At 56.5% G+C, this 56,431-nt stretch carries 53 protein-coding genes and 4 pseudogenes (2 of these 57 running past the window's edge); 15 read left to right on the top strand and 42 right to left on the bottom strand.

The genetic code is table 11. The annotated features are described in order from the left end of the window. Positions 1 to 433, bottom strand: partial view of a LysR family transcriptional regulator gene (locus ACM5SV_RS01585; RefSeq protein WP_419424948.1) — the start only. It extends 458 nt beyond the left edge of the window; only the first 433 of its 891 coding nucleotides appear in the window; its start codon is at positions 431 to 433; its stop codon lies beyond the left edge, outside the window. A gap of 105 nt (positions 434 to 538) precedes the next feature. On the opposite strand from ACM5SV_RS01585, the gene ACM5SV_RS01590 reads away from it, so the two are divergent. Then, positions 539 to 757: a helix-turn-helix domain-containing protein gene (locus ACM5SV_RS01590; RefSeq protein WP_419424949.1), complete on the top strand. Its 219-nt coding sequence runs from the start codon at positions 539 to 541 to the stop codon at positions 755 to 757. A gap of 190 nt (positions 758 to 947) precedes the next feature. Here ACM5SV_RS01590 and ACM5SV_RS01595 read toward each other — a convergent pair. The 14 genes and pseudogenes from ACM5SV_RS01595 to gtdA form a co-directional block, all read right to left on the bottom strand. Continuing rightward, positions 948 to 1,487 (bottom strand): annotated as a pseudogene (locus ACM5SV_RS01595) (OB-fold nucleic acid binding domain-containing protein); the annotation flags it as partial. A gap of 539 nt (positions 1,488 to 2,026) precedes the next feature. Further along, positions 2,027 to 3,667 (bottom strand): electron transfer flavoprotein-ubiquinone oxidoreductase, encoded by a 1,641-nt coding sequence (locus tag ACM5SV_RS01600; RefSeq protein WP_419424950.1) that lies wholly within the window; start codon positions 3,665 to 3,667, stop codon positions 2,027 to 2,029. A gap of 74 nt (positions 3,668 to 3,741) precedes the next feature. Beyond that, positions 3,742 to 4,236: a hypothetical protein gene (locus tag ACM5SV_RS01605; RefSeq protein WP_419424951.1), complete on the bottom strand. Its 495-nt coding sequence runs from the start codon at positions 4,234 to 4,236 to the stop codon at positions 3,742 to 3,744. After that, positions 4,233 to 5,867 (bottom strand): GMC family oxidoreductase, encoded by a 1,635-nt coding sequence (locus ACM5SV_RS01610; protein WP_419424952.1) that lies wholly within the window; start codon positions 5,865 to 5,867, stop codon positions 4,233 to 4,235. The genes ACM5SV_RS01605 and ACM5SV_RS01610 overlap by 4 nt, the downstream gene beginning before the upstream one ends. A gap of 88 nt (positions 5,868 to 5,955) precedes the next feature. Then, a complete protein-coding gene (locus ACM5SV_RS01615) occupies positions 5,956 to 6,885 on the bottom strand; it encodes an electron transfer flavoprotein subunit alpha/FixB family protein (protein WP_419424953.1) in 930 nt (309 codons plus the stop codon). A 24-nt stretch (positions 6,886 to 6,909) separates the two neighbouring features. Next, positions 6,910 to 7,659, bottom strand: coding sequence for an electron transfer flavoprotein subunit beta/FixA family protein (locus ACM5SV_RS01620; protein ID WP_130663747.1), 750 nt, complete (start codon positions 7,657 to 7,659; stop codon positions 6,910 to 6,912). A 71-nt stretch (positions 7,660 to 7,730) separates the two neighbouring features. Continuing rightward, positions 7,731 to 8,540, bottom strand: coding sequence for an aspartate dehydrogenase (locus ACM5SV_RS01625; protein WP_205909784.1), 810 nt, complete (start codon positions 8,538 to 8,540; stop codon positions 7,731 to 7,733). Positions 8,541 to 8,561: 21 nt separating this feature from the next. Then, positions 8,562 to 10,079 (bottom strand): aldehyde dehydrogenase family protein, encoded by a 1,518-nt coding sequence (locus ACM5SV_RS01630; protein ID WP_419424954.1) that lies wholly within the window; start codon positions 10,077 to 10,079, stop codon positions 8,562 to 8,564. 77 nt (positions 10,080 to 10,156) lie between these two features. Then, the gene (locus tag ACM5SV_RS01635; RefSeq protein ID WP_130663749.1) at positions 10,157 to 11,221 is read right to left on the bottom strand and encodes an ABC transporter ATP-binding protein; all 1,065 of its coding nucleotides are present in this window, start codon (positions 11,219 to 11,221) and stop codon (positions 10,157 to 10,159) included. A 10-nt stretch (positions 11,222 to 11,231) separates the two neighbouring features. After that, positions 11,232 to 12,074, bottom strand: a complete 843-nt coding sequence (locus ACM5SV_RS01640) for a carbohydrate ABC transporter permease (RefSeq protein ID WP_419424955.1) — start codon at positions 12,072 to 12,074, stop codon at positions 11,232 to 11,234. A 9-nt stretch (positions 12,075 to 12,083) separates the two neighbouring features. Beyond that, complete coding sequence (locus ACM5SV_RS01645; protein WP_164021765.1) at positions 12,084 to 13,028, bottom strand: carbohydrate ABC transporter permease; 945 nt, start codon at positions 13,026 to 13,028, stop codon at positions 12,084 to 12,086. A gap of 64 nt (positions 13,029 to 13,092) precedes the next feature. Continuing rightward, a complete protein-coding gene (locus ACM5SV_RS01650) occupies positions 13,093 to 14,391 on the bottom strand; it encodes an ABC transporter substrate-binding protein (RefSeq protein ID WP_162732583.1) in 1,299 nt (432 codons plus the stop codon). Positions 14,392 to 15,238: 847 nt separating this feature from the next. Next, a complete protein-coding gene (locus ACM5SV_RS01655) occupies positions 15,239 to 15,769 on the bottom strand; it encodes a MarR family winged helix-turn-helix transcriptional regulator (RefSeq protein ID WP_047558415.1) in 531 nt (176 codons plus the stop codon). A gap of 179 nt (positions 15,770 to 15,948) precedes the next feature. Beyond that, positions 15,949 to 16,998 (bottom strand): gentisate 1,2-dioxygenase, encoded by a 1,050-nt coding sequence (gtdA, locus tag ACM5SV_RS01660; protein WP_419424956.1) that lies wholly within the window; start codon positions 16,996 to 16,998, stop codon positions 15,949 to 15,951. Positions 16,999 to 17,108: 110 nt separating this feature from the next. Here gtdA and ACM5SV_RS01665 point away from each other — a divergent pair, with 110 nt between their 5' ends. Continuing rightward, positions 17,109 to 17,966: a fumarylacetoacetate hydrolase family protein gene (locus tag ACM5SV_RS01665; protein WP_419424957.1), complete on the top strand. Its 858-nt coding sequence runs from the start codon at positions 17,109 to 17,111 to the stop codon at positions 17,964 to 17,966. A gap of 64 nt (positions 17,967 to 18,030) precedes the next feature. Continuing rightward, complete coding sequence (gene wrbA, locus ACM5SV_RS01670) at positions 18,031 to 18,630, top strand: NAD(P)H:quinone oxidoreductase type IV (RefSeq protein ID WP_419424958.1); 600 nt, start codon at positions 18,031 to 18,033, stop codon at positions 18,628 to 18,630. Between the two features lie 258 nt (positions 18,631 to 18,888). Here the strand turns inward: wrbA and ACM5SV_RS01675 are convergent, their stop codons facing one another. From ACM5SV_RS01675 to ACM5SV_RS01690, 4 genes and pseudogenes are all read right to left on the bottom strand, one after another. Then, positions 18,889 to 19,290: a hypothetical protein gene (locus tag ACM5SV_RS01675; protein ID WP_419425054.1), complete on the bottom strand. Its 402-nt coding sequence runs from the start codon at positions 19,288 to 19,290 to the stop codon at positions 18,889 to 18,891. A 141-nt stretch (positions 19,291 to 19,431) separates the two neighbouring features. Next, a pseudogene (locus ACM5SV_RS01680) lies at positions 19,432 to 19,566 on the bottom strand (hypothetical protein); the annotation flags it as partial. A 101-nt stretch (positions 19,567 to 19,667) separates the two neighbouring features. Further along, positions 19,668 to 19,931: pseudogene (locus ACM5SV_RS01685) on the bottom strand (transposase); the annotation flags it as partial. Between the two features lie 87 nt (positions 19,932 to 20,018). After that, complete coding sequence (locus ACM5SV_RS01690) at positions 20,019 to 20,555, bottom strand: transposase family protein (protein WP_419425045.1); 537 nt, start codon at positions 20,553 to 20,555, stop codon at positions 20,019 to 20,021. 465 nt (positions 20,556 to 21,020) lie between these two features. Here ACM5SV_RS01690 and ACM5SV_RS01695 point away from each other — a divergent pair, with 465 nt between their 5' ends. Beyond that, on the top strand, positions 21,021 to 21,245 hold the full coding sequence (locus ACM5SV_RS01695) for a hypothetical protein (RefSeq protein WP_419424959.1): 225 nt from the start codon (positions 21,021 to 21,023) through the stop codon (positions 21,243 to 21,245). Here the strand turns inward: ACM5SV_RS01695 and ACM5SV_RS01700 are convergent. The 5 genes from ACM5SV_RS01700 to ACM5SV_RS01720 form a co-directional block, all read right to left on the bottom strand. After that, a complete protein-coding gene (locus ACM5SV_RS01700; RefSeq protein ID WP_419424960.1) occupies positions 21,232 to 22,026 on the bottom strand; it encodes an enoyl-CoA hydratase-related protein in 795 nt (264 codons plus the stop codon). The genes ACM5SV_RS01695 and ACM5SV_RS01700 overlap by 14 nt on opposite strands. A 91-nt stretch (positions 22,027 to 22,117) precedes the next feature. Beyond that, positions 22,118 to 23,728: an FAD-dependent oxidoreductase gene (locus tag ACM5SV_RS01705; protein WP_419424961.1), complete on the bottom strand. Its 1,611-nt coding sequence runs from the start codon at positions 23,726 to 23,728 to the stop codon at positions 22,118 to 22,120. A gap of 109 nt (positions 23,729 to 23,837) precedes the next feature. Further along, positions 23,838 to 24,614, bottom strand: coding sequence for an alpha/beta fold hydrolase (locus ACM5SV_RS01710; RefSeq protein WP_130663755.1), 777 nt, complete (start codon positions 24,612 to 24,614; stop codon positions 23,838 to 23,840). Positions 24,615 to 24,666: 52 nt separating this feature from the next. Then, a complete protein-coding gene (locus ACM5SV_RS01715) occupies positions 24,667 to 25,854 on the bottom strand; it encodes a CaiB/BaiF CoA transferase family protein (protein ID WP_130663756.1) in 1,188 nt (395 codons plus the stop codon). A gap of 23 nt (positions 25,855 to 25,877) precedes the next feature. Next, positions 25,878 to 26,867, bottom strand: coding sequence for a cupin domain-containing protein (locus ACM5SV_RS01720; protein WP_130663757.1), 990 nt, complete (start codon positions 26,865 to 26,867; stop codon positions 25,878 to 25,880). A 274-nt stretch (positions 26,868 to 27,141) separates the two neighbouring features. Between ACM5SV_RS01720 and ACM5SV_RS01725 the strand changes: the two genes are divergently transcribed. Further along, complete coding sequence (locus ACM5SV_RS01725; protein WP_130663758.1) at positions 27,142 to 28,092, top strand: helix-turn-helix domain-containing protein; 951 nt, start codon at positions 27,142 to 27,144, stop codon at positions 28,090 to 28,092. Positions 28,093 to 28,505: 413 nt separating this feature from the next. After that, on the top strand, positions 28,506 to 29,387 hold the full coding sequence (locus tag ACM5SV_RS01730; protein ID WP_130663759.1) for a dihydrodipicolinate synthase family protein: 882 nt from the start codon (positions 28,506 to 28,508) through the stop codon (positions 29,385 to 29,387). Between the two features lie 449 nt (positions 29,388 to 29,836). Here ACM5SV_RS01730 and ACM5SV_RS01735 read toward each other — a convergent pair whose 3' ends face one another. The 7 genes from ACM5SV_RS01735 to ACM5SV_RS01765 all read right to left on the bottom strand — a co-directional run bounded on the left by ACM5SV_RS01735 (position 29,837) and on the right by ACM5SV_RS01765 (position 37,985). After that, positions 29,837 to 30,499 carry an SDR family NAD(P)-dependent oxidoreductase gene (locus tag ACM5SV_RS01735; protein WP_130663760.1) on the bottom strand — a complete coding sequence of 221 codons (663 nt, stop codon included), beginning with the start codon at positions 30,497 to 30,499 and terminating at the stop codon, positions 29,837 to 29,839. 61 nt (positions 30,500 to 30,560) lie between these two features. Next, a complete protein-coding gene (locus ACM5SV_RS01740; protein ID WP_245484677.1) occupies positions 30,561 to 32,258 on the bottom strand; it encodes a hydantoinase B/oxoprolinase family protein in 1,698 nt (565 codons plus the stop codon). 1 nt (position 32,259) lies between these two features. Then, the gene (locus tag ACM5SV_RS01745) at positions 32,260 to 32,463 is read right to left on the bottom strand and encodes a hypothetical protein (RefSeq protein ID WP_047558377.1); all 204 of its coding nucleotides are present in this window, start codon (positions 32,461 to 32,463) and stop codon (positions 32,260 to 32,262) included. After that, positions 32,460 to 34,496 (bottom strand): hydantoinase/oxoprolinase family protein, encoded by a 2,037-nt coding sequence (locus ACM5SV_RS01750; protein WP_130663761.1) that lies wholly within the window; start codon positions 34,494 to 34,496, stop codon positions 32,460 to 32,462. The genes ACM5SV_RS01745 and ACM5SV_RS01750 overlap by 4 nt, the downstream gene beginning before the upstream one ends. A gap of 63 nt (positions 34,497 to 34,559) precedes the next feature. After that, positions 34,560 to 35,330 carry an ATP-binding cassette domain-containing protein gene (locus ACM5SV_RS01755; RefSeq protein WP_419424962.1) on the bottom strand — a complete coding sequence of 257 codons (771 nt, stop codon included), beginning with the start codon at positions 35,328 to 35,330 and terminating at the stop codon, positions 34,560 to 34,562. 1 nt (position 35,331) lies between these two features. After that, a complete protein-coding gene (locus ACM5SV_RS01760; RefSeq protein WP_130663763.1) occupies positions 35,332 to 36,525 on the bottom strand; it encodes a sugar ABC transporter permease in 1,194 nt (397 codons plus the stop codon). 368 nt (positions 36,526 to 36,893) lie between these two features. Continuing rightward, positions 36,894 to 37,985, bottom strand: coding sequence for a substrate-binding domain-containing protein (locus ACM5SV_RS01765; protein ID WP_419424963.1), 1,092 nt, complete (start codon positions 37,983 to 37,985; stop codon positions 36,894 to 36,896). A 302-nt stretch (positions 37,986 to 38,287) separates the two neighbouring features. On the opposite strand from ACM5SV_RS01765, the gene ACM5SV_RS01770 reads away from it, so the two are divergent. Continuing rightward, positions 38,288 to 39,298: a LacI family DNA-binding transcriptional regulator gene (locus ACM5SV_RS01770; protein ID WP_052212402.1), complete on the top strand. Its 1,011-nt coding sequence runs from the start codon at positions 38,288 to 38,290 to the stop codon at positions 39,296 to 39,298. An 85-nt stretch (positions 39,299 to 39,383) separates the two neighbouring features. Here ACM5SV_RS01770 and ACM5SV_RS01775 read toward each other — a convergent pair. The 5 genes and pseudogenes from ACM5SV_RS01775 to ACM5SV_RS01795 form a co-directional block, all read right to left on the bottom strand. Then, a pseudogene (locus ACM5SV_RS01775) lies at positions 39,384 to 39,590 on the bottom strand (hypothetical protein); the annotation flags it as partial. A gap of 107 nt (positions 39,591 to 39,697) precedes the next feature. After that, entirely contained in the window at positions 39,698 to 40,207 is a 510-nt protein-coding gene (locus ACM5SV_RS01780; RefSeq protein WP_419424964.1) for a hypothetical protein, read from the bottom strand. Next, on the bottom strand, positions 40,200 to 41,462 hold the full coding sequence (locus tag ACM5SV_RS01785) for a DegT/DnrJ/EryC1/StrS family aminotransferase (protein ID WP_419424965.1): 1,263 nt from the start codon (positions 41,460 to 41,462) through the stop codon (positions 40,200 to 40,202). Before ACM5SV_RS01785 ends, ACM5SV_RS01780 begins: the two co-directional genes overlap by 8 nt. Positions 41,463 to 41,512: 50 nt before the next feature. Continuing rightward, positions 41,513 to 42,328, bottom strand: coding sequence for a shikimate dehydrogenase family protein (locus ACM5SV_RS01790; RefSeq protein ID WP_419424966.1), 816 nt, complete (start codon positions 42,326 to 42,328; stop codon positions 41,513 to 41,515). Positions 42,329 to 42,340: 12 nt separating this feature from the next. Beyond that, the gene (locus ACM5SV_RS01795) at positions 42,341 to 43,264 is read right to left on the bottom strand and encodes a dihydrodipicolinate synthase family protein (RefSeq protein ID WP_130663768.1); all 924 of its coding nucleotides are present in this window, start codon (positions 43,262 to 43,264) and stop codon (positions 42,341 to 42,343) included. 107 nt (positions 43,265 to 43,371) lie between these two features. Between ACM5SV_RS01795 and ACM5SV_RS01800 the strand changes: the two genes are divergently transcribed. Then, complete coding sequence (locus tag ACM5SV_RS01800; protein ID WP_419424967.1) at positions 43,372 to 44,901, top strand: UxaA family hydrolase; 1,530 nt, start codon at positions 43,372 to 43,374, stop codon at positions 44,899 to 44,901. A 17-nt stretch (positions 44,902 to 44,918) separates the two neighbouring features. After that, positions 44,919 to 45,890, top strand: coding sequence for a GntR family transcriptional regulator (locus ACM5SV_RS01805; protein ID WP_130663770.1), 972 nt, complete (start codon positions 44,919 to 44,921; stop codon positions 45,888 to 45,890). Positions 45,891 to 45,900: 10 nt separating this feature from the next. On the opposite strand, the gene ACM5SV_RS01810 is transcribed toward ACM5SV_RS01805, so the two are convergent. Genes ACM5SV_RS01810 through ACM5SV_RS01835 form a run of 6 tightly spaced genes read right to left on the bottom strand, consistent with a single transcriptional unit; the run spans position 45,901 to position 51,398 of the window. Then, positions 45,901 to 46,560 (bottom strand): helix-turn-helix domain-containing protein, encoded by a 660-nt coding sequence (locus tag ACM5SV_RS01810; RefSeq protein WP_164021754.1) that lies wholly within the window; start codon positions 46,558 to 46,560, stop codon positions 45,901 to 45,903. A 43-nt stretch (positions 46,561 to 46,603) separates the two neighbouring features. Then, complete coding sequence (locus tag ACM5SV_RS01815) at positions 46,604 to 47,401, bottom strand: ABC transporter permease (RefSeq protein WP_130663772.1); 798 nt, start codon at positions 47,399 to 47,401, stop codon at positions 46,604 to 46,606. After that, complete coding sequence (locus tag ACM5SV_RS01820; RefSeq protein ID WP_419424968.1) at positions 47,398 to 48,297, bottom strand: ABC transporter permease; 900 nt, start codon at positions 48,295 to 48,297, stop codon at positions 47,398 to 47,400. Before ACM5SV_RS01820 ends, ACM5SV_RS01815 begins: the two co-directional genes overlap by 4 nt. A 4-nt stretch (positions 48,298 to 48,301) precedes the next feature. Then, positions 48,302 to 49,384: an ABC transporter ATP-binding protein gene (locus ACM5SV_RS01825; protein WP_165504832.1), complete on the bottom strand. Its 1,083-nt coding sequence runs from the start codon at positions 49,382 to 49,384 to the stop codon at positions 48,302 to 48,304. A 35-nt stretch (positions 49,385 to 49,419) separates the two neighbouring features. Continuing rightward, a complete protein-coding gene (locus tag ACM5SV_RS01830; protein ID WP_164021750.1) occupies positions 49,420 to 50,466 on the bottom strand; it encodes an ABC transporter substrate-binding protein in 1,047 nt (348 codons plus the stop codon). 11 nt (positions 50,467 to 50,477) lie between these two features. Beyond that, positions 50,478 to 51,398: an aminotransferase class IV gene (locus ACM5SV_RS01835; protein WP_130663776.1), complete on the bottom strand. Its 921-nt coding sequence runs from the start codon at positions 51,396 to 51,398 to the stop codon at positions 50,478 to 50,480. Between the two features lie 159 nt (positions 51,399 to 51,557). Between ACM5SV_RS01835 and ACM5SV_RS01840 the strand changes: the two genes are divergently transcribed. The 6 genes from ACM5SV_RS01840 to ACM5SV_RS01865 form a co-directional block, all read left to right on the top strand. Continuing rightward, positions 51,558 to 52,544: an aldo/keto reductase gene (locus tag ACM5SV_RS01840; RefSeq protein ID WP_419424969.1), complete on the top strand. Its 987-nt coding sequence runs from the start codon at positions 51,558 to 51,560 to the stop codon at positions 52,542 to 52,544. A gap of 7 nt (positions 52,545 to 52,551) precedes the next feature. After that, entirely contained in the window at positions 52,552 to 53,415 is an 864-nt protein-coding gene (locus tag ACM5SV_RS01845; protein ID WP_130663811.1) for an amidohydrolase family protein, read from the top strand. Further along, positions 53,412 to 53,996, top strand: a complete 585-nt coding sequence (locus tag ACM5SV_RS01850; RefSeq protein ID WP_131588395.1) for a DUF1349 domain-containing protein — start codon at positions 53,412 to 53,414, stop codon at positions 53,994 to 53,996. Before ACM5SV_RS01845 ends, ACM5SV_RS01850 begins: the two co-directional genes overlap by 4 nt. A gap of 9 nt (positions 53,997 to 54,005) precedes the next feature. Then, complete coding sequence (locus ACM5SV_RS01855) at positions 54,006 to 54,446, top strand: RbsD/FucU family protein (protein ID WP_419424970.1); 441 nt, start codon at positions 54,006 to 54,008, stop codon at positions 54,444 to 54,446. 49 nt (positions 54,447 to 54,495) lie between these two features. Continuing rightward, entirely contained in the window at positions 54,496 to 54,897 is a 402-nt protein-coding gene (locus ACM5SV_RS01860; protein WP_419424971.1) for a DoxX family protein, read from the top strand. A gap of 898 nt (positions 54,898 to 55,795) precedes the next feature. Further along, on the top strand, positions 55,796 to 56,431 hold the beginning of the coding sequence (locus ACM5SV_RS01865) for a cytochrome P450 (protein ID WP_419424972.1). The gene runs 849 nt beyond the window's last position; only the first 636 of its 1,485 coding nucleotides appear in the window; the start codon lies at positions 55,796 to 55,798; its stop codon lies beyond the right edge, outside the window.

The raw sequence follows: 56,431 nt of genomic DNA on the forward strand, positions 1-56,431 counted from the left end.
AGCCGAGATTGATCTGGCCGTTCTCCAGGCCGCGGATGATGTCGCCGGTATTGCCGCTGGATATATGGATGCGGATATCCGGGTACTTGCGGGCGATCTTTGCCAGAAACGCCGGCAGCACGCCGGTGGTGGCGGGATAGACGGTGCCGATCCTGATCTGCCTTATCGTCTTGCCGGCCACCGCCCTGGTGATCTCGGCAGACAGATCGACTTCGCTGAGGATCCCGACGCAGCGCTCGTGGAAGATCTCCCCTGCCCTGGTCAGTTCCACCCGTCTGGTCGAGCGGATGAACAGCGCGCAGCCGAGCTCCCGTTCAAGCGCCTGCACATGATTGGAAAGCGCAGGCTGGGCGATGCGCACCTTGGCTGCCGCCCGACCGAAATGCAGTTCCTCGGCCACCGCGACGAAGTAGGAGAGCTGGCGTAGTTCCATAGGGTCCTTCGACGAAGCGAGGCGGATAGCGCAGGCATGACGCTTTCTCGCTTTTGTAGAGTATACTCCGTAGCGGAATACTCTACAAGAGGTTCTCTCGCTGTCATGGAGATACGCGAGACCTTCGCTCGAAATTTGAGAACTCTTCGACAGGCGAGGAAAATGTCGCAGGAGGAGCTTGCTCATCGTGCCGGCATTGATCGGACATACATCAGCTCTCTGGAACGATGCGTCTACAGCCCAAGTATTGAGGTGCTAGATCGACTGGCTGCCGTGCTACGTGTTGAACCTGCTGACCTACTTAAAAAGTCAGCCAAGGAATAGCGAGCAACCGCGCGGCGACCTTGGTATTCTCACCGCGATCGCCGCCCTAACCTGCTGCGAAAGTTGCCTTTCGCGGCGTAAGCAGATTTATGGAACTTCTTTAAATCACTGCCTTTGAAGGATGAGGGGTGCCGCGGTCCGATTCCGGTCAAGGAGTGCGTCCTTTGAACAAGCTATCATTCTGAAATCATCAGTGAAAATTCCGAATCTTCACCTTCAGCGTATCGATAGGAAGGGCGGGAACGAAAATATCCCTTGGCTGGACCGCCGGCGCTCGATCCCGCGAATCCGGAATTCCCGGCGATCCGTGGGCGAACTCGTCGCCCCGGCCCGTCGGCAGTTTGAACTCCCCATCACGATCCGCCAAGGCGGATAGGTCGCCCGAGAGATCGAACAGTTGCTGGGCGACGAAGTGCACGACGTCCCCTTCCCGCTGGATGCGGCCGTTGATCGCCATCATGCTTGATCCGAGCACAACGCGTCGGCGTCGCGCGAAGCTTCGGCCAGACGACGACGTTTGCCGGACCGGTCTCGTCCTCGATCGTCAGGAACATCACGCCTTTTGCCGATCCTGGCATTTGACGGACCCGAACGAGGCCCCCGGTCATCAACCACCGGCCATCGCGGGCAGACATGGCTTCACCGCAGGTGTGACGAGGCTTCGAGCGGCGAGATCCTTGCGCAAGAAAGCGATCGGGTGTTCGCGCAGGGTCAAGCCAGTATGGCTGTATATACATCCGGCGAAGGCCGCGACCTCATGCGTCGCCTGCAGCAGGCCACGTCGAGAAACAGTACTCAACCGTTGCGCTTGCTGTCTCTTCCTAGTTGATACAAATAGCTCCGTACACTCTCTCCAAGGGATAAAACGATATTCGAGATATCCGTCATGTAGATCAGCGTGCTCATCATGGCTCTCCACCTTCGATGTATCTGCAAGCAGGTTGAAAGGATCGCGATGTCGAGGCAATGGACAGAAACACGGAAGTTTTGGATTATTTTGGTGATCGGTTGGCTATTCCCTGCAGAAGCTGGTGCTCTTGAATGGCTTTCGGACGCTGCGAAGTAGTTGCTGCATTCGTGGCCCCGATAATTGCGAAGAGGCGTCCGTCGCGACGCCTCGCATTTCGACTGGCAACACTCCCATCGAGGTTTGCCGCTTTGCCTTCGGCAGAAAGGCAGTCTCAATAAGTACGTGCTTGATCTCTTGCGCCAGTGGGTCAGTGGAAATTTTTACATCAGCAAATCTGCCAGGAAAGTCCGCGCAGCACCTCACATATTCGGATAGACTGGCCCCTCGCCACCCTGCGGTGGCACCCAGTTAATGTTCTGGTTGGGATCCTTGATGTCGCAGGTCTTGCAGTGGACGCAGTTCTGGGCGTTGATGACGAAGGTCTCTTCGCCGTCCTTCTCCACCCATTCATAGACGCCGGCCGGACAGTAGCGCGTCGACGGGCCGGCATAGATATCGTGCTCAGACGATTTCTGCAGAGCCATGTCCTTCACCTGAAGGTGGACCGGCTGGTCCTCTTCATGGTTGGTGTTGGACAGGAAGACGGAGGACAGGCGGTCGAAGGTGAGCACACCGTCGGGCTTTGGATAGTCGATCTTCTTGTGCTGCGAAGCCGGTTCCAGCGAGGCGGCGTCGGTCTTGCCGTGACCAAGCGTGCCGAAGAAGGAGAAGCCGAAGAGCTGGTTGGTCCACATGTCGAGACCGCCAAGAGCGACGCCCAAGGCCGTGCCGAATTTCGACCAGAGCGGCTTGACGTTGCGCACGCGCTTCAGGTCCTTGCCGATATCGCTCTTGCGCCAATCGGTTTCGATCTCGGCTACTTCGTCATTGGCGCGGCCGGCAGCAATCGCCTCGGCGAGGCGGTCGGCCGCCAGCATGCCCGAGAGCACGGCATTGTGGCTGCCCTTGATGCGCGGCACGTTGACGAGCCCCGCCGAACAGCCGATCAGCGCCCCGCCGGGGAAGGACAGCTTCGGCACCGACTGGTAGCCGCCCTCGGTAATGGCACGCGCGCCATAGGAGAGGCGCTTGCCGCCCTCGAAAGTGCCGCGGATTGCCGGATGCGTCTTGAAGCGCTGGAATTCCTCGAAGGGATAGAGACAGGGATTTTTGTAATTCAGGTGGATGACGAAGCCGACGGCGACGAGATTGTCTTCCAGGTGATACAGGAACGAGCCGCCGCCGGTGGACATATCAAGCGGCCAGCCGAAAGAGTGCTGCACCAGGCCGCGGCGGTGGTTTTCCGGCTTAACCTCCCAGAGCTCCTTGATGCCGATGCCGAATTTCTGGGGTTGGCGGCCGCTCGAGAGATCGAACTTGGCGATCAGCTGCTTGGCAAGCGAACCGCGCACGCCCTCTCCAACAAGCACATATTTGCCCATGAGCGCCATGCCGCGCGCATAGTTCGGGCCGGGCTCGCCGTTCTTCTCGATACCCATGTCACCGGTAGCGACACCGATGACGGAGCCCTCATCATTGTAGAGCACTTCGGTCGCGGCAAAGCCCGGATAGATCTCGACGCCGAGTTCTTCGGCCTTCGTCGCCAGCCAGCGACAGACATTTCCGAGCGAGACGATGTAATTGCCGTGATTGCTCATCAGCGGCGGCATCATGATATTCGGCAGACGCAGCGAGCCGGCGGGGCCGAGCAGCAGGATGTGATCGGCATTGACCTCGGTCTTGAAGGGGTGGTCAGCCTCCGCGCGCCAGCCGGGCAGCAGGCGGTCGATACCGATCGGATCGACCACCGCGCCAGAGAGGATATGGGCGCCGACTTCGGAACCCTTCTCCAATACCACGACCGACAGTTCCGGATTGACCTGCTTCAGGCGGATCGCCGCCGCAAGACCGGCAGGACCGGCGCCGACGATTACCACGTCGAATTCCATGCTTTCGCGCACTGCTTTACTCAACGTTCATTATGGAGCACAGGTGATACCGGTTTAAGCCGGGCAAGCCGCTTCAGTCATAGTGATCATTTAACCACTCTATAGATCGGGCCGCGCTCTATGACTGGATCGAGAATTCCATTTGAGAGTTCGTCTGCGGCATCAAATAAACCTGGTGGATTGCGATGAGGAATCGGGTAATTCAGTTCTGCCTTCATTTCATCGGAATAGATGTACGCACCGACGATCAAGGTGGAGAGAATATAAAATCCATCTCCGTCCTCGTCCGCCAGCCTTCTCAGCCTGGCCCACATCTCTGTCGCAGGCGCGAAGCCCAACACCTCTAGAAGAGCTGTCAGCATTTCGAAGTGTTTGTCGAGTATCGCCGCGGCCTTCGTCACGAGTTCGTTGAATTCGGCAACGGAACTGCCAGAGCGAAAATCACCTTCTTGTGGAATTAAGGTATCCGCGATGATGCGCAACGTCTGCAGTTCCCGTTGCGTGAACGCTCGTGGCGGAGCGGAGGCGGGCTTCGAAACAGACAGGCGCTTGTCGCTGTTCAACTTACTGCTGTTCGTCATTGTGAAGCACCACCTTTGAGGTTGCGAACGAGTTCTTTGGCATTCCGGAGTGCAAGCGCGGCTATTGTACTGGTTGGGTTCGCGGCTCCGCCGGTGACAAAAATGCTCCCATCGGAAATGACCAAGTTCGGAACGTCGTGGCTGCGACCGTATTCGTCTACAACAGACGATTTTGGGTCTTTTCCCATTCTTGCTGTTCCAAGCAGGTGCCCCGGCTCGCCCTGGAGATCGGCGATCTCGATTGTCTTCTTCGCGCCAGCTGCCGCATGGATTTCACTGAGCCTTTTAACCGTGAAGTCCCTAATCTTCAGGGTATTCTCACTGTAGCGATAACTGATCTTCGGTGCCGGGATGCCATCGCCATCTGTCAAAATAGGATCAAGCGTCATGCGGTTCGTTTCTTCGGGCAGGTCGTCAATGTTGGCTGCCCAGAATATCGCGTTGCGTGCATCCCTGATGACGCGATGGAAACTCTTGCCCCAGAGCTCATCAAACGGTAACAACCTGTGTGGGTCTACGCCGTTGAATAGTAGGCCCGGCGTGGGACAGGCGTGCAATTTCGAACCGCGAACAAACCCCCGCGAGAGATCGGTTTCGTAAAACTGCATCGAACTTGCCGCAGATCCGGCCGGACCGCGCCAGGACTCCAGTTCATCGTCATAATAGCCGATGACCGCGCAATTGGGGTGCAGCATCAGGTTCTTACCCACTAAACCAGAGGAATTGGCCAGCCCCAAGGGATGTCTGTCGCTTGGCGAAAGCAGAAGAAGCCGGGGGGTTCCAATACCATTCGCGCAAACAACGACTGTTTTCGCTGATGTGTGATAGCTAGTGCCATTCGAGATCCAGCTTGCACCCGTGGCCCGGCCGTTCTCGTCCGTCGTTATTTTGGACACCCTTGCGCCGGTAATCAATTTCGCTCCGGCTTTAATCGCCGCCGGCCAATAGGCTAGGTCAAAAGAAGCTTTGGCTCCCTCTGGACAGCCCTGCGTACATGTGGCCCATCGTGCGCATGCTGCAAGGGACCCTATCTTCTGGCTTGGTATCGCATTTGAATGGGGCCACCAGTGCCAGCCAAGAGCGTTCATCGATTGCGCGGCCTTCATGCCATGTTTGCCAAGGGGCATCGGCGGCATTTTTGGAGCATAACCCTCGGGATAGGCAGGATCTCCCTCAAGCCCGGAAACTCCGATGAAGTCGTCGATTTCATCATAGAAGGGGGCCAATTCGGCGTAGCTGAGAGGCCAATCGTCAGCCACGCCATCCGTTGTGCGTACACGGAAGTCGGAAGGTGCTAGGCGAGACCACAAAGCGCTGAAGTGGATGGTCGATCCTCCAACCGCGCTGTACATCGAAGGCGCCAAGTCTGTGTCGGAAACATCCAAGGGATAATCTGCGGGATTGCGCCGACGATTGGGTTCTGCTTGCCAATGCCCCCGGGCCACGAGCTCCCACATATCGAAGTTCGCGGCATAATCGGAAGGGAGCGCGTAGTCGCCCTGTTCCAAACATACGACACGGAGTCCTGCAAGCGCGAGGGTGTGAGCGGTTATGGCCCCCGATGGTCCTGAGCCGATAATTACGGCATCGTAGATATCTTCTTGCCCTGTCATTTCATTCATATCCGTCATCCATCCCTCTGTATATCGCTATCGTTTCCCGCCGCTTCGATAAGGATCTGAATCCCAATTCCCGGCGCGTAAAAATTCGGCTATCGCGTTAGATGGCCTTTGGTAGCTCAGGCAGCACCTCGAAGAGATCTGCCACGAGGCCATAGTCGGCGACCTGGAAGATCGGCGCTTCCTCGTCCTTGTTGATGGCGACGATGACCTTCGAGTCTTTCATGCCGGCGAGATGCTGGATCGCACCCGAAATGCCGCAGGCGATGTAGAGCTGCGGAGCGACGACCTTGCCGGTCTGTCCGACCTGCCAGTCGTTCGGAGCGTAACCTGCATCGACGGCCGCGCGCGAGGCACCGACGGCAGCACCGAGCTTATCGGCGACCGGCAGGATGACTTCCTTAAACTTTTCGGCTGAACCGAGCGCACGGCCACCGGAGATGATGATCTTGGCGGATGTCAGTTCCGGACGGTCGGAGGTCGACAGCGCATCCTTGACGAAGGTCGACAGACCCGGATCGGACACGGCGGGGATCGCCTCGACCGAAGCCGAACCGCCTTCTGCGGCAGAACCGAAGGATGCAGTGCGCACCGTGATCACCTTCTTGGCGTCGGTCGACTGCACGGTCTGAATGGCGTTGCCGGCATAGATCGGCCGCTTGAAGGTGTCGGCCGAGACGACTTCGATGATTTCCGAGATCTGGGCGACGTCGAGAAGGGCTGCGACGCGCGGCAGGACGTTCTTGCCGACCGAGGTGGCGGCCGAGATGATGGTGTCGTAGCTCGCTGCCAGCGACACAATCAGGTCGGCCAGCGGCTCTGCCAGATTGTTGGCGAGCTCGTCGCTTTCGACGAGCAGGACCTTGGAGACGCCCGAGAGCTTTGCGGCGGCATCGGCAGCAGGCTTGGCGCCTTTGCCTGCGACCAGCACATGAACGTCGCCGCCAATCTTGGAAGCAGCCGTGAGTGCCTTGCCGGTCTGGTCGGAAAGGGTCGCATTGTTGTGGTCAGCCAGAAGAAGAATGGCCATTATCGTGTTCTCCCTTTCCATATCTCAGAGTACGCCGGCTTCGTTCTTGAGCTTGTCGACAAGCTCGGCGACCGATTTCACCTTCACGCCTGCCTTGCGGCCGGATGGTTCTTCCGTCTTCAGCATCTTGAGGCGCGGCGCGGTGGAGACGCCGAAATCAGCCGGGCTCTTTTTGTCAAGCGGCTTCTTCTTTGCCTTCATGATGTTCGGCAGCGAAGCATAGCGCGGCTCGTTGAGGCGAAGGTCGGTGGTGACGACAGCCGGAAGCTTGACCTTGATGGTCTGCAGGCCGCCATCGATCTCACGAGTGACAGTGGCGCTGTCGCCGGCGATTTCGACCTTGGAGGCGAAGGTTGCCTGGGCGGAGCCGAGAAGGGCTGCAAGCATCTGGCCGGTCTGGTTGGAATCATCGTCGATTGCCTGCTTGCCGACAATGATGAGGCCCGGCTTTTCAGCGTCGGCAACACCTTTGAGGATCTTTGCGACTGCGAGCGGCTCGACGGCGTCATCGGTTTCGACGAGGATGGCGCGGTCGGCGCCCATGGCGAGCGCGGTGCGCAAAGTTTCCTCGGCCTTGGCCGGGCCGATCGAGACGACGACCACTTCCTCGGCCTTGCCGGCTTCCTTCAGGCGAAGGGCCTCCTCAACCGAAATCTCGTCGAACGGGTTCATCGACATCTTGACGTTGGCAAGGTCGACGCCCGATCCATCCGGCTTGACGCGGATCTTCACGTTGTAATCAACCACCCGCTTGACTGGGACGAGAATTTTCATGCGCTCTTACCTACACCTATGTATTCAAACCTGCCGATTGGACGCGGTCCAAGCCGAACTAACGCAAACTTTCAAACGACGACGGAGCTGAAGTGCCGTACAATCGCCTCTTGGATACTCAAAGCGGCCAACCAAGATGTTTTCGGGTTGTCCGGTAAAGGTTGGTTCTGTAGCTCGATTGAAAAACTGCCAAAGGCTCCCGTCGCCTCCACGCGATGTCCGTTCGTCGCTGTCCCGGGGTCTGCCAAAAGTGCTACGCTGGTTGCGTCAAACCCGACACCTGCGAGCGCCACCGCGGCGGTTACATTTGCGTTTTTTGGATAAAGCTGCGCGGCTTGTCGTGCGTTGCCTTCGAAGATGACCGTCGGCTCAAGAAGCGACGCCAAGTCCATCCTATCCGCAGCCGGAGTGCCCGCCCAAGCGATTGGTGGCTTGATGCCAGTATAGGCTACTTTACTCAAGCCTGCGCTTCTTGCCGATCTCAAAACATCAAGTCCTCCAATAGCGCCTGACACGACCGTTAGACGGCAGCGTCCGACTTTTGCGGCAACCTCAAGATCATCGAATAACGATTTGTCAGCCAAGCTCCCGGTTGAGACAATGATTGTGTCGATCCCGTTCCGCAGCAAAGTCGGAACAAAATCGCGCACAGCATCGTGGCTTGCGCACTCAACGACCAGTGAAGGACGCCAGGCGACAAGATCCGCAACATCGTGAAATAGCTCTAAACCAGCAATTTCACTCGCCGGCGGCGCGAACTCAGCTGGTACGAGTACCGCTGCCACGGCCACACCGGCTTCGGACCGAAGAAGCGAAGCCTGCAAGCTGCGGGCCATCGCACCATATCCAATCAACGCAATGCGCTTGCTCTCGTCTGCCAAAGCAAACTCCCTTCCTTTGATTTAGCTGATTGTATGAGCAAGAATCGGCTGACGGGCACCCAACTTCACGTAGGTCTGCTTGGTATCCAGATACTCATTAAGTGCATCCAAACCGTTTTCACGACCAAAGCCACTTTTCTTGACACCGCCTTGGGGAAGCTGCGGCGCCGCCTCCAGAAACGTGTTCGCAAATACGGTTCCAGACTTCAACTGGCGGGCTACCGTAAAGATTTTGTCGATGTCTTTGCTCCACACCCCGTTTGCAAGACCGAAATCGGTACTATTAGCCAAATGTATTGCTTCTTCCTGTGTTTTGAATTTTGTCACACAAAGAACAGGCCCGAATATTTCCTCCCGGAAAACGCGCATGCTAGAGGTAACTTCAGTAAGGATCGTCGGACCCACGAAAAAGCCATTATCGTAAGCTTGGCCCTGGAGACGCTCTCCGCCACACGTGAGGATGGCACCTTCTTTCTGTCCGTCGGCGACGTACCCGAGGACCTTGTTCATGTGCCCCTCATGGATCAGCGCACTCATGTCCGCATTTTTGTCCATGGGGTGGCCAACAACGATCCGCTTTGCGCGTTCGGCAAGTTTTGACACAAATGCGTCGGCAACACTCTCTTCGATCAGCAGGCGCGATCCGGCCGCGCAAACTTCGCCCTGATTGAAAACGAACCCAAAGAGAACGCCATCCAATGCGGCATCAAGGTCCGCGTCGGCAAAAACGATGTTGGCGCCTTTACCTCCGAGTTCCAATGCTACGCGCTTAACGGCCTCCCCACATTTTCCAGCGATGTGCCGACCAACACCAGTGGAGCCCGTGAAGGATATCAGTGATACATCGGGGTGACTGGTCAGAGCCTCGCCCACGGCAGTCCCTGTGCCAGTCACGACATTAATAACACCTTGAGGAAAGCCCGCTGTGCTCGCCAACCTCGCAATCTCAAGGGCGGTACTGGACGTTAGCTCGGAGGGTTTGATCACCACCGTGCATCCAGCCGCGAGCGCATACGGGAGCTTCTGAAAAAGGCAGATCAAAGGGAAATTCCACGGCACGATCATGCCGACGACCCCACATGGTTCTTTCGTTACAAGCCCCAGCGACAGAGGCCCGAGCTGTGTATGGGTTTCTCCTTTTTCGGTCACCGCAAGTGATGCTGCAAAGCGCGTCATTTCGACAACCATCGCAAGTTCGTACACAGACATCTTCGTTGCTTTGGCGGATTCCTCCGCTTCAAGTCGAACGAGATAGTCCGCGTTGTCTGCTATCAAGTCGGCAAGTTTGTTAAGCAGTCCAGCGCGGGCCGAGCCGCTTAGATCCCGCCAATTCTCTCGGTTAAATGCCTTTAACGCCGCCGCCACAGCAGCGTCGGCGTCTTGCGATGTACCTGCTGAGAAGCGCGCGAGTAACCTACCGTCGGCCGGCGAGTGGCGGTCGATCAACGTGACGGAAGCGTCAGACAAACTCCCGTCGATGAAATGGCCGTAAGTACGGTGCGAGTGAACGGGTTGCGTTTGCAACAATTGAGCCTCCATCAAATTTTGCTAGGTGTTGGGATGTCGATACAAGTCTCGACGTCACCACTCATCATGCGGGGGACGCCGAAACAGTCTCAATTCGCAACGACACGCACGCTTTCCGGTGGCGCATACACACCAACAACATCACCCACGTGGCTGGCGCATCGATCGGTAACCGCAATCAGCCGCGTGTCCCCGATTGCGAGATAGACATTGGTGGTCTGGCCCAATGGTTCGACGAAGTCGACAACTGCACGGACCGATCCGGGCGAACCAGGTTGGACGAGCTTCAGGTGTTCAGGCCGAATACCGAGTGTAAATTGGTGTGCTGGATCCAGTCTCGCGGCAATCAACTCGCGCTCAGTAATTGGAAGCGTATCTACAAACTCCTGGATCTGGCAGGTCGGCTGACCCGGCGTCTTCATGACAGCAGGGAAGAGGTTCATGGGCGGTGATCCCATGAAATCAGCGACAAAGCGCGTCAGGGGCCGGTCATAGATTTCCATGGGCGACCCAATCTGAACCATGTCGCCTCGACGCATGACGGCAATTCGGTCTGCCATAGACATTGCCTCGATCTGGTCGTGCGTGACATAAATCGTGGTGATTCCCAGTTCGGACACGAGCTTTTTGATTTCGGTCCTCATGACGGCACGAAGCTTCGCATCAAGGTTCGAGAGCGGTTCGTCCATCAGGAAGACTTTAGGGTTTCGTACTAAGGCGCGCGCTAGCGAAACTCGCTGCCGCTGACCGCCGGACAGTTGAAACGGCTTGCGGCCAAGATAGTCCGCGATACCGAGCTTGCCGGCTGTTTCCTCAACCTTCCTCTTGCGATCGGACTGAGGCACCTTTCTGATCTTGAGCGGAAAGGCAATGTTTTCAAAGACTGTCATGTTGGGATAGAGCCCATAGTCTTGGAACGCCATGGCGATGTCGCGATGGCGCGGCTCCGCGAAGGTCACGTCCCTGCCGTTGATGTGCACGGATCCCGAGGTTGGTAGTTCGAGCCCGGCGACCATACGGAGTGTTGTCGTCTTTCCGCAGCCAGATTCCCCCAGCATGACGAAAAACTCGCCTTCGGCTATGTCAACCGACACGCGGTTAACAACAGTGATCTCGCCAAAACGCTTTTGCACGTTTCTAATTTGAATGCCCACGATAGCCTCCTTAGCCTTTTACTGCGCCCAATGTCAGGCCGCGAACAAGATAGCGTTGCATAAGTAGAACGAGGATGACGACAGGCAGCGACATGACGACACCGGCCGCCGAAGCCAGACCCCAAGCAATTGACCTTGCGCTCAGGGTATTCGCAGCGATGACCGGTAGCGTTTTGGCAGCGTTCGACGTCAGCATGGAAGCCAAAAGAAATTCGTTCCAGGCAAACATGAACACGATGACCATTGTTGCGGCTAGGCCGGGCAACAAGAGCGGGAGCGTCACCCGCCAAAAAGTTTCAAGCCGAGAACAGCCGTCAATCAGCGCGGCCTCCTCGATAGATTGTGGGATATCCTGTATGAAGACGCGCATTACCCAGACCACAAACGGTAGACCGGAAAGAGCGTAGGCCGCGGTCAGCAACCAGTAGGTATCGAATATTCCCAGCCACCTCGCGAGGATAAACATTGGAACGACACTGACGATTGGTGGCAGCATACGGATCGATAAAATCTCGAAGGCAATCATCTGCTTGCCTTTTATATCGAACCGAGCCAGCGCGTAGGCGCCCAAAGTTCCGCAAACCATCGCCAGGCTCGTGGACAATCCGACGATGACGACGCTGTTGATAAACATCTTGGCGATGCCAATGTCCGTGATCAGCTTGGCGTAGTTTTGCAAGCTCGGGGTGAAAACCCACACAGGTGGGTAGGCTGTAATTGCCTGGTCGCTCTTCAAAGATGCTGTGACCATCCAAAATATCGGAAAGGCAAAAAACGTTGTTGCAAAGAGTGCAAGAAAGTAAGCCAGCGAGATTTGAGAATACCGGCGAATAGCGGGCCTTTTCATAGACATGGTGAGCTCCTATCGGCTTTCTTTTTCAGAAATAATTCGCGTAAAGCCAGAGAGCTTGGTGAAAATCAAAATTATAGCGGTCACGATCAGCAGGGTAACCCACGACAACGCCGATCCGTAGCCGAGATCAAAAAAGCGGAAATTTATCCTCTGCAGGTAGACGCTGACGAGATCAGTGGAAAAATCTGGCCCACCTCGCGTCATGATGAACGCCGTGTCGTAGGTTCGGAAGGCATCTACGATGCGCAGAAGCGTGGCGATAACGATGACCGGCCGAAGTAGCGGCAAAGTGACGGAGAAAAACACACGTATTGGCCCAGCCCCGTCAATGGCAGCGGCTTCGAATGGGCTGCGTGGGAGCGATGAAATGCCCGCAAAGACAATAAGAAACATGAAGGGAGTCCACTGCCAAATATCGACAAGTACAATCGATAGCAGCGCGGTGCTTGCCGATGATGTCCAGAGCTGGGGTTGAAAGCCTAACACGGTTAGCAGGTAATTGAGGACGCCGAGGTCGGGCATCATCATGACCCGCCACACGATGCCAACAGCGATCGGCGTAATCAACATTGGCACCAGGATGATCGTCCGCAGTAGGAAAAATCCAGGGTACCGCAAGTTGAATAGAAGCGACAAAAGTACTGCAAGAACCAATGACGACGTCACACTTAAGGTTACAAAAACACAGGTGAGGCCAATGGCATGCCAAAATTGTGGATCTAAAAGGGCGTTGGCATAGTTTTTCAAACCGATGAATTGAGAGGCTCCGCCATGGGTCGGGTTGTAGTTCGTCAACGAGATGTAAAGAGAATAGATCATCGGAAAAAAGCCGACGAGGTTCATAAGGACAAACGCCGGTGTGAGGAGAAGTACGCCTGTCCGGCGCTCTCCCGCCCGTTCCGCTTTATGGGTGCCAGTGACAACTGGCGTAGAGATTGAACGCGTCATAGCCATAGTAATTTCCCATTGCATGATAGGAACGGCCGCGGGCCGTTCCTTCACGTCAGTTCAAGCGGCCTTAACGAATGATGGCTTTGACGCGCGTTTCGGCGTCTTTCATCGCTAGGTCAGGCGATTTTCTGCCGAGAACGGCGGCCAGAATTTCCTCATATAGGACCCGTTGCACTTCCACCGAGTTCGGAACGCGGTAAGGGGGTAGTGCGATCGTGGTGGTTCCCCGCTTCTTGAAATCCTGATAGACGGCCAGCGAGGGGATTCTTGCTTGCACCGCCGGATCTTCTAGCTGCGATTTGAACACCAGATTCATTTCGCCGTTATCGAGAAACAGCTTGTACCCCTCTCCCTTAAGCATCCAATCGAGGAATTTATAGCTTTCGATTGACTTTTGTGAAAAAGCGCTGACGCCGATTGAAAAGCCACCGGTCATTTGCTGCTGATATTTTTCGCTTGGAACGGCGGCATAGCCGAACTTGCCCTTCAGTGGTCCATTCTCCAGGCCGGAAAACACATCCGACCAACTGATAAACATCGCGGCTTTTCCTTGGGAGAAAAGGGACAGACCGTCTGGATAGTCGAGACCTTCAGCGCCCTTGGGTGCAAAAGGAAGCACCTCCTTGATCCGTTCAATCGCCTTCACACCCTGTCCCTCAGTATTGAAGGCAGGCTGATTTGAGCCATCCAACACGCCATCGTCGGTGGGCCCCAACTTTGTCATGCTCATCAACCGGGTAGCCCAGTCGCCTGACATGTGAGCATCCTGACCACCTAGTAGCAGGATGTTGCCAGCCACCTCATTTGTATGAAGCGCTTCGGCACACTTCCGGTAATCGTCCCAGTTCGTGGGCACCGAAAGACCCTTTGCTTCGAACAGATCCTTTCGGTAAACAAAAATAGGGGTGGCGAGCGTCAGCGGTATTCCGTAATGCTTCCCGTCGCGCTGCACAAATTTCAGGGATTCCGGAATTACATTCTGATATTGCAAAGGCTGCAGCGATGCATCCTCAGCCTGGATATCCTCCACGGCCTTCACCCACTGATTGCCTAAAACCTGATTGATGAACAATGCGTCCAAGGTCAAAAGGTCATAAGTGGAAGATCCTTGAGACATTTCTACAAGGAGCTTTTCGTAATGCTCATTTTGCGGAACGGGGTCAGCGCTGATTTCGGCAGCGGTATAGGATTTTGAAATTTGGTTACCCAGCGTTTCGCCGAATAGGAGGTTCATATTCAGAATGTTAAGACTTTCACCGGCGGCAAGTGCACGCGTTGAACGAAGGTTGTAGGCAGCAAGCAACGCCGCTGCTGCTTTCAATGCCGTTCTGCGGCTCATTTCACGATGATTTTTTACTATGGTCATGTAGGCCTCCACCATTGTTCCCGTATGGTTTACGACTTGGCAACGTTGCGTTGTCAGCTAAGAGGGTCCGTCTTCCGCGGCTTCCACTTGAACTTCGGAGCCGCTGATACGGCGGTTCCCATGCTCCTGTTATGGCTAACCTGAAAGGTCGCCGAAGCTTGGAGTCCAGTAACCATGTGGCGGCTTCAGGGACAATGGTAAAGTACCCCAAAATATTGGACAAATTGCTCAATTCCACGATGACTGCCCTGCATGTTCGGCATCTTATAGCCGGCCGAGGTCTGTAGGTACCGCATCAAGTCGAGGCGGCAACGACGAGCGCGACACGTGTAACCCAGCCGAGACTAGCACCGGACGGTCCTCTACACGCAGGAGCCGTCGCTCCTCGGTTTCGCAGGTTCAGATCTTCTTTGTCCGCAGCTCACGAAGACGGACTGGGAACTACGCCCCAAGCTGTTCCCCGCAGCGGGGTCCTATCTCACTATGGCCGAGAATTTTTGATGCTCTACACACCGAGCCAATTTGACTGGAAATGAAATAAGGACTTCGTTCGTGGGTTGATCAGGATCAATCCCGGACTGCCTGCGTGGCCGCATTATACCTTAGCACCGATGATGAAGCAGGGCTCTCAAGCCGACGGCCAACGCCCATGCTCGAGTGTCAATGATCTTAGACGATCGCACCTGCCGACAGCAAGATTTATGAAACGGGGCAGCGTGGCAATTCCCGCGACTTTGGCGCTGTCGCCTGGAGGGATTGGAGGGGCTTGCTGACGTGGAACCTTGCTTCTAGCCCGTCGCGTCAAGCCGATCCATCGCACTCACGTCTACGATGTCTGATCCCAAGCTCACTCAACTCGGTCGGATTTGGATTGGACATAGTACTTTTCCTTCCGAGCGTCCTTCGTGGCAGCGCCAGCAGATGGCACAACAGTCTGCCCGGCTGCGGTCAATTGTTCGTACATACTTCGCAATGCGCGCCGTGTCACGGCCATGTCGCTCTCGCTGAGGCCAGCCAGCATAAATGTATCGAGTTCGATCGCCTCCGGAATCAAGGCGTCCACCAACCCCTTGCCTTCAGATCGCAACGATACAACGATCTCTCTCTTGCTCTTTGTCGAGCGGACTTTCCGGATAAGTTTGCGTTCATGCATCCCCTCGGTGAGCCGCGACAGCGTTGAAGCATCGATTGATGTCAGCGAGGAGAGATCAACCAGTTTTGACTCTCCGAAATCATGAAGCACAACGAGAACGCGCCACATCGGTATCGTTAACGAGTGGATCTGCAGCTTCAAAACGAACCGCTCGTTTATTGCAGAGGCAACCCGGTTCGTGAGAAAAGAGAGACGGTCCTCGAGCTTGTAGTTTTCTTCACCCATGCGTCTCTTCATTTTTGTCGAAGTTCATCGTGCAGCGAGGTCGAATACCACAAACCTGTTTGGAATCCGATCCGAAAAAAGATCGAGATAACCGAGATTGAGGCGCGTCTCGGTCAAAAGTGGATAATTATGATTTCGGAGCGGCGGCCTACTGGCCGCCGCCCGCTACAGTAAAAGGGTCAGCTGCGTTCCTCGCGCAGGAGGCCCAACTTTTCATGCACCGGCCGATCGGAAAATGAGAAGAGGAGGGAATCCGAACTGGAGCTTTCAAATCGATGGCGCAACCAACCGGGAACAGCGAACACGTCGTTCGGGCCCAATACGACTGGCGCCGATCCCTCCACAATCACGGCCGGCTCCCCTTCGATGACCACGAATACAGCGCTTTCGGTCGACCGGTAGAATGTCGAGTTAAAACCTTTAGGGAGCAGTCGGATCGTCGTGCCAAGCGTTGGGATTGCCCAATCCCCGTTCACAGGGTTCACATAACGCATGCAAATGCCGAGGTGCTTGTCGATGTCAGTGGACCGCTGTAAAACGTCAAGCGCCTCACGGGTTCTGGCGTAGGGATAGTTAAACACCGGCGACGTGCCGGACATGCTGGGCATGACCACCGGAAGCAGGCCGCTTCCGAAGCGAGCGAGAGAGTCGCCCTCCGGTTTGCTCAACACCTGCCGGTTGGCTTGATGTTCTTCGCGAAACCCTGCCTTTAGAAAATTGACCAATGGCACGTCGAGCCCGTCCAACCATATGACCGGCTCGTCGCCGTCATGCCCGTGATCATGCCAAGTCCAGTAAGGCGTGAGGACCAGGTCTCCACGATGCATCGTTGTCTTCTCACCTGATACTGCAGTAAAGCCGCCCACGCCTTCGAGCATGAACCTCAACGCCGATTGAGTATGCCGGTGAGCTGGGGCGACCTCACCCGGCATGATCAACTGCAGTCCAGCGTAAAGCGTATCGGTGATCTGAGATTTCCCCTCAAGCCCTGGGTTCTCCAGAACCAGAACACGACGTTCCGCCTCCTCTGCGGTAATCGCGCGACCTGCGGTCAACAACTGAGGGCGAACCAAATTCCATGCCCAGTGATAGGGGACCGCGTTCGGGCGAGGGTCGGTTGGGACAAGCCCCTTCAGGCGTTCCCATAGAGGCGCCAGCTGAAGAGCGCTGAGCTCAGCGTAGTAGGCCGATCGCTCGATAGTGTTTGGCGTGTTGGATTCCGTAGTCATCTAACAGTTCTCCTTGCACTGGATGGTGATCATCGTTGACAGACAAGGCATAGCGATATACTGCATATGCAATAAATGCAAATGCAGCAATTTAGCCGGAGGGAGATGCCATGAAGATTTGCAGGTTCAATCACAACCGGATCGGCGTGGTAGAGGGGGATACGGTCATAGACATCACTTCGGCCTTTGACCTGAATCCAGCATGGCCCTTGCCGCCCGGCGACTGGCTTGCCCGGCAGCTGCTGGATCTCCCCAAGATGCGCGCGGCTGTTTCCAAAAGTTCGTCGCGACTGGCGCTACACGAAGTCTCCTTGGCATCGCCCATCGCAAATCCAGGCAAGATAATTGGCGCGCCAATCAATTATCGCGCTCACATTGATGAAGCGAATGCCGACAGTGAGATCAACAACGGCACGACCTATACAAATATCGACGAGTTCGGCCTGTTCTTGAAGGCGGGAAGTTCGTTGATAGGACCTTCCGAAACTGTCATGCCCCGCTTCAGCGAGCGTCGGACAGATCACGAAGTAGAACTCGCGGTCATTATCGGCAAAGAGGCTAGCTTTGTGAAAAAGGATCGGGCTTTCGAGCATATCCTAGGCTTCACAATCGGTCTGGACATGACCGTTAGAGGAAAGGAATTTCCATCGTTTCGAAAGTCCCCAGACACCTATACCGTCCTCGGGCCATGGCTTGTAACCTTCGACGAAATCCCCTCTCCCGATGCTCTGGAGCTCCGTCTCAGCGTGAACGGAATTGAGAAACAGAGAGCGACTACGTCGCAACTCATCTTCAGCGTGGCACGCCTTATCGAGTATGCCTCGAGCTTCTACACCCTCTTTCCGGGAGACATCATAATGACTGGAACCCCTCAGGGAGTGGGACCTGTTCAGCCGGGCGATACTATCGACGTGCAGATAGAAGCCATCGGGGAATTGTCGATTTCAGTAGGGCGTGCCGCCTCCTGACGATGACGCTGAACGGCGAGAAGTGATGAGCTCGTTCTAACACCCAACAGGGAAATTATATCAGATGACCAAAGTTCTCGTTCTCTACCATTCTGCTTATGGCCATATTGAAACGATGGCCAAGGCGGTTGCAGATGGCGCACGTTCCACTGGCGCCGAAGTTGTTATCAAGCGGGTCCCCGAGTTGGTGCCCGACGAGGTTGCCAAAGCTTCGTTCTTTAAGATGGACCAGGAAGCTCCAATCGCCGACCCGAACGAACTGGATCAATATGACGCGATTATCGTGGGCGCAGGAACGCGATTTGGCACCGTGGCATCGCAGATGCGTAATTTCTGGGATCAAACAGGGGGACTTTGGGCCGCTTCGAAGCTCACTGGTAAAATAGGCGCGGTGTTTACAGCCTCCGCAACGCAGCATGGCGGTCAGGAATCAACCATCCTGGGCTTCCTCCCGACACTGCTTCATCACGGAATGATCGTGGCCGGTCTTCCCTATTCCTTCCAGGGACAGCTCGGGTTGGAAGAGGTCAAGGGTGGGACGCCGTATGGTGCGACAACAATCACCGGGGCTGACGGTTCCCGTCAGCCTTCATCCGTAGAACTTGAGGGTGCGCGTTATCAGGGCGCTCACGTCGCCAAGATCGCGGCCAAGCAGGTCGCCTAACCATCAGCAAGCCTTCGGAAAAGCGGGAGTTTAAAGCGCGGCCTTCCTTTGCGCGCATGGCTTCGTTAAGCCACGACTGTTGAGCGACAATCGGGATGAGATCACGTCTCATGTTGGTTGGGTTCTTCCGCACTTTTGGTGCAGGGTCGCCCTATCTCAGGTGGTGAACCAGCGCTGTTGCCGATCTCTCTCATGCCCGGGCGAGCACTTTGCTTTTCAGGAGGCTGTAGCCTGAACACCCATACATCTGGCGCTTGATCATTTTGAGGCGATTGATCTGCCCTTCAACCGGGCTGGTGCTCCAGGGCTCGGTGAGCGCTGCTTTTCGATCCCCGCAGCAAATGTCGCCAATTCGCTGTCTCTGGCGTCTCCGATCCATGTTTCGAGATCATCTCCTTTATCGTCGACGTCGCCACCGATAAGAGCGGCAAAGCAGCGGGCGAGTTTTGACGCTATTTCAAGCTTTGGCGCATATTCGTAAAGATGACGAAGGTGGCGACCGGCACGTTCGTCGAGCGAGGTGGCGCGCTGGCTGAGGAACCGCGCGCATTCCCGGCGCGATGGCGCACGTCGGCGTGCAGGCTCCGGCGTGGAATTCGGCTGCTCCTTGCGCTTGGCGGTCCATCTGTAAACCGTCGCCGTACCGCCCCTGAAGCCCATCCGCTTGATCTCATTCCATAGCTGTGCACCGTTGTGCTGACCTTCCTGCCATCGTTTTTCCAGATATTGCCGGAAAGGCTCAACGGTGGCCGACGGTGTTTCCGGCCGTCGATGCTCCGGCTCTCCGTCCGCCGCAAGCCAACGCTCGACGGTTCTGACGTTGAGACCAAGACGCGGCGCGATTTGCCGGGGCGACTTTCCGGCCCGATGTAGGCGACTGATTTCCTCATGGCGCTCGAGACGTTGATCCCTTCGATCCTGGTGCAATCGTTCCAAGCCGGTTGGCGCACTGACGGCGGCTTTTTCGGCGCCATTGTGACTGACGGTTTCGGCAACACTGCCTTTCCGGCGGCGGTGACAGCCACGCGATTGCGATCGACGATAAGACGCAAGACCTGTCCGAGAGTCTGCAGAAGATGGAAGCGGTCAGCGACCTGAACCGCATTCGGCGCGCCGCGACGAGCGCCCTCGGCGTAGACGCCGGCGCGGTCGCGTGCGATCACCTCGATGCCCTGGTAGCGGCCTAGCCATGATGCGAGCGTGTCGGCATTCCGATCCGGTAGCAGGTCAAGGACGCGGTTGCGCTCCAGATCGCAAAATAATCGTTCCGTAGCGTTGGCCTTTGCGCGAGGCCCAGTCATCAATTCCCACGACGCGCGGCGCCGATATCGGCTCGCACGTAGCCATCCGCACCATCCGCAGTAGCGTGTCGCCGCTGACCGGCATGCCTAGCTTTTTCGGCAGGCGCGAGCCAGGTTCTCCGCCGGCGGCAAAGCTGATGGCAAGATGGTGCTCACATGACCGCGCCGTACGACGCGCTTTTGGTAGCACCGTCTCTGGCAATCTCTCCGTGAAGATCTTGCGCGGACAGCCTGGATTGATGCATCGCAAACGGCACTATTGGGGAGTATTGCTCCGGTACTGACACCAAGCCACGGCAGATCTGCCAACCGACGCCGGAAATGGCTGTGGACACGCCCGGTTCGTGAGCCGCAACAGGGGCAGCATGTTTCTTGTACCGTCGGGCGCGCAACAAGCACAACCCGATCGGCCTGCGGAAGAATTTGGACTATGGAAAGTTCGGAAGAAACCAGCCGGCGAAAGAAGTCCTGCAAGGGCAAATCACTGTATCGACTGCGATCCCCACTATGGACTTGTTCGCATCCGGCGTGAATCCCGCTGCTGCACCAAAAGTGCGGAAGAGCCGGTGGTTGTCGCGCTACGCACGGCATCGTAACCTTAGCTCGCTTGCGGCCACACTGCATAAGCGGCGAACCGACGGTGCACCAAGCATCAATGATCAAGGAAGACTTTTCGATAAACCTGGCCGGTCGGCTGATAATCGAGCAGCACAATCAGCGATGCGCTGTCCTCTAGACTCCGAGAAATCACATAGAAGCTCTGCTGTTAACCTCCCTGTGCATTCCTTCAGAATCTGTGCGGCGCTCTCGTCCGCATGAACGGGATTGTGCCCGAGCCGATGGTTCAGGGCGTCAGGTAAGGCAGATATCGCATATCTTCAAAATACCCGGTCAAAGCGACAAGCTCATCCTTCGAGGCTGGGCTCAAAGTAGTTCGACGACGACCAGCACCGCGATCTCTGCCGGCCATCGCGACAGTTTCGACACGCCGGTCCACCAATCACGAGCCAAGCAACCCCCGATTGACAGCAAACGGAATCCAGAATTATTCTCCGAAGCGTCTGCGTTCAGTTCCGAATGAGGGCCATAATGAACTCGCAATCGCTTGCCGGCTTCATTTACAAGTCCGTCGCCAGGGGCATGAGTTTGCGAGCAGATGCTCTTTGTGGGCGCAACGTCGTCGCTGATCTAACCATTCGAGCGGTCGGCTTATTGTGTGAGCCTTGCCCTTCCGTCTCGCGCCTGGCGCTCGAGCACGGCGTGAACACCGAACTCGTGCAGATCGGCGTTTTACAATCGCCTATCGTCCCGTGAACACAGGAGGACGTTTTTCGGTAAAAGCAAGCATGCCTTCCTTTGCGTCTTCCGTCATGGCAAGGCAAGTAACGCTAAAGCGTTCGAACGCTAAGCCGTTTTCTAACGTGGCACCGACAGCATTGCGCACGCAAGCTTTCGCCGACCTCACTGCGGCCGGAGCCCGCTCCGCTATTGTGCGTGCGATCTCGATAGTGCGTCTCACGGTAGCAGGTGGATCACAAACCTCGACGGCGAAGCCGAACTGAAGCGCTCGCTCCGCACCGATGGCTTCTCCAGTCATCAGCATATAATTCGCCAGGTTCGGCGAAAATTTGCGCGGCAATCGCTGCGTTCCACCGTCGCCTGGCATGCCGCCCAGACGGATCTCCGGCTGGCTAAACTGGACATTCGAGCCTGCGACGACGAAGTCGCATACCAGGGCGAGTTCACAGCCTGCCCCGAAGGCGAGGCCGTTGACGGCACCAATCAACGGCTTTTCAAAGGACTCGATCGCCGCCCAAGCGGCGACACGGGATGGGCTATTTGACACTTCAACAGGACCTAAAGCTACCATTTCCTTGATGTCCGCCCCGGCTGCGAAAAACGCCTCCGTCCCCGCGAGAATTACGCAACGCACGCCATTGTCTTCATCAAGCTCGCTAAGCAAGCGTCCCAGCTCAATGATCATCGAGCTGTGCAACGCATTTTTTTTATCCGGGCGGTCGAAGCGAATAAGGGCAACGCCATCTGCCGGTCGTTCCAGGACGACTTTGTCGGCGTAATTCTCGGTCGGGTTCATGTTATCTCCAGTTGCTACGCATGCAGCCACGTGCTGCCCCAAGGGTCGCGTCTTTTCGTGCCAATCAAGCAATGAGCGCCGTGCCGCGAGGCTAGAGGCGGTTGTCCTTCAAAATTGAACGAGCGCAAATGTAACCCCATGTCATATATGGTCCGATTGTCGTACCAACCTGGCTTGGCGTACGTGCTCCCGTGGGGCTGGCCATGACATTGCCGGCGCAATAAAGGCCGGGAATTATGCTGCCGTCCGCCCGAAGCGCCTGACCATACTCATTGGTTCTCACTCCGCCTTTGGTTCCGAGAAGGGACGGACGGAACCGATAGGCGACATACGGCGGCTTTTTGATCTCCGCCATAAGACCGACGCTCGATGCTACGCTCTTTTCATAGAAGCAGGAGGATCCTCGCTGATAGTCCTCGTCGATCCCGGTTCGAGCGAAGGCGTTGAAGCGTTCGACTGTCTTGCGCAGAGCGCCGGATGGAAGGCCCGTCTTTGCCGCCAGCTCTTCCAGGGAATTTGCTTTGAGTAACCAGCCGGGTTGGTACCGACGGTACCACCAGATCAGTGGAGTACGTTTGATCATCGGCCAATGGCTGATCACCCAAGCGGGTTGATGAATGAGACCTCCGTCGTCATCCCGATCCATGATGCGATCGTAAACCCAAAACTCATACTCGCTGGCGAACCGGTTACCAGACTTGTCGACAATGATCGCGTCCGGCTCAGCATGGATCCTGAGCGGCAAGCCGTGCAGTTTGCCCTCGTATTTTGTGGGCGGCTGGATGACGATATTACCCTGGTCCATATGTGCGAAGGTGGCGCCAATAGCCTGTGCCATCTTGTGGCCGTCACCCTCATTGCTGCTCGGAGAGCTCTTGAAGTCAATCTCGCTTGGAAAATACGTGGCCAGCATTTTGCTATCCCACTCGAAGCCCCCCGTAGCAAGAACGACACCGCTCCGCGCTTTGTAGGTGTGGCGCCGTCCATCGCGCTCCACCTCTACCCCTTTGACCACACCCGCGGCATCGACCTTCAAGGCGATCGCCCTTGTTGATAGTTCAAACATGCACCCGGCGTCGATACAGCCCTTCAGAAGACCGGTGATAAGGCCGTTGCCCTGTGCCATTGAATCCGTGAGCCAGCGCCGGATTAGAGTAGGAAGGAATTTCAATGTACCCCTTATGGGCTGACGATCAAGCTTAGCAGCGACCGTTTCATGATACGTCAGTCTTTGCGGTATCGTCGAACGCCTGACCTTTTTACGCAAAGGCCCGAGAATCTTCTTGCTCAGTGGCTCGACGGAGAGAATTCGGGTTGACTTTGCGCCCACGCATTCTTGGAACGGATCTGGAACCGGCGTGAGGCGAAAACGAAGGGGGCTAAGTGCCTCCACCAACTTGAGCATTTCTGGCCCGTTCCTAAGCTGGCTCTTCCATAGATCGTCTTCTGTCTCCTGCCACCCTATTGGAGACGCTGCTCGCATATAGGCTAACGCCTCGTCGAATGAATCTTCAACGCCAGCTGCCTGCGCGTAGTGATTGCCAGGCAGCCAGGTCATTCCGCCTGACATGGCGCTGGTTCCACCCAATTTGTCGGTTTTCTCGATGACCCGAACGGACTTGCCAGCCGATGCGGCTGTTAGCGCTGCCGTGAGCGCCGCAGCTCCCGATCCAACGACAATGATGTCTGTTGTGCCCTCCATCTGCCCCGGAGGAGTCGTCCTGACTGATCTACTGAACATCGTGTGCTCTAACTTTCGGCATAGCGGCGGCAAGCGACAACCCAAGTTATCGCCCTCCACGAAATAGGCGCTAAAGGGCGTCTGTGGACTGAAGGAAGGAGCCAATCAGTTCACGATAGCGGGCAGCGCGAGTATTGGGAAAGAAATGCCCTCCGTCGATTATTTCAATCTGAGAACCTCTCACCAGGCTGGCAATTTCCCTGGATTGATATTCCGCTGCCAACATGTCATCCGAAGCTCCCACAACTAGGCTTGGCAAACCTTCAATTGCCCGAAGCTCATCGCGGCGATCGAAGTTGAAGGGTGCTTTCATCCGTGCTGCGAGGACATCGTCGGCCATGGTCTGGCGGATCGTCTTGATTCGGCTCATAAGGTCATAGCTCGGATCGAGCACATTCCCACCTGGCATTGCGAGGATGGCCGAAAGCTGGCCGCAGGTTTCCGTCCCCGCCGTATCAAGGACGCGCTGGCGTAGATTGTTGATGAATTCCATATAGCGATCAAATGCGCAAAATGTCCCGCTGAACACTGCTGCCTCGACCCTTTGCCGATGGTCGAGAACCAAGCACTGGGTAATGACGCCTCCCATGGAATGACCGATCACGGTAGCCTTTGTCACTTGAGCATCGTCAAGGATGCCGACCGCATCGGACACAATTTCACGCAGGGTGTGAACTCCCTCCACATCGCGGTTGGCGCCACACCCTCTTTGATCGAAGCTTATGACGGTGTATTTTTCCGCGAGATAGGAACGATGAGCATCCCAGAAGTTTGCATGCCCACCAAGTCCGGTCACAAGGAGAACAGTGCGCGCACCGCTCCCCTGAATGTTGTAGTGTAAGGTCATTGAGTTGACGCCTTTTCATCTATGTCAAGTTTGCTGAGCCGTATTCGGTCGTCTAACGAGCAATGACGTCGCTATCGAAAAGCTTGGCAATTTGGTCTTGGGAGAAGCCGTACTCGGTCAGGATTTCCTCGGAGTGTTGACCCAGCAATGGAGGGGCTTTGAGTGCAATGTTGGGAAAGGCCGAAGACTTTATCGCATTCCCGACGGTACGGAAATTTCCGTGTTTTGGGTGGTTGATCTCGACGATAATCTTGTTCTCGTCGATCTGCGGGTGCTGCAGGACCTCTCCCAAGGGGAGTACCGGGCAACACAAGATGTCTGCCTTGTCCAGCCGCCTCACACATTCTTCCGTGGTGAACTTGCTAAAGCCGGCACTCATCCGCCGGCGATATTCACCGCGTTTGGACATTTGCTGGGAAAGCGTAGAAAACTCGGGATCCTTGGTAAGATCGGGGATCTCAAGCGCGTTACAGATATCGGACACTGGATTTGGCCTCAAAACCGCAATTACAGCGACGCTGCCATCTGAAGTCGTGAAGATGTCCATTGGGTCTTGCTCAAGAGGATTGAAGTCGTGACCGGTCCGAAGCTTTTGCGTGACTTCCTGTTGCTGCATCACCAAAAAAACGTCGAGAAGATTGATCTCAAGCTTCTGTCCCTGACCGGTGCGCTCGCGGTGGTAAAGCGCCATGAGCACCCCTTGAGCCAAGATCATGCCCGCCGAAAAATCCGCTGTCGAGATCGGGAACAATTGGGGTTTACCATCCGGATCCTTATTCCCAAAGGCAACGCCCGCCATCGCCTGTGCCACGAAGTCCATGCCGGCTTTGTGCGCGAGTGGACCCGTCACCCCAAAGCCCGATCCCTCGACATAAATGACCTTTTCGTTTATGGCTTTGATATCTTCGTAGCCGAGGCCGAGACGCTCGACCACGCCCGGCCGGAAGTTGTGCACAAACACGTCGGCGTTCTTGGCAATTTTCTGGACAATATCACGGCCTTCCTGGGATTTGATATCCAACGCCAGACTCCGCTTGTTACGGTTCATGGCCATGAAGTTCGCGCTTTCGTCGCCTTTGTTAGGGCGGTGGCGGTCAATCGCCCGACTGATGTCTCCGATGCCGGGCTTTTCGATCTTGATGATATCCGCGCCATAGTCACCCAGAACCTGAGTACCGCACGGGCCGAACATGATCTGCGACAGATCACAGATCCGAATTCCTTCCAGTGGAAGTGTCATTGAAGCTCCCTCTTAGACGTTTGTTAGACGCCTACAGTACGTTGATCCGAAATGCCGGGAATGATGAAACCGTATTTATCCACGAGGAGCCTTTCCGTCGTCGGATTGCGTGGAATTGACGCCGGACGGGGTTCGCCCGGAAGTTTCCTAACGCCCGTCTCACGTAAGGCGCCTTCCACGCTAGGTGGAAGGAATACGCCGCCGTATTTGAGAGGCTCAGTTCCGTTATTGATGAAATGATGCATTAGCGTCGGCGGAAGGACGATGACGTCGCCTTCTGCAATCGGAAACTGCTCATCACCCAGAACCACGATACCTTTTCCGTGGGTAACGATAACTATCTCTTCGGACGCCACGTGGCCGTGATGGCGCACGTTGGCCCCCGGTTCAAGCAGCTGTGACGCTGCACAGAAGTAGGTTACCGGCAAAACAGGCGCTGCGATCATGATGCTCACGTAGCCCAGGCTAGGCGCAGCCTGCCAGTACTCCTCGCCTTCATCATCTTGGACGATAATGAAATGGCCGTTATCACGCTCTACGAGATTGTTCCCCGCACGAACTCCAACCGAGGCGCCACCATCGGCAGGGGTACCGCCGCCGAGTGGAAACAGATCGAAGCGCGAGTCAGGTGCCGGCGGAAAAGAGATAACCGACAGGCGAAGAGGCTCGTCACCATCCTGCGCGACTTCAACGCCAACACCCCGCCCCCAGAACATGAAGGTTCCCTTGGACACCGGATGCTTTTGTCCGTCTACGATGACATGACCTCGACCTCCGAAGCACAGAACCATCCGCTCGTTAAGTTCATAGGCATGTGGGCGAAGGTAAGCTCCTTTGGGAAGGTCGATGCCCACGACGGCAAAGTGCGAGAATTGATGGCTCACAGGCGACACTTTGACCAGGGCGATCCCGCCGCCTTCTGAACCAAGGCTTACGGGTGATCCCTCATCCGCTCGGACCACAACTGCCTCGAGTGGAATTTCAGTCGATGTCTTCTTTGTTAGCATGTGCATAATACTGCGTCCCTCGCATTGATATTATCTGCACCAGCCGACGTACGATGGCTGCCACCGCACGATCCATTTCCGGCGCCTCGCCCAAGCGAAATTTCGTGGGATAATTGCCAGTTCCCGACCGCGGCACATCTAAAAACGAGAGCGGCCGGACTACAAAATCCGTCAAGTCTGATTTCAAAAAACCATTTTCTCACAAAGGGAACAATGGTAAAAACTGACAAATAGCTGGACGTTTTGCTCAACGCTTCGTCCCGCGGTGAAGGAATATTGGATGCCGAACGCGAGTCGAATAAACGTCGCCCAACCCACTTATGGCGGCGCTGCCACGCCTGCTTATTCACTCTATGGCGAAGGCCCGGAACTGGGGCAGTCGATCTACTCGAATGCGGAGTCGATCTTCGTCAGAAGTAAAAATCTGACCAACAATATCGAAATGCATCTGCATCGCGACCTTTACCAGTTCGTGTATATTTCAATAGGAAAATCTACCCTTGTAACACCTGCGGGTAGGAAAGACTTTGGGGATCGGACACTGTTGTTGGTCCCTCCGAATTTCGAGCATGGCTTCAATTCATATCCCGAGATCGAAACCCGCGGCCACGTCATCACGATCAGCGATTTTTTCTTTGGGCGCATGGCACAAAGGGGGCTGCTCGTCGCCGACGTGCTCGATAGTATCATGATCTTCGAAGGCATAGATCCAATCAAGAACGCCACGCTGATCGAGTCAATTGAAAAAGTCATTCAAGAACATCATGAATTCCGCTACCCCCATGTCTTAGCAAGGGAAGCTTCCGTGCAGGCGTTCATCGTTGAATTTCTTCGCCTTCTGCATGAACGGAACGCTTTCAAAGAAGGACGGGATGCTGGAAAATACAGAGATCTGTCCGACGGAGGTAGGATCAAGCAGCTTTCATGGCTGATTGATAAATACTACAAATCCCACAAAAACGTCAATTTTTACGCCAAGCAGCTCGGCGTTTCCGCTTCCAACCTTAACAAATTGGCGGTCATAGCAACGGGCGGAAGCGTTCATGCCAACCTCCGGGCTCGCATAATGGAAGAGGCCAGGGCTTACCTTGCAAACACAAGCTTGAGCGTTAAAGAAATTGCATACCGACTGGGTTACGAAGACGCTGCCTACTTCACTCGCTTTTTCACCAAAAATGCTGAGATGTCACCAATCGAGTTTCGCCGTATCGCAACCCAAGCACCGGGATAGTTGTAAGGCCCCCTTGATTTTTTTGGAGGCGGCTTGGGCGGGGCTGGAAGGGCGAACGAAATTCTATTCGAATCTCGTCACATGGAATGCGTAAGGCTCCATGCCTGGCGTTTTAGAGCGGCTTGCGCGCGCTTCCTTAATGGCCCTTTCAGCAATTTTCGTAGCCCTGTCGGTAATGACTGCGACAAAATGCATGCGCGCGGGCAAAATGTCCATTGTTCTCCTCTCTTGATGCCTTAGGCTCCCTGTATATGGAGCAAGCGAATCTGGGCAGCTCTGCCAGCTCAAATGTGCCCATTCACGGGGGCATTCTCATAACAGCGTCTGCCTGCAAGGCGCTCGGATCAGCGCATCGGATTACTCAACAAAAGCGATGAACAGCGGATTGAAACACCAAAACCGAGATTGGAACAATGACATTTTTTTCCGGCGTGATCCCTTACCTAGTAAGTCCAGTAAACTCCAACGGGGGTATCAAGGAGCGAGTATTGGGTGATCTCTGCTCTGACCTTATACGAAAAGGTGTGAGCGGCTTAACACCGCTTGGAAGCAGTGGAGAATACGCCTATTTATCCGAGACGCAAAAGATGCGCATCGTTGAGGTAGTGGTTGAGGCCGCGAGTCATCGGGTGCCGGTACTGCCGGGCGTCGCAAGCGTTTCCACTCAATCGGCAATTGATCAAGCCAAAGCTTATCGCAGCGTAGGAGTAGACGGAATTGTTGTCGTGCTCGATTCATATTTCCCTCTAAGGGAACATGAAGCGAGAAAGTATTTTTTGGACGTGGCAGATAGCGTTGATCTCCCTATGATTGTTTATACAAATCCGAATTTCCAGCGCACGGATTTGTCAATCGAGACAATCTGCGCGATTGCAAAACACCCAAACATCATTGGTCTAAAGGACGCTTCGACGAACACCGGTCGATTGCTATCCATCCTCAACCGATGCGATAGCGATTTTGCTATTTACTCAGCTTCGTCCCATATCGCGACTACAGTGCTCATGATGGGAGGCAGAGGTTGGTTCGCTGGGCCGGCTTGTGTACTGCCCAAGCAAAGCATCGAGTTGTACGATGCTTGTATGCGCGGAGATTGGAACGACGCGATGACAATGCAAAAGCGCCTCTGGCCTTTCAACGAAGTTTTCGCACAATATCGGTTGGCAAGCTGCTTGAAGGCAGCGCTCAGGGCACAGCGCTACGACGTCGGAGATCCGATACCGCCGCAGGCACCCCTAGACGCTTCCGCAGTCAAAGTAGTTCTAGATGCGCTGACCAAGGTCCAGGGTTTTTGACTACAGGTGACCGTCATCGCGAAGGCATTCAAGATGCTCGGTCATTGACGAGGGATACAACCGATTTTGGGATGGAGATGTGTCCCGGCGATCAAACAAGCTCCTTTGCGCGCGACGACGTTGAACTCTATCGCGACGGTCTTATGCGACTAGCCCTCGCCTCCCAAGAACGCCGTTAGCAAGAGAATGGGCAGGCTCATGAAGCGTTGTTGATTACATTCTTTCTCCGTGGGCCGATATCACGGAACGCAAACCACGACTGCTTGTGCCCGTTGAACAGCTGCAGGTACTCGTGCAACTATTCCGTTTTGCCGTAAAAAACGATCTTATCTGGAGAAGCTCGAAGCAGTCATGGCACATAGCTTAAACGAAATGGCCTCCGGCAAACCCGTGCGTTCGCAACGCTAAACTTACGGGACGGTCGACGCCGTCGAGGTGGTGCCGAATTGCTAATATGGAATTGTCTCACCCAGGTAGTTGCAGAAGGTGAAGGAAGAATCTGCGGGTGAACCGATCAACGCACTCAACCCTCCCGCGGAGACCTCGACCTCAATATCGGCTTCTTCTCCACCCATATCTGTCTTCACCCAACCTGGATGAGCAACGGTAACTTTCACGCTCGGGTTTTGAACGGACAGGCTGCGCGCGGCCGAGGTCAATGCTGCTTTGCTCGCCCGGTAGAGCCAGTGATCGCCAACCAAGTTTAGCTCGACCGATCCCATGACCGACCCCAAAAACATGAGATGCTTGAGTGAATATTGATGCGCACTAGCCAGCTCCTGCCCCAAGGCAACAGGCGAGACACTATTAGTTAGAAACAAATCAACAATCGCCTGCTTATTGAGCGTCTCGTCGACATCTTTAGGCATCACACCGGCGGATACAACGACAATTTCCACGCCAGCTAAGTGGGCGCTCGATACGAGTGATTGGCGCGACTGAGGATCATTGAGCTCGAGCGGAAGCCACAAGGCATCGCTGCTACGTTGGGAACCATCGCGGCTAGTTGCTATGACGTTGTAACCCTGCGTGGAGAGTGCGTGAACCAGCGCTAAGCCAATACCTCTGGATGCCCCGACAACCAAAACTGTCGAAGATGATAGACTATTCATGAATTATTTTCCGGGCTATGCTGGCTCTGATGACATCGTCAGAGCCAGCCGGTTCAGTTTTCTAACGATAGGCTGCAGCGCCTTTTTCTGTGACCCAACCAGCGGCAATATCTTTTGCCAGTGCTTGGCGGTCGCGCTTGCGCGCATCACCGTAGCCCCCCCCACCTGGGGCGACGACGATAACTTGGTCCCCTTCATAAACTACCGCATTGGAAAATTTCGATGCTGAGACCTTACCGCTGTCTTCGTGAAAATCCTTCCAGGCCTCCGAGCCCCTGCGGCGAATATGCAGACTACCGCAACCTCCGGACTGGCCCTTGAAGAGACCCCACGGCGCAAGCTCCTGTCGATCGGACATGAAGGACAGTTTGAGTTCATCAGCAAGGCACGTCATCTTCTTGCGTAAGGCAAGTCCGCCGCGAAATTCGCCGGGACCACCCGTGTCCGGAACAAACTCATGCGCATCAATGCGCCAGGGAAAGCGGGTTTCAAATACCTCAACGGGATTGAGGCGCGAGTTACCGTTAATGGCGTTGCAAGCACTATTCCCATCCGCATGGCTACGCCCTCCCCAGCCGGGTGTCGACAAATCATAGCAGACGACGTACTCATCCGTCCGGGAGTTTTGCCCGCCGAATAGGAAGTTTGAATGCGTGCCGCCATCCGTTGCAAACGCCCGTTCCGGAACAGCTACTGCCAAAGCACCAATAACAGTGTAGCAGATCCGGATATGCGTCTCGGTGTTTCCTCCGACTTCAGGTGCCGGGTAGTTGGCATTGACCACTAGGCCAGGAGGAGCGACGACCCGTATAGGTCTGAAGCAGCCCGAATTCTTCGGGATGCTTGGATCCGTTAGGTGTAAGATCGCGTTATAGGACGCCGATAGCGCAACAGACAGCACGCCGTTGATTGGCCCTTTCGCCTGCTTGTCAGATCGACGAAAGTCCACCACGATTTCGTCGTCCTGGACGAAGACATCGACCGCGATTTTGTAACGACGCTTCTCGATCCCGTCGTCTTCCATATAGTCTTCGAAGCTGTAGACGCCATTGGGAAACTCACGCAGTTCAGCGCGCATCCGGGCCTCCGAATAGTCTAGAAGGCTGTCAGTCAGTTCGGTAAATCGTTCGAGGCCAAACTCTTCGACCAGGCCCCTCAGACGCTGTTCACCAAGTTCGACGGCGCTGATCATAGCACGAAAATCGCCGAAATTCTGGCGCGGAGTCCGGTAGTTCGCGAGCATCAGGCGCCACACATCCTCTACGTCCTTGCCCTTGCGCCGAATTTTGATCGGCGGTACCCGTAAACCCTCGTGGAAAATCTCTGTAGCCTCTCCGGCGAACGCACCGGGAACCATGCCTCCCACTTCCGCAACGTGACCGATCGCGACGGAGTAACCGACAAAGACCTTGTCGACAAAAACCGGCTGGATGAAGGTGTGCTCGGGGGTATGCATGCCGCCGCGGTAGGGGTCGTTATGCACGATCACGTCGCCTTCCTCGAGGGTCTCGACCGGAATTTCCTGCGTTATCGTTTGAATAACGAGAGGTAGTCCACCGATCATGGACGGCTGAAAGTCGCCGGTTCCAATCAGGTTACCCTTCGCATCAGCAAGACCGCAGGTGAAGTCGAGGCCTTCGTTGAAAATCGTCGAATACGACGTCATCATCAGCGTAATGCCCATTTCCTTCGCGATCTGGACGAGACGCCCGTCCAGAATACTCATTTGAACCATATGCTTGGCAGCGTTTTTTCCCATATTACTTCCCCCCTGTTTCCGCCAGGCGCCTTTGGGACGCGACTTCCGATTCCCGCTTCATGTCCCAATCGACGCACCAGTCGGAGCAATACTGCTTGTTCGCGCCGTCGGTGGTAATACGGATAGGGGAGCGATAGAGCAGGACACCGCAGTTATCGCATTTTGTATATTCTTCGAGATAATAACCGTTGTCGGAGAATTTCATCGCGCTTGCCTTTCTGAAACATGGAGATTGCCGTAGTCGTCTACGTGCAATTCTTGATCTGGATGGAGCACAACAACGGAGACGGCTTCTTCAATTACAGCCGGTCCCTGAACAGCGTCGCCGGCGAAAAGTTCTTCCCGTCGGTAGACCGGCGTATCGTGACGACCTTCATCATAACCAACCGAACGCATCGATACCGGCTTTGGGGCACTGGTGCTTTGCGCGAGCTTCGGCACTTGCGGTTTCCCGAGCGTTTCATATGCGGTTACATTGAAGTTGACGATCTCTATGAACTCACCAGGAATGCTAAAACCAAAGCGGTCTTCGTGGGCTTTGTCAAAACTTGTCCAAAGCTCCTTTGCTGTCGCCTCGTCGAACGATGTAAAGCGCAACGGAAGGGAGAGCTCATAGTTCTGGCCGTGATACCGCATTTCCACACGACGTTCGATATCGATGCTGCCTGTAAAGCCCTGGGCGTGCATTTGCGCGAGGCAATCGTCCTCAAGCTCCTTGAGCAGTTGGGTTGCACGCGCGAAATCCATGCGGTTTGATGTCATTTGGACCGTACGTTGCCGATCCACGCGCGCGTCCGTTGCGGTAAACCCGAATGCGGAGAACTGACCGGGGTGGACCGGAATAATCGCCCTAGACATCGACAAATCTTTCAGCAAGTCACACGCATGGACCGGACCTGCCCCGCCGAAGAACATCAGTGAGAATTTATCGTGAGATTCACCCTTCTCAATCAAGACGCTTCGAACAGCGCCGACCATATTGTTATTGACGATCTTGATCACCGCCAAAGCCGCCTCGTCGACGGTCATGCGTAGTTTTTCCGCAAGCCGGGCAATGCCAGCGCGCGCGCCTTCCATGTCAAGGTTGACCGTGCCACCGAGGAAGTTGTCCGGGTTGATACGGCCAAGCACAAGGTTGGCATCGGTGACAGTCGGCTCAGTGCCACCACGGCCGTAGCATATGGGACCAGGACGGGAGCGCGCACTCTCTGGCCCTACGCGCAAGAGACCACCTTTGTCGATCCAAGCGATCGAGCCGCCACCGGCACCGATCGTGCGGACATCGAGCATCGGCACCTGAATCGGAATGCCCCATTCGACTTCGAAATCTGTCGTGATGGAAGCAGCGCCGTTCACAATCAGCGAGCAATCGGTAGATGTACCGCCCATATCAATAGTAACGAAGTTCTTCTCGCCAATGAGGCTGCCGATGAACTGGGCGGCAACGACACCACCCGTCGGCCCGGACAAAGTCATCTGCACTGGCGCGTCACAGGCCCCTCTTATAGTCGTCTGCCCCCCATTTGACTTGGTGACAACAACGCGCGCGGCGCCAACGGCATCCGCAATACGGCTTTCAAGCTCGCCTAGCTGGTCCGTCACGATTGGCTTCACGTACGCATCTGCGATCGTTGTCGACGCACGCTCGTACTCCTTCCATTTGGGAAGGACGTCATACGAAATCGAGATGGGGAGATGAGGGAAACGCGACGCGAGATAGTCGCGGGCGGCGATTTCATGCTCCGGATTTATGTAGGAAAAAAGAAAGCAAAGGGAGATCGCTTTAATTTCCGGTTTCGCCGCAATCGCATCGGCGACTTTAGCGACGCTGGCCATGTCGAGAGGGGTCACGACATTACCGTCACAATCAATGCGCTCAAGCACTTCGAATGCATTCGACCGCTCAATCAGTGGCTGAGGTTTGACCCAGCGCGAATTGAAGTGGAAGCGGCGATTACCTCGTTGGATGAAGGGCACATCGCGAAACCCCTGGGTTGTTACGAAGGCAACTTTCGCTCCATTTCGCTCAAGAATTGCGTTGGTTGCGATGGTGGTTCCAAGCCGAATGCCGGAGATCTCTTTACCCGCTGGAAACTGCTTCAGGCCGTTGAGAATCCCGTCAGACGGGTCACCAGGCGTAGAAAAGTCTTTCCATACCGTTACTTCACGACTTTGCTCGTTATAGGCTACGAAGTCAGTGAAGGTACCACCGACGTCAATTCCAAGGATATATGTCATTGCTCTTCCTACTTTCTAGGTCTTGCCGATGCTCTTTCGAGCCTGCGCGCTGGTGCGTTCGGATCAGTCCTCATTCGGTGCGTTGATCCCAGCCATGAGATGAAGAAGTTCGCCCTCGCTGGTGTCACTTGCCTTGACGGTGGCCCCGATCCTCCCGCGCCGAAGCACAAGAATCCGGTCGGCCGTGGTCAACACGTCGCTCAGACGATGGCTGATCAAGAGAACGGCAACGCCCCGCTTTGGCAGGCGCCGTATAAGGTCGAGGACCGGTTGGCCCGCCGAAACTGAAAGTGCGGCGGTCGGCTCGTCCATGATCACAAGCTTGGGATCATAAGCGACGGACCGAGCTATCGCGACCATCTGGCGTTGCCCGCCTGAGAGCGCGGTGACAGGCTCCCTCAGGTTCGGCAACTTGACATCGAGCATTTTGAGCAGGCCCTCGGCCTTTCGATGCATTTCGTCGTGCGCCAGGCGCCGAAAGCCCAAAGCCGATCGCTGGACGATTTCCCTGCCAAGGAAAATATTGGCGCAGATATCAAGATTGTCGCAAAGGGCGAGATCCTGGTAAACCATCTCGACTCCATGATCGCGCGCCCAAGTCGTTGACGAGCTTTGTACCTGGGAACCCCCAATCCGGATTTCGCCAGAGGATGGCGCGACGTCACCCGCAATCATCTTCGTCAATGTTGACTTGCCCGCGCCGTTGTCGCCGACAAGCCCAATGATTTCGCCGGGCATGATGTCGAAACTGACCCCACGCGTGGCCTCGACCGCGTCGTAATTTTTGCGCAGGTCTTTTACCGAAACTGCGGGATTATTTGCTGTCTGGATCATCTCACTTCGCCTTCTGTTGTGCGGCATGGTCGGCGGTGACCGCGACGATGAGCAATGCGCCGGTGATGATCATCTGGTAGAAGGTATCAACGCCCGCCAGGCTAAGCCCATTTGTGATGCTTGCCATCAGAAGGGCCCCCAGAACTGCGCCAACGACGCGACCTTCACCGCCGAACAAGCTCGTGCCTCCGATGATCGCCGCGCTGATGGCGCTCATATTCACGAAGAGGCCGACGCCGGGAGGGCCGGCATCCAGTCTGGAAGTTTGGACGATGGCTGCTAGCGCAGACAGTGCGCCCATCAGGCCAAAGAGCGCCAAAATCATTGTATTCACTTTGATACCGGCGCGCTTTGCCGACACCGGGTTCCCGCCGATGGCATATACGTATCGGCCGAAGCGTGTGTTCTTTGCGGAAAATTCCATACAGAAGACGATGATCAGCAGCAGTGCCAATGGATAGGGAATCCCTTGGTTCCACGCAAATACCCAGATGGACATGCAGGCCGCTAAAAGCGTCAAGCCGAGAACCGCGACGCTAACCGGGCGCAAAGTGCGCTTCTGCGGCCCGAAGAAACCTGTGTACGTCCGCAACCAGGTGAACAGATAAAGCGCGCTAAGTGCCAAGATGGCGGTCAGACTGACCCAGCTCGGAAATTCCCCATTACCGATCTCGTAAAAAGTGTCGCCAGCACCTGACAGTGTTTCTGCCCCTGAGACAACGTATGCCAAGCCCCTAAGCCAGGAGAAACCGGCCAACGTGATAATGAAAGAGGGAATGCCGAGTTTTACGCGCAAGGAGCCTTGAAGTAGGCCAATGGCGATACCCACAACGATAACCAGCAAGATGGTTGTGATCGCATCTAATCCATATTTCTGCATCAACTGCATGGACAAGACACCGCACAGAGCGAGCAATGATCCGACGGACAGATCAATCTCGCGCGCAACGAGAAGCCATGTCAGTCCTGCGGCCATCAAAGCGGTGATCGTAGCCTGGACGGCTAGATTAGAAAGGTTGCGCGGGCTTATGAAGACGCCGGTCCACACGTGAAAGCCAATCCAAATCGCCACGGTGGCAGCGACAAGGACGATAAGCCGCCACTCAGCGCGCTCGGCTTCTCTGGATTGCTTTTGTACTTCGGGCGGAGCTGACGAGGGCGCGACGGCCACGCCAGCTGTAGAATTCGTTCCCATGTTATCCTATCTCCGGTCAAAACACAGGCAAACAGCCGCCATCGCCGCAAGCGGAGCTATGCGGCAGAACGAGTGATTGCAATTTCCTGTCGGAAAGGCGTAACGGCTTATGCCGCGTTCCCTTTAGTTTTCTTGTAACGTTAAAGTAAATGACAATGCTCGGGCTTGTCAATACACAACCGCGCAATTGCCATCAGGTATAGTTATTATGAATCAATGACTTAGGCAAGTCATGAGGTTTTTGCCGACAAGCCAATCCATCGCAGAAGCAAAAACACTTTAACGTTACAAGTTAAGATATCCGGCGACCGCTGATACAAAAAGCCACCCGTTTCGCAACGGGTGGCTTTTCGGGGAGGCAATTTTCGTTAGAGAAGGGCCTCGGCGCCTTTGGGCCATTTTTCCTTTGGAACGCCTTCCAAGACGGCCTTGGCATCGACATAAACCGGGCTGTACTGCTTCAAGTACTCAACCATATTTTCGCGGGTGATGTCGCGGTCTTCGACCGGCATATAAGGGATAGTGACCCCATTGCCGGCGTCGTAGGTTTGCGTAATACCCAGATCTTGCCCCTTGGCTAGTTTGACGGCAAGTTCGCCGGCGATCGTTCCCATCTGGTCGAAAAGAGTAAAGCTTGATAGCGCCATGTTACCCAACAGGATGTGTCGGCAACCCTCGACCGTGGCATCTTGGCCAGTCACAAAGACCTTCCCCGCTAATCCCGCCTTCTGCAGCGCACCAATAACACCTCCAGCCATGCCGTCATTGTTGCAAAGGAACCCTGCGACATCGTTATTCGTCGACGTCAGAGAATCTTCCGCCTGACGGCGGGCGGCATCTGGATCCCACCCATCGTGGAAAAGGTGGCTGACAATCTTCAATTCACCCTTGTCGATCAGGGGCTGCAGGATATCGTAGTATCCCTTGGTGATTTCCTCTGCCACCGTGTTGCCAGCCTGGCCGGACACAATAATCCAATTGCCCTTGAGCACACCGGCCGCCAACGCGGCGTTAGCAGCTTTTTGACCCACTCCACGGTTATTTCTCGCGACATAGACATCGACATCCTTTGATGGAATCGCGGTGTTGTAAGCGATCACAGGTACGCCAGCGCGCTTTGCCTTGCGCGCCATGTTGACGCCCGCTTCAGCCACAACAGCAACAATCGCAAGGGCGTCTACGCCCACGGTTAAAAGGTTCTCAACATCGGATAGCTGCTGTTCGACTTTAAAATCCGCCTGGTTGGTGATCGGTTTGAAGCCACCGGCCGACACCGCTTTTTCAAAGCTCGGGCGATCGAGATTCTTCCACCGCGGAACCGTATATGTCTCCATGGCAAAACCGATGTTCCCGCTTCCCTTGGCGAAAACTACGCCGGCATCACCAAATGCAGTTACGGCAGCAATGCCCGCAGTAACGCCCATAAACCCACGCCTAGTGGTCTTCAGTTCGCTTTTCATGCTCGTTCCCCTTTCTTAAGTTATCTTTAACGTTAAAATTAAGATCGACCGACGCAATCTGTCAAGGGGCACGGGCTGCATCTGTCAAAGAAATTTATTATTCTTCCGTTTCAATTAGATAACATCATTCCTCAGATCAAACGCAGCTGGCAAGACGGTTGCATGGACCGAAGCAGACTATTTAACGTTACAATCTGTTCGCGCGTTAATTCGAGCACGGTTCCTAGGTGCTAGGTGCTGCATTGCAGCGCGGCCAGATTTTTGTGTAAAGATAAATGTAGAAATTCATTCAGGATGCAGCAGTGCCCCGTCGCAAAAAGCAAGAAGTAACGCTGAAGGATGTCGCGGCCGCGGCCGGTGTTTCCGTGATGAGCGTCTCAAATGTCGTAAACGAGCGCTGGGATCTTGTGAGCGATCGGACGCGTGCAGTGATAGAAAAGGAGATCAAACGCCTCCAATATCAGCCCCAAATGGCAGGCCGCTCCCTGAGAACCGGAAAAACCAACACACTTGGCCTGGTGGTTCTTCAAGGAGAAGACGGCGTGCGTCCTAACCGGCGAGCGCAAGCAATCATCGCCGGATTTTTAGAATCGACCGCAGGGCACGGATATACCGTAAGCCATATCTTCAGGCGGCACACCACAATTGAGACGGCTATCGCATCCCTATCCCAGCGGGTCGATGGCATCGCTATGCTGATCGACCAGAGTATCGAAGTGCGCAAGAAGGATGTGGCGATACTTTCATCCTTTGGCATTCCCATCGTTGAATTGGAAGGGTTAAGACTCGTCGAGTTGGAGGATGCGTGCTCGGTTTATGAAAGAGCAGATATGCAGATAAATGCACTGGCAACATCGCTCTCAAAATCATTGCCAGGCAATGTATACTTTCTGAATGGCAAAGAGCACAACGAGCACGCCGTGCGCCGTTATAGGTTGCTGAAAGCTAACCCGAGTTTACGCCACTTCCATTTTCATAATACGCAGCTCAGATCCTATCTTGATGTTGATTTGGATAAAACGGCAGCGATTTTCGTCTCGAACGAAACAGATTACTGCGACCTGGTCATCGCGTTCGCGTCAAGCGCACAAAGCCGACTGATATCAAAGATAATATGTCTCGATACCGATGTAAATTCGGCTGGAATTGATCGCCAATCAACTATTCCCGGCTTTCAAACTGTGGCATTTCGCGTTGGAAACGTTGGAGGGAACGCCCTTATCGCCCGGCTACCATCGACGACATTCACCTATCGCCAAATCGGTGTCGATTGCGGGGTCATCTTGCCTGTGCCTAACAAACCAGAAAAATAAACTATACCAAATTATTCCGCACCTAACCAAAACCGGCTCCACGGAGAGAGGTGGCTCGTTTGTCTGAACTGTTTCGGGCTTTTTGCTAAGTGGATTTCCGCCTCGATTCTGCAGCCACCATCATTGGTGCCAGCGCGTTAACGTAGGCCTGATCCGGCGTCTGGCTGGCCAGGAATGAATGCGGGCGTCGGCTGTTGCGAAACGTCACGTATCGGCCGAGGCCAGAGCGTGCCTCGATCTTGGTTTTGTTGGCGTGGAGGTAGATCTCCTCCAATTTGATCGATCGCCTGAGCGCAGGCCACGACGCGTTCTTAAATGCATCCATCGTTCGCGGGCATCCCTTTGCCCCATAAAAAACTGTGTGCGGACATCTCTCGGACGAACGTGATTTTTCTTTGGTCAGAGAATGCGGTTAAATTCCGTCGTGTGTCCGGCCAGTTTAAGTGCAATCGCTCTAGATGCTGGCCATCGTTGGTCGTGAGGGGTTTCGGTCAAGAACGCGTGACCGTCTGGGCTCCATCTCTCCTCGCAAGCGCCAATATCGCCGGATGTCTCAACGGATTGAATGACCATTTCCGGACCGCTTGCATGCATGGTGAGCATGCAAATGCTAAACCGAGTCTTCAGCTTCATTCCCATTGTCTCGCTGACATGGACGCCATCCTGATCCTTGAACACTTCCTTCTTGTTGCTCGGACCGGCGTACAATTCCCTCTTTTGAATAACCCAGCGCAACGTTTGCCTGTCGCCGATTTTTATCACAGTGTCAGGTGCGCCGAAGGTAGCTATGGCGTGCGCGCTCGTCATGCCAACAAAACGCGCAGCAACGTCCTTTCCTGTCGACGTTGTCGAACACCCCGCCAATCCAGCCATCATCAATGCGAAGGTTAGGTTCAAGGGATTAGCCACGGCCGTACGTCCGTGCGGAATAGTGGGTGATTACCTTTTCAATCGCCGACGCGATTTGCAAGAGATGGCGCTCCTCCAAGCGATCGGTCCACCACATGCAGATCGTTTCCTTGCAGGCAAGCTCGGCCTCGGGGCAGAGACTGCTGTCGTAATCGATCTTGCGCACTCCTTCGAGCGTGAATGGCCAGCCGGAGTCGCCGAAGGTCTTGTGCTCGCGGATGACGGGGTAGCGGTAGAGCGGGATCTGGCCGGGATAGCCGATGAAACCGTCGATACCTTCGGCCGCGAGCGCCTTCATCACCTCGGTGACGGGGGCGGAGAGCTTTGTCGGATCGAGACGGAACGAGTAGAAGAAATAGACGCCGACGGTGCCTTCGAGCGGCAGAACCGGCCGCACATCGATGCCGGCCAGAAGCTCGGTAAGCCGGCCGGCGGAGGAAACACGCGCCCCGACGAACTGTTCGAGCTTCTTCAGCTGTTCCAGGCCGACCGCCGCCTGCAATTCGGTCATGTGATAGTTTGGCGCCAGGAAAAGGTGATTGCGCCCGCCGCGCTCGCGCGGCCAGCCCTTGTCGGAGCAATGGCGAAGGCCGCGGCCAAACTTGCCGTCCTCATTGGTGATGACCATGCCGCCATCGCCCGTCGTCATGTGCTTGGACTGCTGGAAAGAAAAGCAGGCGACATCGCCGAACGTGCCGCAGAGCTTGCCCTTGTAATAGGCGAGATGGGCCTGGGCGCAGTCCTCGATGACGACGAGCTTGTGCTTTTTGGCAATCGCCATGATCGCCTCCATATCGGCCGGGTGACCATAGACATGGGTGACCATGATCGCGCGGGTGCGCGGCGTGATGTTGGCCTCGATCGACGCCGGATCGATATTCTGCGTGACCGGATCCACATCGGCAAAAACGGGGATCGCCAGCTGCGCGATGACAGGGATAGCCGTTCCCACGTCCGTTACCGGCGAAAGGATGATCTCGTCGCCGGGCTCCGGATTGAGATAGATGACGGCAGTGTGCAGCGCCGCCGTGCCGTTGGCGACGGCGACGGCGTGCTTGACGCCATACTTGGCTGCGAAGGCCTGCTCGAACTCCGCTGTCTTCGGCCCCGTCAGGAACGAGAGGCGTCCCGACTTGATGACCTCTGTCAGCGCTTCGATCTCCTCCTGGCCAAAGGTGCGGCCCGAGGTGTCGCGGAAGCTCGGCAGCGTGCCGTCGATCGCGCGCGGTCCGCCATTGATTGCCAGATCCTGCATGTCATCTCTCCGAAAATAAGAATTGAGGCCGCGCGAAGCGGCCGAGGTGGTCAGAGACCGAGAAAATTGGCCATCAGCTGAAGCTGGTGGTCGAGCATGTGGCGGCCTAAATGTAAACGGCATCCGGTCTCGCGGGCAGCCTGCAGCAACGGCGTGATCTCCGGCTCCATAATGACTTCGGCAACCGTCATGCCCTGTTCGAGCAGCGATGCGTCGAGTGGTAGCGGATCCGTAGCATTCATGCCGAGCGTAGTGCCATTGATGACGAGGTCGTGGCCGCGCGGATCGGCGGTGCCGATCGCCACATCGAGTGCCGGATAGGCACCCTTAAGTTTTGCGGCAAGAGTCTCGATCTTTTCCACCGTGCGGTTGGCGAGCGTCAATCTCGTGATGCCTGCTTCTGCGAGGGCGAAAGCGATCGCGTTGGCGGCTCCCCCTGCTCCGACCAGATAGACGCTGCGGCCGCTCACCGCGATATCCTGATCGCCGAGGCCCTCGACGAAACCTATGCCGTCAAGCTGGTCGCCGATCAGGCGGCCATCAGGCTTGCGGCGCAGCACATTGGCAGCGCCGACGGCAAGCGCCTGCGGGCTCACCTCGTCGCAGAGCCGGATGATCGCCTGCTTGTGCGGAACGGTAACGATGGCGCCGTCGAAGCTTTTCAGAACACGCAGGCTCGCAACGAAGCTTTCGAGATCGGCGGGCGCCACATTCAGCGGCACCATCACGGCATCCCTGCCGCGCATCATGGCAATCCGGTTGATGCCGGGAGGGGCTTTCACATGTTCAGTCGGATGCGCGAGAATCCCGAGGACCCGGGTGCGCCCGGTAATTTCAAGGATCTTGGGGTCTTCAATGATTGACATAGTGTTGAGTCCTCACTTGCCCCAGGAGAGCGCCAGCGGATTGACGCCCTGCGCAAGCTCCAACAGCCCCGCGCGTGTCGCCGGATGCAGCGGCTCAAGCGGATGGCGGACATGATCGGACTTGATGACGCCGCCTTCCATCATGACCGTCTTGGCGGCCCTGAGCCCGCATTGCCGGTTCTCGTAATTGATCAGTGGCAAGATATGCTCGTAGGCCTTTGCCGCCTGCTGGCGATCGCCCGCCTTGTGATGCTCGATGACCGGGCGGATCAGATCCGGCAGCATGGCACTCGACATGACGCCGGTGGCGCCGGCATCGAGATCGGCCATCAGCGTGATCGCCTCTTCGCCATCGAACGGGCCTTCGATCGCCTCGCCGCCAAGGTCAATGAGCTTGCGCAACTTGGCTGCGGTGCCTGCAACCTCAATTTTGAAATAGCGGACCAGCGGCAGATCGCGGGCGATGCGCACCATGAAATCGGCCGAAAGCGTGACGCCGCTCAGCGGAGCATCCTGGATCATGATCGGGATGCCGGCAGCCTCGGCGACGCGGGCGAAGTGCTCCCGGATCGAAGTCTCCTCGAGCTTGATGCCCGCGCCGTGATAGGGCGGCATCAGCATGATCAGTCTGGCGCCGTGCTCGGAGGCGTGGCGGGCACGGGCTGCGGCGATCTGCGTGCTGAAGTGGCTGCAGGTGACCATGACGGGAACGCGGCCGGCGACATGGGCAAGGCTCAGCTCGGTCAGTTGGCGGCGCTCCTCGTCCAACAGCAGGAACTGTTCGGAGTAGTTGGCCAGAATACAGATACCGTCGACGGCCTGGTCGATCATGCAGTCGAGCACGCGGCGCTGGCCGTCGAAATCGATATCTCCCGTTTCGGTGAAAGGCGTCGGTGCCACCGGGAAAAGCCCGGAATAGGGTCGATCACTCGCCATCTTGTAAAATGCCCCGCAAAATTTCGTGTAACGCAAGTCTTCACTTGACTTCTGAAGGCGTATCACGAATGATTTTTGCACGCAATGGTCATTTGTAGGAGATGTCGATGCCCGCGCATCAATCCGGTCCCTCAGTCATCCGCCTGCACGAGACGGACAATGTGGTCGTGTCCACGCGCCCGATCGCCGAGGGTGAGAATGTCGGGGAGGTGGTGACGCTGAGCGATGTTCCGAGCGGCCACAAGATCGCCGTGCGGCCGATTGCCGAGGGCGACATGGTGCTGAAATACGGGCAGGTGATCGGCCGGGCGAGCCGCGAAATCGCGGCCGGCGAGCATGTGCACCTGCAGAACCTCGCCATGCTCGACAGCGCCGTCTCGCACGAATTCGCCGTCGAGGGCGGCCCGACGCCGCTGCTCCCCGAAGGCGAGCGGCGGACCTTCAAGGGCTATCTCCGTCCGTCGGGCCTTGTCGGCACGCGCAACTATGTCGGCATCATCACCTCTGTGAACTGTTCGGCAACGGTCGCCAAGGCGGTCGCCGACTACTTCAAGACCAACGGCTTCGGCAATTACGCCAATGTCGATGGCGTGGTGGCGTTGACGCATGGCACGGGCTGCGCGATCCCCACCAATACCGAGGGCTATACCTATCTGCGCCGCACGCTGAACGGCTATGCGCGCAATCCGAATTTCGCGGCGATCCTGATGATCGGGCTCGGCTGCGAGACCAACCAGATCAGCCATCTCGTCAAGGCTTTCGAGCTCGAGGAAGGCCCACTTCTGCGCACCATGACCATCCAGAGGATGGGCGGCACGCGCAAGACGATCGAGGAAGCCGTCTCGATCATCCAGGAACTGCTGCCGGAGATCGATGCCGTCAAGCGCACCGAACAACCGCTCTCCGGACTGAAGGTTGCGCTGCAATGCGGCGGCTCCGACGGCTATTCCGGCATTACCGCCAACCCCGCACTCGGTTATGCGGCCGATCTCGTGGTCAAGAACGGCGGCACGGCGGTGCTGAGCGAGACCCCTGAAATCTATGGAGCGGAACATCTACTAACCCGGCGTGCGGCCACACCCGCCATCGCCGAGAAGCTGATGGCGCGTATCGACTGGTGGCGGGACTATACCGCCAAGAACGGCGCCGAGCTCAACAACAATCCCTCGCATGGCAACAAGGAAGGTGGCCTCACTACCATCCTTGAGAAATCCCTGGGGGCGGTCGCCAAGGGCGGGTCCATGCCGCTAATGGAAGTCTATGAATATGCCGAGCCGATCGACGCTTCCGGCTTCGTCTTCATGGATACGCCCGGCTATGATCCTGTCGCGGTGACTGGCCAGGTCGCCGGCGGCTGCAATCTGATCGTCTTTACGACCGGCCGCGGCTCCGTCTCCGGCTTCAAGCCCGCCCCCTGCATCAAGGTTGCCACCAACAGCGAGATGTACGAGCACATGAGCGAGGACATGGACATCAATTGCGGCGGCATCATCGACGGCAGTGACAGCATCCAGGCGGCGGGCGAGCGCATTTTCGAGCACATCATCGCCATCGCATCCGGCGCGCGCACACTCAGCGAAGGCTACAATTATGGTGACTTCGAATTCGTGCCTTGGCAAATAGGCGCGGTGACCTGAGACCGGAAAAGGATTTTATGGCGCACCGTACCCTCGCCTACGAAGCCATCGCCAATGCGCTGCGCAAAGCCGTGACGTCGAAGACCATTCCGGAGGGCACCGTGCTTCTGGAAGGGCCGATCGCGACCCTCTTCGATTCCAGCCGCTCGCCGGTCAAGCAGGCGCTGGCGACGCTTGAGACCGAGGGGCTGGTGCGGCGCTTCGACGGGCGCGGCGTGCTGGCCGGACGAGAAGGCGAGCCGCTCCGCCTGAAGATCTCGCCCGACATGCTGGACCTTGAGGAGGAGGCAAGCGCCAGCCCGAAGACGTTTGCCTGGCAGAGCTTCTATTACGACTTCGAAAATACGGTGATCTTGCGCGCCGTCTTCGGCAGCTTCCGCATCAACGAACTGGCGCTGGCGCGTCATTATAATGTCGGGCGCACTGTCGCCGGCGATATTCTCAACCACGCAGCAAAGAACGGCATCGTCGTGCGCGACGACAAATCGCGCTGGTGGATCAACCCGCTCGACGAGGACCGTTTCCGCGATCTCTACGAGGTGCGCCTGTTGCTGGAGCCGGCGGCGCTGAAAACCGCCATGCAGAATATCCCTGCAACGACACTTGCCGCCATGCGGCAGCGGCTCACCACCGTGTCGGGTAAGTTTCCCGATATAGCCAGTGCCGAACTCGATGCGCTGGAAGAAGACCTGCACGTCGCGACGCTGAAATTCAGCGCCAATGGAGAGATACTGGAAGCACTGAAACGCACGCGCTGCGTGCTCGTCGCCGGCAAGCATATCCAGCGCGCCGTGCGCGGCACGCTGCCGATCGACGCCTTCATGGACGAACATCTCGACATCATGGACGCGATCGCCGCGCACGACTATCCGCTCGCACGGAAGGCGCTGACCGACCATCTCGAAGCCTCCGGCAACAAGGCGAGCGAACGCCTGCAGGCCTATCTCGCCATCTCAAATGTCACTCCGATATCCTATGTGCTCGATTGACCGAAGAGAGCTAATTGCTTCTCCCCTTGGCCTGCTGCTCGGAGATGATCTGCTCCTTGATCACTTCCCGCAGTGTCTGGGCGAGGTTCGGCGTTGCGCTGGAGCAGCAGACCATCATGGAACTACTCGGCGGCTGCAGAGACATATATCCGTGCTTCATGGTGCTATCGAGATAAACGCTGTCGCCCTCTTCCAGATCGGTCGGCTCATAATACTCGCTGAAGAGCCTGATCTTGCCGCTGAGGACGAGAATGAACTCCTCGCCGACATGCGAGGTCAGCGGTCCCATCTGCTCCGGCGTCAGCGCCCGCACCTCGATATGAATCGGGATGATGCGCTTGTGGGCGACGTCGGAAGAGAGGTAACTGTAGCGGTAGTACTGCCGTTCGAGCTGCTGGCCGACGAGATTGCGGTTGATGCTGCGGCGCGCCACGACGAGCGGCGGCGTCGGCTCGTTGGGCGACGAGTTCAATAGGTCGCCGATTTCGACGCCGAGCCCATGCGAGAGCTTGAGGATCGTATCGAAGTTCGGCGAGATGTGACCATTCTCAACCTTCGAGAGGGTGGAGGTCGCAATTCCTGTCATCGAGCTGACTTCCGCAAGCGTCCATCCGTGATAGGAGCGCCGGTCCTTCAGCAGCTTTCCGAGGTTTTTTACCTTTTCATTCATATCGTGCCGTGTTTTCCAATCTGGTCGGTGCATTTTGTCGAAGTCATGATTTCCGCTCGATGCTCTCGCGCAGAGACATGGCAGCCAGGGCCGCGAACAAAAGCGTCACACAAAGCACTACTGAAACAAGTGCATTTATTTCCGGGGTGAAGCCCGTTCGCATCATTGCCCACAATCGCATCGGGAGCGTTGTTTCACCTCCGACGAGAAAAAACGTTACCAATGTTTCGTCGAATGAGAGGGCAAATGCAAGTAGCGAACTGGTAAGCAAGGCCGAGCGCAGTTGGGGGAACACGACATGTACAAAGGTTTCCCAGCTGTTTGCCCCGAGATCGAGTGAGGCTTCGATCTGCGAATTTTCAAGCGCGTCGAGCCTGATCGTGACCATCCGGTAGATGACCGCCAGAATCAGAACAACGTGACCTGCCGTTACCGTGATCAGGCTCCGCTCGATGCCGACCTGGCGAAAGGCGATCAGCAGCGAGATGCCGGTGATGATCGCGGGCAGCACGAAGGGCAGGAAGATCACGAACTCGACGTAGGAGCGGCCCGCACGCGCGCCCGTCTTCATGTAATAGGCAAGGCCGACGGAAATTGTGCTCGCGATCACCACAGCGCAAACACCGACGATTAGGGAATTCGAGAGCGCGTCGATGAGCTGGCTGTTGCTGGCAAACTTGCCGTACCATTGCAGCGAAAGATCCGACCAGTCGAGCTTCCGGTCCTTCACGCCGACGAAAGAGAGGAGGATCACGATGGCAGCCGGCGCGTAAAGAACGGCGAAAGTGATGGTGCCGATGATCCAGAGGAGGGTGACCGTGATGCGTTCTGGCAAGCTCATCTGACCCTCGCTGTGCGTGAGATAAGGGAAGCAAGCGCAATCAGCGCCACGACGGCGAGCAGCAACATGACGGCAAGTGCGGCACCGAACGGCCAGTTGAAGGCCATGCCGAACTGGCTCCAGACGGCCCGACCGAAGGTGAAGCCTTCGCTGCCGCCCACCATTTGAGGTGTCAGATAATCGCCGAGCGCAATCACCATGACGAAGAGCGCTGCCGCGATCGAGCCGGGAAGGCTGAGCGGCAGGACGACCGTCATGAAGATCTGGCCGGGCTTGGCGCCGAGATCGGCCGCCGCTGATATCAGCGATTGCGGAATACGCTCCAGCGCCAGAAAGATCGGCAGGATCCCGAAGGGGAGGTAGATCACCGCCATCGTCAGCATCACGGCTGTCTGGTTGAAGATGAAGAGCCTGCTCGGCACTTCGATGATGCCGAGCGACAACAGCATCGTATTCAGAAAGCCGTTGAAGCCGAGGATGCTTCGCATGGCATAGATCTTCACGACATAGTTCATGACCAGCGGCAAAGCACTTAGCAGAAGCAGCAGATAACGCGCCGAACCTTCCAGCCTCCAGATGAGGTAGGAAAGGATATACCCGAAGAAGAGGGATATCAGCGCCACCGTGAAGGCTAGCTTCAATGTGCCGAAGAAGACGTAAAGATAGCTGCTGCTTGTGAAGAAAGCGGCGTAATTGGCGAATGTCAGGCCGCCGGTAGGCTTGCCGTTGTCCTGCCCGAGAAAGCTTGAGGCGAGGAACGAGACGAGCGGCAGCAGGATCATCACCGTCGGCAAGCCATAGACGAGAAGCCTGGCGACGAGCTTTCCGAGACCACGCCTGGGCCTTGCGGCGGCTTCAGCGATCCCAATGCCGGTGGGCGTCGTGGCGATACTCATGGCGTCACCCTTTCGGAAGGAAGCTGACATCGGTTTCCGACCAGCGGAGCATGACGTCACTGCCCGCCACGAGGTTCTGCGTCGATAGCGCGGTCGGAATCCTGATTTTCACCCGATGTTCGTCAGACGCCCCGACGGAGAGCGAAAGCTGCGTGGTCGCGCCGAGGAAGGTTACGGAATCCAGCCGCGCCTTGGCGACTCGTTCGCCGGCGCTCAGGTCGCTGCCATCGTGGAGGCGAAAACTTTCTGGGCGGATCGCGAACAGCAACGCTCCCTGATGGTCGGCCGGAGCCCAATGCTTGCCGAGCGGACTTTCGATAACGGCCAGAGGAGGAGAGCCACTGGCGCTAGCGGGCAAAATGTTGTTCTCGCCGAAGAACTTGGCGACGAATTCGCTCTTCGGCTTGTAATAGATCTCCTGCGGCGTACCAACCTGCACGAGATTACCGTGATCCATAACCGCAATGCGGTCAGACATGGAAATCGCCTCTTCCTGGTCATGGGTGATGAAGACGAAGGTCGTGCGGATGCGCCTCTGCAGGTCCTTGAGAAACTCCTGCATCGAACGGCGAAGCTCGGCATCGAGTGCCGCAAGCGGTTCATCGAGCAGGATCACCTGCGGTTCGCAGACGATGGCACGCGCGAGCGCCACACGCTGGCGCTGGCCGCCCGACAGCTCGGCCGGATAGCGACCTGCCTTGTCGGCGAGATTGACGGTCTCCAGCACCGCCTCGACGCGCCGCTTGATCTCGGCTTGCGGCGTTTTGCGGATGCGCAGGCCGTAGCCAACATTGCGCGCCACTGTCATATGCGGAAACAGCGCATAATCCTGGAAGACCGTGTTGAACGGCCGCTTGTAGATCGGCACGTGGACGATATCCGTGCCGCGTAGTAAGATCCTGCCGGACGAGGGGGGTGTGAAACCACCGATCATCCGCAGGATGGTCGTTTTGCCAGAGCCTGAGGGCCCGAGAATGGTGAGGAACTCACCATCCCGGATATCGAGATCGACTGGCTTGAGCACTTCAACAGTCTTATAGGACTTCGTAACGCCGACGAGCTGTATGACATTTGGTGTCCCGACCATCAGACCCGCGGTAACTGAATTTTGCGCTGTCATACTTACTGTACCGGGGTCGCCTTGATCGTGTTCCAGAGCTCAATGCGCTTTGCGAAGTCTTCCGGTGCTTGCAGGAAGACCAGCTTGTCGGCATAGGTGAGACCCGCATCGATATTGACGGCCTGGTTGGTAGTGTTGCCATAGCCGGTCTTGGTGCTGATATAGGTGCCGACGGCAGGGTCAAGCATCGCATCGATCCAGGCATGCGCAAGATCGACGTCGCGAGCCTTGGAGCTGATCGCCCAGCAGTCGATCCAGCCGATGGCGCCTTCCTTGGGAATAACGAGGCCGACATTGACGCCCTGCTTCTTCAGCATCGGCGCCTGGGGCTCGCCCATCGACATCATCAGGTCGATGCCGCCCTGAGCGAAGATGCTGACACCATCGTCGAAGCCGGCGTAGTAGCTGGCGATGTTGGCCTTCTGCTTGAGCAGCTTCTGCTTGACCTGCTCGAACTGTTCGTCGGTAAGGTTGAAGGGATCGCGAATGCCGAGCGTCAGCGCTGCGGTCACGATCGCATTATTGGCGTCGTCCATCACGATGATGCGGCCCTTGTATTTCTCGTCCCACAGCACTTCCCAGCTGGTTGGCGGGGTCTGGAATGTATCGGCATTGTAGATCAGCGGGATAGAGCCCCAAGCGAATGGTGTCGCGTAGGTCTTGCCCTCGATAACGATGGCAGAAACGTTCTTGAAGGCGCCGGCAAGGTTCTTGGAGTTGGGCAGCTTTGCCTCATCGAGCGGCTGGATGAGCTTTTCCTGCGTCAGGCGCTTATAAGAGGAGGTCTCAATCGCGATTACATCGAAATCCGCCCCTCCAGACGCCGTCATTTTCGCGAAGATTTCATCAACGCTGCCGGTGTAGCTAACGCTGACGCTGGCGCCGGTCTTTTTCTCAAAAGCCTTGACCCATTGATCGTCGGCATAACCTTCCCAGGTCAGCATGCGCAACTCCTTGCCGGCGGCAAAGGCGGGACGGACAATCGCCGGGGCTGCGAGCGCGCCGACTGCGAGAGAGGCGGTGGTCGTCAGAAATTCACGTCTTTTCATGTGCGTTCCCCTTAGAACGAAGTTGTTTTGATTGAATAATCGACCGGTGTCTGATGCCATCCGGCTTTATGCTGTTCCCAGTAGGACAACTTGAGCCGGAGACTGACCACGCCCGGTCTGCCGTTGCCCATGATATGGTCGCCGATCCTCGATACGGGCATGACGCCGCCCGCCGTCGTCGTGCAAAACATTTCGTCCGCCGATGCCAGATCATCGCTGGTCAAAGGTGCGATGCGGGCTGGAATGGCGAGCATTTCGCAGAGTTCCAGCACGGAGCGGCGGGTGATACCTTCGAGCACTCCGCGGTCCGGCGTCAGCACCTTGCCGTCTTTGACGAGGAAAACGTTGAAGCCCGGCCCCTCGGTCACGAACCCCTCGGCATCGAGGAGCAACGCCGTGTCCGCGCCGGCGTCATGGGCTTCGAAGAGACCGCGGGTCAGATCGCCCCAATGGTAGTTCTTGATGGTCGGATCGATCGATGCGGGCGCGATGCGCGGCACGGAAGCAATATGCAGATGGGCTCCCCTTTCCTGCACATCGAGCGGGATCACGTCGATCCACGGGATCGCGTAGACGATCAGCTTGTTGTCGCAATCCTGCGGGCGACGGGATCCGAAAATCCGCGGCTTGCCGCGTGTGCAGATCATAGCGACATAGGAGTTGCGCAGGCCGGACAACGCGACGCACTGCATGGCAATCTCGCCGATTTCGGCCATAGAATAAGGCGGCGAAAGTCGCAGTCCCTGCAGCGAACGCTCGAACCGGTCGAGATGGTCCTGCAGACGAAAGAACGCGCCGTCGCGGACATGGACGACGTCATAGGTCACGTCGGAACGGGTAAAGCCCCAGTCGAGAACCGAAATCGCAGCTTCACCCGCCGGGACGAATTTCCCGTCAGAAAATGCAGCACCTTTTGAGAAGTCGGCAGTCATGGCTGAGGTCTTCTATGCTCGAAACCGATGTTCAGAAGCTGACAAAATTTTCGTACATGTGCAAGTTAATTTTCTCAGAAGAAATTTATTGACAGAAAGGAAAGACAATGAAAATTAGAAGCAGCTTGGATTTCCAACGCTTTTCGGGATGGAATTTTCATGAAAGAAAAATTTGAGAAACGCCGCCTTGGCACCACGAAGCTGGAGGCGACCACGCTCGGTCTCGGCACGACGGCAATCGGAGGCCTCTATTCAGTGACTAGCGAAAAGGCCGCTGAGGAGACGATGGAAACGGCCTGGCAACTCGGCGTTCGCTTTTTCGACAGCGCGCCGCAATATGGAAACGGCATGGCCGAACAGCGCCTGGGCGCGTTTCTCAAAACCAAGTCACGCAACGACTATGTGCTCTGCACGAAGGTCGGCCGCCTGCTCCGCCTGCCCGAGAAACCGGAGGGTGAAGACGCCTATTACAAGGGCACGCCGCCCGAGCGCCCGGTGTTCGATTTCAGCTATGACGGCGTGATGACCTCTGTCGAAGAGAGCCTGAAGCGCCTCGGCGCCGAGCGCATTGACGTGCTTCATATTCACGATCCGGATAATCATTACGCCCAGGCTATCGAGGGCGCCTACAAGGCACTCGACAGATTGCGCAGCGAAGGCACGATCGGCGCGGTTGGTGCCGGCATGAACCAGAGCGAAATGCTCGCCGAATTCGCGCGAAACGGCAATTTCGACTGCTTCCTGCTTGCCGGCCGCTACACTCTGCTGGAACAGGGAGCACTTGCCGATTTCCTGCCGCTTTGTCTCGAGAAGAACATCTCTGTCGTTATCGGCGGCGTCTATAACAGCGGATTGCTGGCCGATCCGAAAGCGGGCGCGAAGTTCAACTATCAGGATGCGGACCAATCACTGATCGACAGAGCGCTGAGGCTGGAGGCGGTCTGCTTGAGCCACGGCGTGCCGCTGAAGGCGGCGGCGATCCAGTTTCCGCTCGCCCATCCTGCCGTTTCAACAATCCTGACCGGCGCGCGCAGCCCCGCCGAGATGGAGGAGAATGCAGCCCATTTCCGTCAGCCGGTACCGGCTGCACTCTGGCAGGACCTGAAGGCTGAGGGCCTTATCGCTGCCGAAGCGCCGACAGCGTGAGCCGATGATGCCGAATCGAGTGATAGATGCTCACCAGCATTTCTGGGATCTCGCGACTGGGACCTATCCATGGATGGCAGGCGATGAGATGAAGCCGTTGCGGCGGGACTTCGGACCCGCCGAGCTGATGTCGCTGATGGCTGCGTCGGGCGTCGATGCGACCATTCTCGTGCAATGCCGCCACGATCTTGAAGAGACGCGCGATTTCCTGGCGATAGCGGACAAGTACAGCTTTGTCGCAGGTGTCGTTGGCTGGTTGGATCTGCAGGCCGAGGATGTCGCTGAGCAGCTAACCGCGCTCCGGTTGCGTCCGGGCGGAAGGCGTCTTGTCGGCATCCGCCACAATGTCCATGACGAACCAGATGCCGACTGGCTTCGCCGCCCGGCCGTTCATCGGGGCATCGCCGCCGTCTTCGAGGCAGGGCTCACTTTCGATCTTCTGGTACGCGCGCGCGAGCTGCCCGCAGCCATAGATGTCGTCGGTCATTTTCCGAACGGACGCTTCGTTCTCGACCACATGGCCAAGCCGCCGATCGCGTCGGGCTTCTCGACCTTCTGGCATGCCGCCTTCAACGAGTTGTCTGAACACGGCAACGTCTGGTGCAAGGTCTCCGGCCTCGTGACTGAGGCCGACTGGCATCACGCGGCGCCCGCGGACTTCGATCCCTATATGCAGATCGCGCTCGACTGCTTCGGCCCCGACCGGCTGATCTTCGGCTCCGACTGGCCGGTTTCCACGCTGGCCGCCTCCTATGCCGAGGTCAAGGCCATTGCCTCCCGGCTGACATCGACGGGGCCTGGCGTCGCCGATCGCTTCTTCGAGCGCAATGCAATCGACGCTTATCAACTTTCAACGGACGGAACGAAATGACCATCGATTTCAGAAACGGTACATGGCTGAACGCTCCTGCAAGCGCCGAGGCCCTTGACACTAGCCTGACCATGACAACCGACCAGAAGACTGATTTCTGGCGCGAGACCTACTACGGTTTCACTCGCGACAGCGGCCATTTCCTGGGCTTCCCTTCGGCGGACGGTTTCACGGCAAAGATCCGCATCCAGGGCGAGTTCCGGACGCTTTACGACCAGGCTGGCCTGATGGTCCGGATCGACGAAAAGCGCTGGGTCAAGACCGGCGTCGAATTCACCGATGGCGAGCTCTTCCTTAGCACGGTCATTACCGACGGCAAGTCGGACTGGTCGGTGTCGCAGCCCTTCAAAGAGCTTGAGGACTTTTACATTCGTATCACGCTTGCCAAGGGCGCGATGCGCGTCCAGGCGTCGCGCGATGGCAGCTTCTGGCCGCTGCTTCGCCTCGCTCCCTTCCCCATCGCGGATGCCTACCAAGTCGGCCCAACCGCCTGCACGCCAGAGCGTAGCGGCCTAAACATCCGCTTTTCGGAATTTGAGATCGGCCCGGCCATCACCAAAGACCTTCACGACCTGACCTGAGGATTGACCATGCTCATTGGTATCGACCCCATCCTGAATGCAGATATACTCCACGCGCTTCGCGCGATGGGTCACGGCGACGAGATAGTGATTGCTGACGGAAGCTTTCCCGCCCAGACCCTTGCCAAGCGCCTAATTTGCATGGAGGCCGCCGACCTTCCTCGCATGCTCAAAGCCGTGCTTTCTGTCATGCCGGTCGACGAATCCGAACCTGACCCAGTTGTCGGAATGGAGGTGATCGGCGAGCCCGATGCTATCGTCCCGGCCCATGAGGCAATCCAGAATGCGCTCGACACGCTTCCGGACGCGGCCATCAAGCTTACACGCGTTGAGCGCTTTGCCTTCTATCAGCGGGCGAAGGAAGCCTTCGCCATTATTGCCACCGGTGAGACGCTGTTTTACGGCAACGTAATCATCCGAAAAGGGACTGTGAATCTGGCAGGTAACTGAGGTCATTGATGATCAGCAGCACTAAGCTTTTCCAGCAGGTAATTTATTGATGATCAAAAAACTCACAGGCCTCCAACCAGGAGTATTAAGCATAACTCGGATTGTAATGGGATTTATAGCCTTCTCCTTCGGGACCGCAAAAATATTTCATTTTCATGCTGGCGAGTTCATGCCTGCTTTCGGTTCACCGGAATGGGTTGCGGGCCTAATCGAACTTACCGTTGGGCTTTGCTTCCTGATCGGGGTCTTCACCCGACTATCCGCCTTCATTCTTTCCGGCCTCATGGCGGCCGCATACTTCACCGCGCACCTTCCTGTCAGTTTTTCCCCACGGAAAACGGCGGTTACACCGCCGCCAGTTGGAGTTTTGTTTTTCTTTACTTTGCTACTTCGGGCGGCGGCCCAGCAAGTCTCGACGCTATGCTGTCTAAACTCGCAAACGGCTAACTGAGCCAAGCCAGTTGGGCGTCAGCCGGACACCTGTGCGCAAAGCATTGATCCGTCTTGCCAGGACTTATCGACATCTTGCCGCAACGTGGGAGTTTTGTGGCGCCAATCAGTATCGGCGATATCGAGGAAGCCCCGTTCGTCCGGGAGCGATTGGAGGTTGCGATAGTCAAGCGCTCGGGAGAAGATCCGGTTCCTTGTTCTCGATCCCACGGACGATCCCACAGTGTTGGGCCAGAAGGGTCTTCAGATGAGCTTGATCGGGAAGGCTGAGATAACGACCCGAAATCTATGCTCCTGCGTTTGCTGTTTCGGTTTCTCAATGATTATGTCAGTTGACAACTCAACTAGCTTAAGCTTTATTGGTGATGAGTTGCGAACACAACTCGTGCGACCTGAGGAATGCTCGCATAGACATGGATTTGGGAGGATCACATGCAAATCTTCACGCGTGCAGCCTTGGCGGCTGCTATTGCCGCGGTTTGTTCCAGCGTTAGTTCGGTCGACACAGTCGGGGTTGGCGCCATTGCGTAATTCTCAGGCCACGTCGCCATGTACGGCAACCAGTACGGGGAAGCCGTCGAGACCTATCTCGCAAGGCATGGAAAGCAGGCTGGCGAGCACAAGACCGAGTCACCTACAAGGACGTCGGCGGCCCCATTCTTGGCCTTGAGAACCAGCAACTGCTGATCCGGGAAGAGACCGACCATCTGGGTTAGGCCAAGTACGCCAAATACGCGACATTTGTCCGTCACTCGCGGTGGAGGAAAATATCCCCTCAGTCCTACACGGAATCACGTCGCTCGTTGAAGCCTTTCCGAAACTGAAAAATCGCCGAAAGATTGGGGCACGCAGCTTTCAAGGAGCGAGCAGCAGATGCTGGCATTGCGCGGACGCTGATGATGGCACCGGAAGTCGTGCTTCTCGACGAGTCACTCGAGGCGCTTGGGATCATCCGCGATCGATCGATGCAAGTTTCCAAGCGCTGGCGGCGGATGGAAGACGAACAGTGGTGTCGAGCAACACGCCGCGGCGGCGTTGTGATCGCAAGCCTCGCCATCGTCATCACAGCGACGGGGAGTCGACGCGCTCAAAAGACGATTGAAACTACTGGGACGCCACATCGGCGTCGCTTACGCCTGACCTGCGGAGGAGGTAAACTCATGAACATGATTGAAGGCCATATGACATTCGAGCCATCCTCTGGCATCCCGGTATGGGACGTGGATCCATACGCTGAAGATGTGCTCCTCGATCCCGCAGCCTACTTTGCGGAGTTGCGTGCGCGGGGACCGCTCGTTTACATCTCGAAGTGGTCGGTCCTCGCAACGGGGCGTTACGAGGAGACGCGCGAGATCTTCTCCGATCACACACGTTTTGTCTCGTCCCGCGGCGTCGGTCTTAACGACTTCAAGTGCGGCAAGCCCTGGCGACCACCATCGATCATATTGGAAGTCGATCCGCCGGATCATACGAAGACCCGCAAAGTCATGGCGCGTGCGTTGTCGCCAAAGGCAATCGCCGGATTGAAGGATGAG

The organism is Rhizobium sp. CRRU65 (assembly GCF_048551595.1).
Lineage (GTDB): Bacteria > Pseudomonadota > Alphaproteobacteria > Rhizobiales > Rhizobiaceae > Rhizobium > Rhizobium leguminosarum_J.

Excerpts from the sequence above, each read along its gene's own strand:
- ACM5SV_RS01710 (WP_130663755.1), bottom strand. The coding sequence starts at position 24,614 with ATGACCTTACACTACAACATTCAGGGGAGCGGTGCGCGCACTGTTCTC.
- ACM5SV_RS01740 (WP_245484677.1), bottom strand. The coding sequence starts at position 32,258 with ATGGGAAAAAACGCTGCCAAGCATATGGTTCAAATGAGTATTCTGGAC.
- ACM5SV_RS01705 (WP_419424961.1), bottom strand. The coding sequence starts at position 23,728 with ATGGAGGGCACAACAGACATCATTGTCGTTGGATCGGGAGCTGCGGCG.
- ACM5SV_RS01840 (WP_419424969.1), top strand. The coding sequence starts at position 51,558 with ATGAAAGAAAAATTTGAGAAACGCCGCCTTGGCACCACGAAGCTGGAG.
- ACM5SV_RS01845 (WP_130663811.1), top strand. The coding sequence starts at position 52,552 with ATGCCGAATCGAGTGATAGATGCTCACCAGCATTTCTGGGATCTCGCG.
- ACM5SV_RS01690 (WP_419425045.1), bottom strand. The coding sequence starts at position 20,555 with ATGCAGTGTGGCCGCAAGCGAGCTAAGGTTACGATGCCGTGCGTAGCG.
- ACM5SV_RS01825 (WP_165504832.1), bottom strand. The coding sequence starts at position 49,384 with ATGGTCGGGACACCAAATGTCATACAGCTCGTCGGCGTTACGAAGTCC.
- ACM5SV_RS01665 (WP_419424957.1), top strand. The coding sequence starts at position 17,109 with ATGAAGATTTGCAGGTTCAATCACAACCGGATCGGCGTGGTAGAGGGG.
- ACM5SV_RS01800 (WP_419424967.1), top strand. The coding sequence starts at position 43,372 with ATGCCCGCGCATCAATCCGGTCCCTCAGTCATCCGCCTGCACGAGACG.
- ACM5SV_RS01820 (WP_419424968.1), bottom strand. The coding sequence starts at position 48,297 with ATGAGTATCGCCACGACGCCCACCGGCATTGGGATCGCTGAAGCCGCC.
- ACM5SV_RS01650 (WP_162732583.1), bottom strand. The coding sequence starts at position 14,391 with ATGACCATAGTAAAAAATCATCGTGAAATGAGCCGCAGAACGGCATTG.
- ACM5SV_RS01860 (WP_419424971.1), top strand. The coding sequence starts at position 54,496 with ATGATCAAAAAACTCACAGGCCTCCAACCAGGAGTATTAAGCATAACT.
- ACM5SV_RS01610 (WP_419424952.1), bottom strand. The coding sequence starts at position 5,867 with ATGACGGATATGAATGAAATGACAGGGCAAGAAGATATCTACGATGCC.
- gtdA (WP_419424956.1), bottom strand. The coding sequence starts at position 16,998 with ATGACTACGGAATCCAACACGCCAAACACTATCGAGCGATCGGCCTAC.
- ACM5SV_RS01725 (WP_130663758.1), top strand. The coding sequence starts at position 27,142 with ATGCCGAACGCGAGTCGAATAAACGTCGCCCAACCCACTTATGGCGGC.
- ACM5SV_RS01855 (WP_419424970.1), top strand. The coding sequence starts at position 54,006 with ATGCTCATTGGTATCGACCCCATCCTGAATGCAGATATACTCCACGCG.
- ACM5SV_RS01830 (WP_164021750.1), bottom strand. The coding sequence starts at position 50,466 with ATGAAAAGACGTGAATTTCTGACGACCACCGCCTCTCTCGCAGTCGGC.
- ACM5SV_RS01620 (WP_130663747.1), bottom strand. The coding sequence starts at position 7,659 with ATGAAAATTCTCGTCCCAGTCAAGCGGGTGGTTGATTACAACGTGAAG.
- ACM5SV_RS01850 (WP_131588395.1), top strand. The coding sequence starts at position 53,412 with ATGACCATCGATTTCAGAAACGGTACATGGCTGAACGCTCCTGCAAGC.
- ACM5SV_RS01615 (WP_419424953.1), bottom strand. The coding sequence starts at position 6,885 with ATGGCCATTCTTCTTCTGGCTGACCACAACAATGCGACCCTTTCCGAC.
- ACM5SV_RS01815 (WP_130663772.1), bottom strand. The coding sequence starts at position 47,401 with ATGAGCTTGCCAGAACGCATCACGGTCACCCTCCTCTGGATCATCGGC.
- ACM5SV_RS01715 (WP_130663756.1), bottom strand. The coding sequence starts at position 25,854 with ATGACACTTCCACTGGAAGGAATTCGGATCTGTGATCTGTCGCAGATC.
- ACM5SV_RS01765 (WP_419424963.1), bottom strand. The coding sequence starts at position 37,985 with ATGAAAAGCGAACTGAAGACCACTAGGCGTGGGTTTATGGGCGTTACT.
- wrbA (WP_419424958.1), top strand. The coding sequence starts at position 18,031 with ATGACCAAAGTTCTCGTTCTCTACCATTCTGCTTATGGCCATATTGAA.
- ACM5SV_RS01645 (WP_164021765.1), bottom strand. The coding sequence starts at position 13,028 with ATGGCTATGACGCGTTCAATCTCTACGCCAGTTGTCACTGGCACCCAT.
- ACM5SV_RS01640 (WP_419424955.1), bottom strand. The coding sequence starts at position 12,074 with ATGTCTATGAAAAGGCCCGCTATTCGCCGGTATTCTCAAATCTCGCTG.
- ACM5SV_RS01655 (WP_047558415.1), bottom strand. The coding sequence starts at position 15,769 with ATGGGTGAAGAAAACTACAAGCTCGAGGACCGTCTCTCTTTTCTCACG.
- ACM5SV_RS01805 (WP_130663770.1), top strand. The coding sequence starts at position 44,919 with ATGGCGCACCGTACCCTCGCCTACGAAGCCATCGCCAATGCGCTGCGC.
- ACM5SV_RS01750 (WP_130663761.1), bottom strand. The coding sequence starts at position 34,496 with ATGACATATATCCTTGGAATTGACGTCGGTGGTACCTTCACTGACTTC.
- ACM5SV_RS01630 (WP_419424954.1), bottom strand. The coding sequence starts at position 10,079 with ATGGAGGCTCAATTGTTGCAAACGCAACCCGTTCACTCGCACCGTACT.
- ACM5SV_RS01605 (WP_419424951.1), bottom strand. The coding sequence starts at position 4,236 with ATGACGAACAGCAGTAAGTTGAACAGCGACAAGCGCCTGTCTGTTTCG.
- ACM5SV_RS01730 (WP_130663759.1), top strand. The coding sequence starts at position 28,506 with ATGACATTTTTTTCCGGCGTGATCCCTTACCTAGTAAGTCCAGTAAAC.
- ACM5SV_RS01810 (WP_164021754.1), bottom strand. The coding sequence starts at position 46,560 with ATGAATGAAAAGGTAAAAAACCTCGGAAAGCTGCTGAAGGACCGGCGC.
- ACM5SV_RS01695 (WP_419424959.1), top strand. The coding sequence starts at position 21,021 with ATGAACTCGCAATCGCTTGCCGGCTTCATTTACAAGTCCGTCGCCAGG.
- ACM5SV_RS01590 (WP_419424949.1), top strand. The coding sequence starts at position 539 with ATGGAGATACGCGAGACCTTCGCTCGAAATTTGAGAACTCTTCGACAG.
- ACM5SV_RS01745 (WP_047558377.1), bottom strand. The coding sequence starts at position 32,463 with ATGAAATTCTCCGACAACGGTTATTATCTCGAAGAATATACAAAATGC.
- ACM5SV_RS01735 (WP_130663760.1), bottom strand. The coding sequence starts at position 30,499 with ATGAATAGTCTATCATCTTCGACAGTTTTGGTTGTCGGGGCATCCAGA.
- ACM5SV_RS01755 (WP_419424962.1), bottom strand. The coding sequence starts at position 35,330 with ATGATCCAGACAGCAAATAATCCCGCAGTTTCGGTAAAAGACCTGCGC.
- ACM5SV_RS01835 (WP_130663776.1), bottom strand. The coding sequence starts at position 51,398 with ATGACTGCCGACTTCTCAAAAGGTGCTGCATTTTCTGACGGGAAATTC.
- ACM5SV_RS01795 (WP_130663768.1), bottom strand. The coding sequence starts at position 43,264 with ATGGCGAGTGATCGACCCTATTCCGGGCTTTTCCCGGTGGCACCGACG.
- ACM5SV_RS01720 (WP_130663757.1), bottom strand. The coding sequence starts at position 26,867 with ATGCACATGCTAACAAAGAAGACATCGACTGAAATTCCACTCGAGGCA.
- ACM5SV_RS01790 (WP_419424966.1), bottom strand. The coding sequence starts at position 42,328 with ATGTCAATCATTGAAGACCCCAAGATCCTTGAAATTACCGGGCGCACC.
- ACM5SV_RS01760 (WP_130663763.1), bottom strand. The coding sequence starts at position 36,525 with ATGGGAACGAATTCTACAGCTGGCGTGGCCGTCGCGCCCTCGTCAGCT.
- ACM5SV_RS01675 (WP_419425054.1), bottom strand. The coding sequence starts at position 19,290 with ATGGGCTTCAGGGGCGGTACGGCGACGGTTTACAGATGGACCGCCAAG.
- ACM5SV_RS01700 (WP_419424960.1), bottom strand. The coding sequence starts at position 22,026 with ATGAACCCGACCGAGAATTACGCCGACAAAGTCGTCCTGGAACGACCG.
- ACM5SV_RS01785 (WP_419424965.1), bottom strand. The coding sequence starts at position 41,462 with ATGCAGGATCTGGCAATCAATGGCGGACCGCGCGCGATCGACGGCACG.